Raw genomic sequence first — 57671 nt, forward strand, 5'->3', positions numbered from 1 at the left:
CGAGCAAAAGGCTCATGAGAACTTCCACCGGCAAGATGAGCGTCGCAGGACGACCATCAAGCGCGAGCCCTTTCGGCAGGCGAGGACCAGACAAGCCGACCGCGGCGGACGGTGGGGCGCGCATGTCCACGGCCGCCTGCGAACGACAAGACCCGGCGGACCTGTCGGTCCGCCGGGTCTCGGCGAGATGGCGGTGACGGAGGGATTTGAACCCTCGGTGGACTTGCGCCCACAAACGCTTTCGAGGCGTTCTCCTTAGGCCGCTCGGACACGTCACCGCCGGGAAGGTTACCGGAGCGGGTCGGGGGCGAGAAATCGGACCACTGGTCTGGTCCGCCCCCGCCGGGTGTCGGTGGCCCTCCCTAGCGTCGGGGCATGACTCTCACCCTCGGCATGGTCACCTGCGACACCACCGACCCGCTCCCGCTCGCCACCTGGTGGGCCGAGCAGACCGGCGGCACCGCCGCCGACCCCTATGGCGGCGAGTTCGTCATGGTCAGCGGCGGCGCTCTTCCGGTCACACTCGCCTTCCAGAAGGTCGACGACCCCACACCCGGCAAGAACCGGCTGCACCTCGACCTCTCCGCCCCCGACCTCGACGCCGAGGTCGAGCGCCTGGTCACCGCCGGCGCCACCAAGATCGGCGATCGGGGCGACGAGAGCTTCCGCTGGGTGACGCTCGCCGACCCGGCAGGCAACCAGTTCTGCGTCGCCGGTCCGATGGAGGGCATGCCCGAGGGCTGACCCCCTCGCCCACCGAGTCTCGGCAGGCTCGACCACCGGTCTGCGTCAGCCGACCACGATGACGTGCAGGTTGCGCGGCCCGTGCACGCCCTCGACACGGTCGAGCTCGATGTCGCTGGTCGCGCTGGGGCCGCTGATCCAGGTCTGCGGTCGCAGCGGGTCGAGCACCGCGAAGGCGTCCGGCACGTCGGCGACCACCTGATCGGCGCGCACGATGCACACGTGTCGGTCCGGCACCAGCGTGAGCGCACGGCGTCCCTGACCGGCGGCGTGGTCGAGCACCACGGTGCCGGTCTCGGCGATGCCGACCCGGGCCTCGGTGACGACCGCGTCGACGGCGTCGAGTTCGGCCGCGGTCAGCATCCGGCCGTCCGCCCCGTCCACCACGGCACCCGGGATCTCAAGGTCCAGCCCAGCCGGCAGCACCACCGCGGAGCCGGGTGTCAGGGCGGCCCGGACGACGTCGCCGAGCTCGTCGGGGGTGCAGCGCTGGACCACCGCCCGGTAGTCCGCGACCCGCTCAGCGAACAGGTCGACCAGCTCCTCGTGCGGTCGCCGCGCCGCCGGAGAGCGCCGCTCGGCCGGGGCCACGGGTGCTGCGTCGGCCAGTGCGGACCGGACCCTGCCCAGGATCTCCTCGCGCGCCGTGCTCACGACTCCTGTCCTCCCTGCTCAGGCCCGTGCTCAGCAAGCCCCCCGTCGGTCCGCCGCCACCACCGCCGGAACGACTCTCGCGGCGGCGACGGCAGGTCGCGCGCCCCCGTCCAGGCGGCAGCAGGCCCGGGCAGTCGCCCGGCCGAGCGGCGTCCGCCCGGCAGCGTGCCGCGGCCCACCCGGTCGAGCACCGCGCCGGCGACCCCGGCCATCCGCTCGACCAGCGCCAGGCGCCGACCGCTCCCGAACGCGTACGCCGCTCCCTTCATCGCCGCGGCCTCGCCGGCGTGGGTGCCCGGGCCGCGCACCCCTCCCCGGCGGGCGTCGACGACCTGCGAGCGCAGGTGCACCAGCACCTCGGGGATGTCGATGCGCACCGGGCACACCTCGAAGCACGCCCCGCACAGCGACGAGGCGTAGGGCAGCGAGTCGACCTGCTCGTCGACCCCGACCCCGCGCAGCAGCGGGTTGAGGATCGCCCCGATCGGGCCGGGGTAGACCGAGCCGTAGGCGTGGCCGCCGACCCGCTCGTAGACCGGGCACACGTTGAGGCAGGCCGAGCAGCGGATGCAGCGCAGCGCCTGGCGCCCGACCTCGTCGGCGAGCACCCGGGTGCGGCCGTTGTCGAGGAGCACCACGTGCACCTCCTGCGGACCGTCGCCGGGGGTGACGCCGGTCCAGGTCGAGGTGTAGGGGTTCATCCGCTCACCGGTGGAGGAGCGGGGCAGCAGCTGGAGGAACGTGTCGAGGTCCGACCAGCTCGGCAGCACCTTCTCGATGCCGACCACGCTGACCAGCACCTCGGGCAGGGTCAGGCACATCCGACCGTTGCCCTCGGACTCGACGACCACCAGGGTGCCGGTCTCGGCGATCGCGAAGTTCGCCCCCGACACGGCAACCTTCGCCCGCAGGAACTTCTCGCGCAGGTGCTCGCGGGCGGCACCCGCCAGCACCGCGGGCTCGTCGGTGAGGTCCGCCGGGGCCGGCCGCCCCGCCCCGGCCATCGCCCGCAGGAAGATCTCACGCACCTCGGCGCGGTTGCGGTGGATCGCCGGCACCAGGATGTGGGAGGGCAGGTCGTCGCCCAACTGCACGATGAGCTCGGCCAGGTCGGTCTCCCAGGCGGCGATGCCGTGCTCGGCGAGCGCCTCGTTGAGGCCGATCTCCTGGGTGGCCATCGACTTGACCTTCACGACCTCGTCGACGCCGTGGCCGCGCGCCACCGCCGCGACGATCGCGCACGCCTCGGCGGCATCGCGGGCCCAGTGCACGGTGGCACCGCGCGCGGTCAGCGCCGCCTCGAGGTCGACCAGGTGCTGCTCGAGGCCGACCAGGGTGGCGTCCTTGACCGCCGCCGCCCGCAGCCGCAGCTCCTCCCAGTCGTCGAGCTCGGCGACCACCCGAGCCCGCTTGGCGCGGATGGTGCCGGTGGCGTGGGCCAGGTTGTGCCGCAGCTGGGTGTCGGCGAGCGCCTCCCGGGCCGCGGTGGGGAAGGCCGGCATGCCGACGAACGTGGCGCTCACCGCCCCACCTCCTCGGCGGGCGTCGTGCCCGGGGAGGCCGCCGGGGCTCCGCCCGAGGCGTCGTCCTCGGTCGCCGCCAGGATCTCGGCCAGGTGCATCACCCGCACCCCTGCCCGCTGCCGCGACAGCACCCCGCCGATGTGCATCAAGCAGGAGTTGTCGCCGGCCACCAGCACCTCGGCGCCGGTGCCCCGCACGTGCCGGGCCTTGTCGGACCCCATCGCCACCGAGGTGTCGGCGTTCTTGAGCGCGAACGTGCCCCCGAACCCACAGCACTCCTCGGCGTGGGGCAGGTCGACCAGGCGCAGGCCGCGCACCGCCTCCAGCAGCCGCCGCGGCCGGTCGCCCACCCCGACCATCCGCAGCGAGTGGCAGGTCGGGTGGTAGGCGACCGTGTGCGGGAAGTAGGCACCGACGTCGACGACCCCGAGCACGTCGACGAGGAACTCCGTGAGGTCGTGAACCCGCGGCGAGGTCTCGGCGACGGCGCGCACCAGCCCCGGGTCACCGGAGCGCCCGGCCACCAGCGCGTGCTGGTGGCGCACCGAGCCCACGCAGCTGCCGGACGGCGCCACCACCGCGTCGTAGCCGGCGAAGGCGTCGACGAACGTGCGCACCACCGGCACCGCCTCGTCGAGATAGCCGGTGTTCACCATCGGCTGCGCACAGCAGGTCTGCGCCGCCGGGAACTCGACCTCCACTCCGAGCCTCCGCAGCAGCCGCACCACAGCCTTCCCGGTCTCGGGGAACATCGCATCGTTGACGCAGGTGATCATCAGGGCGACGCGCATGGGCTCCATCATGTCGCCGCCCCTGCCGCGGGCCCCGACTCCGGCCCGGCTCGGTGGCCGGCGAAGAAGCCCTCCAGCAACGCCGCCGTCTCCTCGGCGAGCACCCCCGAGATCACCTCCGGCCGGTGGTTGAGCCGCCGGTCGCGCACGACGTCCCACAGGCTGCCCACCGCGCCCGCCTTCGGGTCGAACGCCCCGAACACCACCCGGTCGACCCGGCTCAACACGGCCGCGCCGGCGCACATCGTGCACGGCTCGAGCGTGACCACGAGCGTGCAGCCCGCCAGCCGCCACTCGCCGCGCGCTGCCGCCGCGGCCCGCAGCGCCACCACCTCGGCGTGACCCGTCGGGTCGGCCTGCGCCTCGCGCACGTTGCGGCCGCGGCCGACCACCGTGCCGGCGGCATCGACGACCACCGCACCGATCGGCACATCGCCGGTGGCGAGCGCCGCCCGCGCCTCGTGCACGGCGGCGCGCATCGGCGCCTGCCACACGTCGTACGGCGTCGGGGGCATGGCGACAGTCTGCCGCGCGCCCGGGCCGCCGGGTGCGCTCACGCCGGGGTGAGCCCGACCGCGTCGTCGAAGAGCGGGCCGAAGCCCAGCTGCCGGGCCACCTCCGAGAGGAGCTCGTCGGGGTAGAGATCGACGTCGTCGAGCAGGGCGGCCAGGTCGAGGGTGCTGATGCCCAGGTCGTCGAAGATCTCCAGGTCGCCGGCCGGCACCTGATCGTCGTCGTCGGGCAGTGGCAGGCCCAGCGACTCGAGCACCGAGGAGGCGAGCTCCCACTCGTCGGCTGCGGTCAGGTCGGAGAGCAGCACCCGGGTGAACGGGCCGGTCACCCGGACCACCACGAAGTAGTCCTCGTCGAAGGCGACCAGACCCAGCACCCCGGCGTCGCCGGGGAACCGGCCCAGAGCTCCGGCGAGCGTCTCGAGGTCGCCGAGATGGTCGTGGGTCAGCGACTCCACCTGCCAGGCGCCCTCCTCGCGGAAGACAGCCAGGGCGAAGTCCACGGCGTCCTCGAAGTCGCGCATGGTCTGGAACCTTCCGTCGGTGGTGCGGGGCGGCCCGACGAGCACCTCGCCTGCGCGAGGCACCTCCCAGAGTGGCAGAGGCGGACGCCGCGGGGAACCCCTTGCGGCCCGCGTCACCACGCGAGGGAGCATCCGGGCCCGGAGTGCGCCGCGCCGGTGTCCCATGGCCTAGCCTTCGAGCATGCGCACGCACGTCGTCGACCACCCGCTCGTCGCCCACAAGCTCACCGCCCTCCGCGACGTGGACACCGACTCGCCGACCTTCCGCCGGCTCGCCGACGAGCTGGTGACGCTGCTGGCCTACGAGGCCACGCGCGACGTGCGGGTCGAGCAGCACGGCATCACCACCCCAGTGGCGCCCACCACCGGCGTCCGGCTGGCCCACCCCAAGCCGATGGTGGTGCCGATCCTGCGCGCCGGGCTCGGCATGCTCGAGGGGATGATGCGGCTGCTGCCGACCGCCGAGGTCGGCTTTCTCGGCATGGTGCGCAACGAGGAGACGCTCGAGGCGTCGACCTACGCCGAGCGGCTGCCCGAGGACCTCGCCGGGCGCCAGTGCTACGTGCTCGACCCGATGCTCGCCACCGGCGGCACCCTCGCCGCGGCGATCCGGTTCCTCACCGACCGCGGCGCCGACCACATCACCGCGATCTGCCTGCTGGCCGCCCCCGAGGGCTGCGAGCGGCTCGAGCGCGAGCTCGAGGGCCTCGAGGTCCCGGTCACCGTGGTCACCGCCGCCATGGACGAGCGGCTCAACGAGAAGGGCTACATCGTGCCCGGGCTCGGCGACGCCGGCGACCGGCTCTACGGCGTCGCGGGCAACTGAGCTCCTCAGCGGGCACCGGCGGCCGCCCTTGCGGGCTTACCCCTGCAGGCCGGGCACCTTGCCGGTCACCAGCAGCAGCATGAGCAGCACCACCAGCAGCGCCAGCACGCCGTAGGTCCAGCCCTTGCTCGAGCGCTCCTCGGGCGACTCGGGTGCGTCGTAGCGGTGTCCGTCGGGGCGCGCCAGTCGCTCCTGCTCGTCGTCCATTCCTCGGCTCTCCTCGCGGTCGGCCTCCCCACGCGGATGCTAGCCGGTCGGCCTCAGAGGCCCTTCACCGCGCTGAGCAGCTTGCCGAGGGAGTCCTTGGCGTCGCCGAACAGCAGCGTCGTCTTGGGGTCGAAGAGCAGCTCGTTCTCGATGCCGGCGAACCCGGGGCGCATCGACCGCTTCATGAACACGATCTGCTTCGCCTCGTCGGCGTCGAGGATCGGCATGCCGTAGATCGGCGCGCCCGGGGTGGTCTTCGCGGCCGGGTTGACCACGTCGTTCGCCCCGACCACCAGCACCACGTCGGTGTGCTTGAACTCGCCGTTGATGTCGTCCATCTCGACCAGCTGCTCGTAGGGCACCTGCGCCTCGGCCAGCAGCACGTTCATGTGACCCGGCATCCGGCCGGCCACCGGGTGGATGGCGTAGTCGACCTTCGTGCCGCGGGCGGCGAGCACGTCGACCAGCTCGCGCAGCGTGTGCTGCGCCTGGGCGACAGCCAGGCCGTAGCCGGGCACGATGATGACCCGCTCGGCGTACCCCAGCAGGATCGCGACGTCCTCGGGGCCGGCCGAGCGCACCGGCCGGTCGGAGGCGACACCCGCGCCCAGCGTCGAGCCACCCTTGAGCGCGCCGAAGAGGATGTTGGCCACCGAGCGGCCCATCGCGCCGGCCATCAGCAGGGTCAGGAACGTGCCGGCCGAGCCGACCAGCGTGCCCGCCACCAGCAGCACCACGTTGCCGAGGACATAGCCGCCGGCGGCGACGGTGAGACCGGTGAACGCGTTGAGCAGCGAGATCACGATCGGCACGTCGGCACCGCCCACCGGAAGCACCAGCAGGACGCCGACCGCGAGCCCGAGCAGGGCCAGCACGATGCCGATCCACATGGTCGGGTCGGTCACGGTGAGCACCGAGAGCACCACCGAGGCCAGCAGCAGGACGCCGAACACGACCGGCAGGCCCGGGAAGACCACCGGGCGGGAGGTCATCAGCTCCTGGAGCTTGGCGAAGGTGACGACCGACCCGGCGAACGACACCGCGCCGACCAGGATCGTGAACGCGGTCGCCGCGAACGTGAACCAGCCTGGCCCGAACGCGCTGTCGGCGTGCGGGACCATCTCGTGCAGCTCCAGCAGCGCGACCAGGGACGCCGCGCCGCCGCCGACGCCGTTGAACAGCGCCACCATCTGCGGCATCTGGGTCATCTGGACCTTCTGGGCCCCGAGCACACCGGCCGCCGAGCCGAGCGCGATCGCGACCAGGATCAGCGGCACGTGGTCGAGCTCGAGGTAGAAGAACGGCACCGCGACCGCCACCACGGCCGCCGCCGCACCGAGTAGGTTGCCGGCGCGGGCGGTCTTCGGCCCGGCCAGGCCCTTCAGCGAGAGGATGAAGCAGACCGCGCAGGCCAGGTAGGTCAGCTGGACCCAGGTGGGGGGCATCACGCGGCCCCTCCGGTCGAGCCGGTGTCGGCCTTGGCCGGCTTCGGCTTGCGGCGGGTGAACATCTGCAGCATCCGGTCGGTGACCACGAAGCCGCCCACCATGTTGACCGCGGCCAGCACGATCGCGATCAGGCCGACCACCAGCGCCACGGTCGAGTCGGTCATGCCGGTGACGATGACCGCGCCGAGCAGGATGATGCCGTGGATCGCGTTCGCCCCCGACATCAGCGGGGTGTGCAGGGTCGAGGAGACCTTCGAGATCACCTCGATGCCGACGAACACGCTCAACACGAAGATCGTCAACCAGACGACTTCCTCGCTCATGCGGGGTCTCCTTCCAGGGCGGCGCGGGTCGGTTCGTGCAGGATCCGGCCCTCGTGGACCACACAGGAGCCGGCGACGATCTCGTCGGCGAAGTCGGGCGCGAACGCGGCCGGGCCGCCGTCGGCGCCCGGAGTGGTCATCAGCGTGAGCAGGTTGACGACGTTCTGGGCGTAGAGCCGGGACGCCGGCCCGGGCATCTGCGCGGGCACGTTGCGCCCGCCCCAGACCTGGGCGTGGCCGATGCGCACCACCTCGCCGGGCACCGACCCCTCGACGTTGCCGCCGGTCTCGGCGGCCAGGTCGACCACCACCGAGCCGGGCTTCATCGCCTCGACCATCGCCGAGGTCACCAGCAGCGGGGCCTGCCGGCCGGGCACCGCGGCGGTGGTGATCAGGGCGTCGGCGCTCGCGACGTAGGGGGCGAGCAGGTCGCGCTGGCGCTGCGCCCGCTCCTCGGTCATCTCCCGGGCGTAGCCGCCGGCGCCCTCCAGCGTCTCCAGGTCGAGCTCGATCGCCTGGGCGCCCATCGAGCGGATCTCCTCCGCCGCGGCGGCGCGCACGTCGTACGCCTTCACCACGGCCCCCAGCCGGCGCGCGGTCGCGATGGCCTGCAGGCCGGCGACGCCGGCACCCAGCACCATCACCTCGGCCGGGGGAACGGTGCCCGCGGCGGTCATGTTCAGGGGGAAGAAGCGGCGCAGCAGCCCCGCGGCCACGATCGCGCAGCGGTAGCCGGAGACCAGCGACTGCGACGACAGCGCGTCCATCGACTGCGCCCGCGAGATGCGCGGCACCAGCTCCATGGCGAACGCCGTCGCCCCGACGTCGCGCAGGTCGGCGACCAGCGGCAGCTCGGCGTTGGTCGGCAGGAACGACACCGTGGCCGCTCCCCGGCGCAGCCGGCGCACCGCCCCCGGATCGAGCGGCTGCACCGAGATCACCACGTCGGCCTCGTCGACCGCACGCTCGTCGAGCAGCGCGCCGGCGGCGGCGTACTCCTCGTCGGCGATCTGCGCGCCCAGCCCGGCGCCCGGCTCGACGGTGACGTCGTAGCCCAGCCCGGTCAGCTTGCCGACGAGGTCGGGGACCATCGCCACCCGGGCCTCGCCGTCGCGTGTCTCTCGTGTCACAGCGATCCTCACACCGGCAACCTAGCGGAGGGGGCGGCCTCCGCGGGGAGGGCTCCGTACCCTGGCGGTGTGAGTTCGACCGCGGCCACCGACCCGCAGGTGCCGCTGCCCGCCGACGAGGGCTTCCGCCGGCTGATGGTGGAGGCGAAGTTCGGCATGGACGAGATCGCCACCAAACTGAAGATCCTGCGCGAGGAGTTCACCCACCTCCACGACTACAACCCGATCGAGCACATCTCCTGCCGGCTCAAGACCCCCGACAGCCTGCGCGAGAAGATCGCCCGCAAGGGCATCGACGCCGAGGCCGACGACGTGCTCGACCAGGTGCGGGCGCGGATCACCGACCTGGCCGGGGTGCGGGTCACCTGCAGCTTCATCTCCGAGGTCTACCGGGTCTTCGGCATGCTCGGGCAGCAGCAGGACATCCGGGTGCTCGACGTGCGCGACTACATCGCACATCCCAAGCCCAATGGCTACCGCAGCCTGCACGCGCTGGTCGAGGTGCCGGTGTTCCTCTCCGGCGGGGCGGTGCCGGTGCTGGTCGAGGTGCAGTTCCGCACGATCGCGATGGACTTCTGGGCCAGCCTCGAGCACAAGATCTACTACAAGTACCGCCGCGAGGTGCCGCCCGAGCTGCTCGCCGGCCTGCACGACGCGGCCGAGACCGCCTACGCCCTCGACGTGCGGATGGAGTCGCTGCACCAGGAGGTGCAGGGGCTCGAGGACCTCCCCGCCGAGGTGCTGGAGCAGCTCCGTTCGGGAGCGGCCACTGCCCTGCCCGAGCAGCTGTTGGCCTCGTTGCGGCGGCTCGGCGGCGAGCCGACCGCTCCGCCTACCCGGCCCTGAGCGGGAACTCGCCGACGATCTCGTAGCGCGGGCGGCCGCCCGGGCCCTCCCCCAGGAACGACTGCACGAGCGTGAGCCGGTCCGCGGTCCAGGCCGGGCCGGCGTACCCCTCGAGCAGCCGCACCCAGTTGCTGGCCTCCTCCGGGCGGCCCAGCCGGGCCAGCGTCACGTGCGGCCGGAACCGCTTGCCCTCGACCTCGATCCCGGCCCGGGCCGCGGCGGCGCGGGCACCGGTCGCGAGCCGGTCGAGCTCGATCCGGCCGGTGTCGTCGAGGTCGAGCCCGGCCCACAGCACCCGCGCCCGCGCCGGGTTCGGGAAGGCGCCGCCACCGGCGAGGCGCACCTGGAAGCTGGTACGCCGGTCGGCCGCGCGGGCGAGCCGCTCACCGAGGTCGTCGAGGTGCCGCTCGGCCACGTCGGCGAGGAACGCCAAGGTGAGGTGGAACTGCTCCGGGGCGGCCCAGCGGAAGGTGGCCGCGTGCCGGCGCGGCTCCAGGAACTCCTCGAGGTGCTCGACCGCCTCCTCGGAGGGCAGCAGCGCCGCGAACATCCGCATGATCACGAGCCTAGTGAGAGCCCGGCCGCGGCATGTAACGCGGTGTCCCCGTAGGTAACGCGGTGTCCCGACAGCCCTCGAGCTACCCGGACACCGCGTTACATCTGCCCGCGTTGCTAGATCTGGGTGCCGATGGCGGACCCGATCGCGAACGTCACCGCCATCGCGAACAGGCCGCCGAGCACGTTGCGGGCCACGGCGCGACCGGCGGGGCCGTAGCCGAGCCGGGCGCTGGCCCAGCCGGTCAGGGCGAGCGCGGCTGCGACGGCGCCGACCGTCGCGCCGACGCGGAGCTCGTCGGCGACGAGCAGGATCACCAGCAGCGGCAGCAGTGCGCCGACCGTGAACGCGATCATCGAGGCCACCGCCGCCGCCCAGGGGCTGGTCAGGTCGTCGGGGTCGATGCCCAGCTCCACCTCGGCGTGTGCGGCGAGGGCGTCGTGGGCGGTCAGCTGCTCGGCCACCTGCAGGGCGAGGTCGTCGCTGAGCCCCTTCTCGACGTACAGGCCGGCGAGCTCGGCCAGCTCGGCCTCCGGCTCCTCGGCCAGCTCGCGCCGCTCCTTGCGCAGCAGCGCGAGCTCGGAGTCGCGCTGGGTGCTGACCGAGACGTACTCGCCGGCGGCCATGCTCATCGCACCGGCCGCGACGCCGGCGACGCCGGCGACCAGGAGCGCGGTGCGGTCCGAGGTGGCACCGGCGACGCCGATCACGATGCCGGCGGTGGAGACGATGCCGTCGTTGGCGCCGAGCACGCCGGCCCGCAGCCAGTTGAGCCGGCTGGTGAACCCGAGGCGGTGCGGCTCGTCGTCGTGGGGACCCGGCGTGAGGTCCGGCGTGGCGGTCGTGGGGTCCATGCCCCGATCCCACACCGGTGGGACCGGGACATCAAGCAAGGGTTGGCTGGCCTTGCAGCGTCGTCCCGAGCTGGGTCACAGCCCCAGGTCGCGCCCGATCAGCTCCTTCATGATCTCGTTCGAGCCGGCCCAGATCTTGCTGACCCGGGCGTCGCGCCAGGCCCGGGCCACGCGGTACTCGTTCATGAACCCGTAGCCGCCGTGCAGCTGCACGCAGTGGTCGAGCACCTCGTTCTGCACCTGCGAGGACCACCACTTGGCCTTCGCGGCGTCGACGGCGGTGAGCTCACCGGCGTCGTGGGCCGCGACGCACTGGTCGAGGTAGGCCTGGGTCACCTCGATCCGGGTGAACAGGTCGGCCAGCAGGAACTTGTTGTGCTGGAACTGGCCGATCGACTGGCCGAACGCCTGCCTGTCCTTGGCGTACTGCAGGGTCTCGTCGAGGATCTGCTTGGCGTGCGCGACGTTCGAGATCGCGCAGCCCAGCCGCTCCTGCGGGAGCTTCTGCATCATGTGGATGAAGCCGCCGTCGAGCTCGCCGACGATCTCGGCGTCGGTGACCCGCACGTTCTCGAAGAAGAGCTCGGCGGTGTCGGACTCGTCCTGCCCGACCTTGTCGAGCTTGCGGCCGCGGCTGAAGCCGGGCGCGGTGGCCTCGACGGCGAAGAGCGTGATGCCGCGGGCCTTCTTCTCGGGGCTGGTGCGCGCCGCCACCAGCACCAGGTCGGCGGAGTAGCCGTTGGTGATGAACGTCTTGGACCCGTTGATGACCCAGGAGTCACCGTCGCGGACCGCGGTGGTCTTCAGCGCCGCGAGGTCGGAGCCACCGGAGGGCTCGGTCATGCCGATCGCGAGCAGGATCTCGCCCGCGGCGACGCCGGGCAGCCAGCGCTGCTTCTGCTCCTCGGTGCCGAGCTCGACGAGGTAGGGCGCGGTGATGTCGGCGTGAATGCCGACGCAGGAGCCGAGCGCCGCGTTCACCTTGTTCAGCTCCTCGAGCAGAACGGCGTTGAACCGGTAGTCGCCGGCCCCGGCGCCGCCGTACTCCTCGGGGATCTCCAGGCCCAGGAATCCCTGCTTGCCCGCCTCGAGCCAGAACTCGCGCGGAAGCGCCTTGGCCTCGGCGTGCTGCTCGACGTGGGGGATGACCGACCGCTCGAGGAACTCACGCACCGAGCCGCGGAACGCCTCGTGGTCCTCGTCGTAGATGCTGCGCTTCATGGGGCCGGACTCTACCCGCGGGTAGCCGACCGGACGGACACCGCCGGCCCCGTCTCGCCGACGGGGCCGACGCACCGCTCACCAGGTGTGGAAGCGCACGACCTGCTCGGCCTTCCGGTGGCCGTCCCCGGTGACGAGGACCCGCACCTGGTGCACCCCCACGGCGGTGGGGGCCCCGACGAACGAGAGCCGTCCGGTCCGCTGATCCCGACGCGCCGTGACCCCGTCGGGCAGGTCGCCCTCCCAGCTCACCCGCAGACCGCGCGACCCAGCGATGCGGAGGCTCAGCCTGATCGGCTCACCGACCCGGGCGTGCACCAGCGGCGTGCTCAGGACGGCCGCGCCGTGCCGGCGCACGCGCAGGCGTCCGTCCACATAGGTCGGTTCGTAGTCGAGGCTCTCCACACCGCCGCACCTGGTGAGCGTCTCGCGTACGACGGCCCGGCAGGTGGCCTGAGCCGGAAGATCGAACGGCGTGTCACCCGCGACCAGCCCCAGATAGTGGGCGGCCACGACCGGCGAGGCGCCTCCGCGCAGCATCCGCCCCCACGTCGCCCGGACGGTCAACGGCGCGCGGGCGACCACCATCGTGCGGGTGACCGAAGGGGCGGCCAGCCAGTCGGCGTCGCCTGCCTGGGCGGCCTCGACGGCACAGGTCCCGGCGCCGATCACCCGCAACGTCGCACCGGTCACCGTGCAGACGTCGGTGGACAGCGAGACGAACCGCACCGGGAGGCCCGACGTGGCGCTGGCGGTCAGCTCTCTGTCGCCCTGCCCGTAGACCAGGCTGTCGGGGGCGATGAAGGTCAGGGTCTGCGACTGGGGCTCCGGGTCCGGCGGCGGGGGCTCGGGGTCCGGGTCCGGGTCCGGGTCCGGGTCCGGTGGCGTCGACGTGGCGTGCGGCGTCGCCGACACCACCGAGGACCGGGCCGACAGTCCGAGGTGGTTGCGCGCCTGGACGAGGTAGTAGTAGGTCTCACCGTTGGTGAGCCCGGTGTCGGTGAACGACGCGGCGGTCGGGCTGCCGACCGGGGCGAAGGTCCCGTCCACGGCGGCCGACCGGGAGACGACGTACCCCGTGACCGGGAGCCCTCCGGTGTCGAGAGGTGGGGACCAGGTCAGGGCGACCTGCCGGTCCCCGGCCGCCGGGGCGAGGCCGGAGGCCGCCTGCGGGGTGGTCGCGGTGACCACGTCCGCGGAGGCCGCCGAGACCGCGCCTGGCCCGGCCTCACTCACCGCGCGGACGGTCGCGGAGTAGCGGTGCCCGGGCAGCAGGCCGGTGACGTTGACCGTGGTGACGTCACCCGTCACCGGCACCGTGCGCGGCGGCTCGGCCGAACTGCCGTCGGTCACCAGGCCGTGATCGGTCACCTGCAGCGAGTAGCCGGTGATCGGGAGGTCCCCCTCGTCCTCGGGGGCGCTCCAGGTGAACCGCACGCTGTCGTGGAGCGGGCCGGCGACGCCGGTCGGCGCGGAGGGCGCCGCGGGCACCGACGGGCCGGCGATCCGGATCTCGATCTCCGCCGGGGTGGAGCCGACCAGTTGGTCGTCGACCGCGCCGTAGACCAGCGTCGAGGTTCCGGAACCGGAGACGGTCAGCTCCGTCTCATGGTCGTCGACGATCGTGTACGCCGTCGTCTGGGCGCCGGTCACCTCGTAGCTCACCCGCTGCACGCTCTTGGTGCCCGCCGCCTGCGCGGACAGGCTGGCGGTGACGGTGCTGCCGTAGGGATAGACGCCGCTCTCGGGGGCCGGGGGGTCCAGCTCGACCGTCGCGGTCGGCGGAGTCGCGTCGACGGCATCGGCGAAGGCGAACCCGGGGTCGCGGGTCAGCATCATCATGGTCGCCACGGTGCCGCCGAGGTTCGCGCCACCCGCCGAGACCACGTTCGCCCCGCCGGCGGAGACGACGTTCGCCCCACCGGCGGACACCACGTTCGCGCCCCCGGCGGAGACGACGTTCGCCCCACCGGCGGAGATCACCGAGTTCGCGCCCATCTCGATCCTGACGTTCGCCCCACCGGCGGAGACCACATTGGCGCCGCCGGCCGAGACCACGTTCGCGCCGCCCGCCGACACCACGTTGGCGCCGCCCGCCGACACCACCCGAGCGCCGGCGTCGACGGCGGCGATCCGGTCGGTCAGCACGTCGCGGAGGATGGTCAGCTTTCCATCGCACCGGTAGCTCTGAGCGCCGGTGACGACGAGGAAGCTCGAGCACTGGTAGACGTCGTTGGTCCGGCTGCTGTTGGGTGTCGTGAGCGACTGGGCGGCCGAGGCCCACAGCTCCGAGATCGCGCTGCCGAGGAACTGGAAGGCCGAGCCGATGGTCCCGGCGAGGTTCGACACCCCGGACACAAAGGACTGCCCCCACTCCTGGAAGGCGGCACCGACGTCCCACCCGGCCCGTCGGGCATGGCGCTGGTCCGCAGCGCTCTGTGGCGTGACAGTGACGATCAAAGGCTGGTCCAGGTCGTACTTCCGCCCCTCGCTGTCGGTCCAGGTGACCGCGAAGCCGCCTTGGGCCTGGACTCCGGAGCCCAGCTCGTCCTGCAGCTCGGCCTCGTCGCCCTGGTGGATCCGCACGGTCGAGCCGGCCCGAAGGGTGCCGGCTGCCGCCGTGAGCACGATCCAGGCCCCGCCCTCGATGACACAGGTCGACCCGGTGGTTCCGGCACCGCAGGACTCGCTGTCGAGGCTGCCGTCGGCGGCGGCCGGGACGGTGACGAAGGAGTCGGCCGGGTCGAAGGCGTGGGAACCCTCCACCGTGTCGGGTGGGTCGGTGACCACCACGGTGTCGGCGGCGGTCCAGGTCTGCGCGCCGTCGGGCGAGCTGACCACCACGGTGGCGGCGTAGCCCTCGTCGTTGCTGCCGCGCGGGTAGCGGCAGGTCGCCGTGTCTCCGGTCGACGCCACGGGATCGCGGAAGCGGCCGTCGCAGAAGAACTCGTACGTCGAGCCGGACGGCACGTGCGAGGTGCCGGCGTCCAACTGCACCGTCTCGCCGGCCGTCACCTGGTCCGGGCTCGCGGTCAGTCGGGCCTGGTACGCCGTGGGGCGGGTGACGGCGGTGACGACCGGGCCGGTGCCACGGCTGTTGGTCGCGGCCACGCTCACCCCGTAGTCCACCCCGTCGGTGAGCCCGGTGAGCGTGGCCCGGCGCGAGGTCACCGTCGTGACGACGTCGGACCCCGTTCCGGTGGCACCCGCCGGGTGGGCCCGGACGGTGTAGTCCAGCACCGGCTGGCCGCCGTCGTCGGACGGCTCGTCCCAGGCCAGGTCGATCTCACCGGACCCGGGGGTGAGGACCAGGTGGCGCGGTGCCGATGGGGCAGTGTCGGCCGCGGCGACGCCGGGGATCATCAAGACCTGCAGGCCGTTGTCGCCGACGCCGTTGTGGGTCAGGTAGAGGTTGCCGTCGGGGTCGAGGTCGAGGTCCCCGACGTCGACCAGCCGCACCGAGCGGGGGTCGGCCCCGTCACTGACTTCCGGCGCGGTCGCGTCGCCGGCGACGTGGTGCAGCGTGGCGTCCGGACGGATCTGCCAGATCTCGTTCGCGCCGGCGCCGGCGTCGATCGCGACGAAGAGGCTGCCCTGCCGATCGGCGACCGGGCCGGCCAGGATCTCGAGGTGCGCCTCGTCGACGGACCCGCCCTCCACCGGTGCCGGCCTGTCCCAACCGTCCGGCTGGCGGCAGCACAGCGTGACGATCTCGTTGGTACGTCGGTCGACCCGGTGGATGTACCAGGTCTCGCGGAGGTAGACGTAGGGGCCTTTGGCGTCGAGCGACACGATGCTTCCCATGCGGGGGTGCTGACGCGCGTCCGGCACCACGCCGGGCAGGAACGGCGGCTGGTAGTGCGTCGCGGTGGTGTTCGCCCAGCCATCGGCGGAGGCCACGATCACCGATCCGGTCTGCTGGTCCGAGGGCACCGGAAGCGGGATCTCGGCCGCCACCCCGTAGCTGGTGCCTCCAGAGCCGAAGCTCTTCAGCCTCGCGCCGGCGACCAGCACCCCGGAGCCGTCGGGGTCCATGACGACCGACTCGGACGCCCAGGCCAACTCCCCGGTGAAGGCGTCGTCGATGGCGGGCACCGCCGCCGGGTCGATGGAGCCGTCGGAGGCTAGACGCCCGACACCCCAGCCGTACGACCGCTCCGAGATACCGGTCTCGCGGGGCGCCTGCAGGTAGAAGCCCCCGTCGGGCGCGACCTCGAACGCGGCGGTGGGGTCGTGGTCCCACGCCTCGGGGATCGGGGTCGCTGAGGTCGGCGCGGCAAGGACCGACTCCCCGACGGCGTAGGTCACGATGCTGGTCCTGCTCGACGCGCGACGGGCGGCGTAGATCGTGCCGTCGCCCCAGCGGACGTCGCCCAGGGAGACCTGGTTCCCGGCCGGCGTCGGCTCGGCGACGAGGACCCGCAGGCCGCCATCGGGCACCAGGGCCGTGGCGGGTGGGGCCAGCGTGGCCAGCCCGGAGACGGCGAGAGCGGCGGCGAGTGCGGGCCCGAGAACTGCACGACGACGGAAGGGCATGGGACCCCCTAGAACGGCGGACGTCCGATCCCCCGTCGGCTCCGACGCTCCGCGACTGTTATCTAAGTCACACCGAGAGCCTCCGTCTCGGTTTTGCCGTTTCTTCACCCCTTCGGTCCAGACGTCGTCCACGCCACGCCGCGGCGGAGCCCGCCGATGCGTGAGGTGCTCCCCGCATGGGTAAGGGTGGCGGGTCGGGGGTGCGTCCTGGGGAGGGGCGAGCCGTCCGGCGACCACACCCCCGTGGATCGATCCAAGACCTCCCCGAGGAGACACCTGTGGAGAGCTGGCCCGGACAGCCTTACCCGCTGGGCGCGACGTTCGACGGCACCGGCACCAACTTCGCACTCTTCAGCGAGGCCGCCGACCGCGTGGAGCTGTGCCTGTTCGACGACGAGGACAACGAGACCCGGGTCGAGGTGACCGAGGTCGACGCCTACGTCTGGCACTGCTACCTGCCCTCGGTGCAGCCCGGCCAGCGCTACGGCTACCGCGTGCACGGCCCCCACGACCTCTCGCGCGGGCTGCGCTGCAACCCCAACAAGCTGCTGCTCGACCCCTACGCCAAGGCCACCAGCGGCGAGATCGACTGGGACCAGTCGCTGTTCGGCTACGACTTCGGCGACCCCGACTCGCGCAACGACGAAGACTCGGCCGCCCACATGACCAAGGGCGTGGTGATCAACCCGTTCTTCGACTGGGAGGGCGACCGGCTGCTCAGCATCCCCTACAACGAGAGCCTGATCTACGAGGCCCACGTCAAGGGCCTCACCCAGCTGCACCCCGACGTGCCCGAGGAGCAGCGCGGCACCTACGCCGGAGTCGCCCACCCGGCCGTCATCGAGCACTTGCAGAAGCTCGGGGTGACCGCGATCGAGCTGATGCCGGTGCACCAGTTCATCCAGGACTCCACGCTGCTCGAGAAGGGACTGCGCAACTACTGGGGCTACAACACCCTCGGCTTCTTCGCCCCGCAGGCCTCCTACGCCGCCACGGGTGAGCGGGGCCAGCAGGTGCAGGAGTTCAAGTCGATGGTGAAGTCGCTGCACGCCGCCGGCATCGAGGTGATCCTCGACGTGGTCTACAACCACACCGCCGAGGGCAACCACCTGGGCCCCACGCTCAGCCTGCGCGGCATCGACAACCCGGCGTACTACCGCCTCGTCGAGGACGACCAGCGCTACTACATGGACTACACCGGCACCGGCAACAGCCTCAACGTCCGCCACCCGCACTCGCTGCAGCTGATCATGGACTCGCTGCGCTACTGGGTCACCGAGATGCACGTCGACGGGTTCCGCTTCGACCTGGCCTCGACCCTGGCCCGCGAGTTCTACGACGTCGACCGGCTGGCCACCTTCTTCGAGCTCGTGCAGCAGGACCCGGTCGTCAGCCAGGTCAAGCTGATCGCCGAGCCCTGGGACATCGGCCCCGGCGGCTACCAGGTCGGCGGGTTCCCCCCGCAGTGGACCGAGTGGAACGGCGCCTACCGCGACACCGTCCGCGACTTCTGGCGCGGCGAGCCGTCGCTGGGCGAGTTCGCCACCCGGCTCTCCGGCTCCGCCGACCTCTACGAGCACTCGGGCCGGCGACCGGTCGCGAGCATCAACTTCGTCACCGCCCACGACGGCTTCACGCTGCGCGACCTGGTCTCCTACAACGAGAAGCACAACGAGGCCAACGGCGAGGACAACAACGACGGCGAGAGCCACAACCGCTCCTGGAACCACGGCGTCGAAGGCCCCACCGACGACCCCGAGATCCTCGCCGCCCGGGCCCGCGAGCAGCGCAACGTGCTCGCCACCCTGCTGCTGAGCCAGGGCACCCCGATGCTGCTGCACGGCGACGAGCTCGGCCGCACCCAGCAGGGCAACAACAACACCTACGCCCAGGACTCCGAGCTGAGCTGGGTGCACTGGGAGGACGCCGACGGCCCCCTGATCGAGTTCACCGCCGCACTCGCCCGGCTGCGCCGCGACCACCCGACGTTCCGCCGCAAGCGGTTCTTCACCGGCGGTCCGGTCAAGGTGCCCGCCAGCAGCGACGCCGAGGGCGGCGAGCGACTCAACGACATCGTCTGGTTGCACCTCGCCGGCCACCCGATGGAGGACGACGACTGGGGCTCGGGCTCGAAGGCGATCGGCATGTACCTCAACGGTCACGGCATCCAGGGCCTGGACGCCCGCGGCCAGGAGATCGTCGACGACCACTTCCTGCTCTACTTCAACGCCGACGGGCCGGCGACGGTCACCCTGCCCCCTGCGGAGTACGCCGAGGCGTGGGACGTCGTCATCGACACCGGCGGCAGCGCCGCCAGCCACCCCACCCACCCGGCCGGGGCCACCTTCGAGATGACCACGCACAGCCTCGTGGTGCTCCAGCAGCACACCGAGGTCGAGGAGGAGATCGACCACTCGGTCGCCGCCTCCGTGGCCGCGATGTCGAAGCAGGCGTGAGCACCGTGCCGGAGCAGACGGAGCCCGAGACCGGTCCCATCGAGATCCCCGAGCCGCCGCTCGAGCCGCTCGACGGCACCCCCACCGAGGAGCCGGCCGACGTCCCGGGCGTCGGTGCGGACGAGGCCACCTCAGGCAGCGCCGACGCCGACGCGAGCCCGGCCGAGGGCGCCGCTGACCGGCGTACCCCCGTCAGCACCTACCGGCTGCAGATCACGCCCGAGTTCGACCTGCTCGCCGCCGCTCGGCTGCTGCCCTACCTGCACGACCTCGGCGTCGACTGGGTCTACCTGTCGCCGCTGCTGGCCTCCGAGCCCGACAGCGAGCACGGCTACGACGTCACCTCGTTCAACCGGATCGACCCGGCGCGGGGCGGAGCGGTCGGCCTGGCCGCGCTGTCGGCCGAGGCACAGCGGCTCGGCATGGGGGTGCTGGTCGACATCGTGCCCAACCACGTCGGTGTGGCCACCCCGGCCGAGAACGCCTGGTGGTGGGACCTCCTCAAGCACGGCGCCGGCTCCAAGTACGCCGCCGCGTTCGACGTCGACTGGGAGGCCGGCGCCGGCCGGATCCGGATCCCCGTCATCGGCGACGACGACCAGCCCGAGCCCGGCGGCGCGATCGGCAACCTCGAGGTGGTCGGCAACCTGCTGCGCTACCACGACCAGCTGTTCCCGGTCGCCCCCGGCACCGCCGAGCCCGACGACGACGGCAACCCGCCGGACCCCCAGGAGGTGCACGCCCACCAGCACTACGAGCTGGTCAACTGGCGCCGCGCCGACACCGACCTGAACTACCGCCGGTTCTTCGCGGTCAACACCCTCGCCGGGGTGCGGGTGGAGGACCCGCGGGTCTTCGACGCCGTGCACGTCGAGGTGCGGCGCTGGTTCGACGAGGGGCTGGTCGACGGGCTCAGGGTCGACCATCCCGACGGCCTGCGCGACCCCAAGGGCTACCTCGACGACCTGGCCGACCTCACCGGCGGCGCCTACGTGCTGGTCGAGAAGATCCTCGAGCCCGGTGAGGAGCTGCCGACATCGTGGGCGACCGCCGGGACCACCGGCTACGACGCGCTGGCGCACCTCGACCGGGTGCTCACCGACCCGGCCGGACAGGAGCCGCTCGATGCCCTCGAGGCCCGGCTGCGCGGTGCCGACGGGCCGGTCGACTTCCACGCGATGGTCCACGACCTCAAGCACGAGGTCGCCACCGGCATCCTGCGCTCCGAGACGCGACGCATCGTGCGGGGACTGCGCCGCGAGCTCGCCGACGCGACCCCTGACGACGAGGCCCTCGAGGCCGCGGTCGCCGAACTGCTCGCCTGCTTCCCGGTCTACCGCTCCTACCTGCCCGACGCCGGCCACGAGCACCTCGAGCAGGCGTTCACCGCGGCGCGGACGCGCCGCCCCGAGCTCGCTGCGACGCTCGACGCGGTGCGGCCGATCCTCGCCGACGGCGACACGCTGCCGGCCAAGCGCTTCCAGCAGACCAGCGGCATGGTGATGGCCAAGGGCGTCGAGGACTGCGCGTTCTACCGCTACTCCCGCCTCACCTCGCTCAACGAGGTCGGCGGCGACCCGAGCCTGTTCTCGATCACCCCCGCGCAGTTCCACGAGGCGATGACGCTGCGCCAGCGCGAGTGGCCGCACGCGATGACCACGCTGTCGACCCACGACACCAAGCGCGGCGAGGACGTCCGCGCCCGGATCACCGTGCTCGCCGAGATGCCCCAGCACTGGGAGCACGCCCTGCGCCGGCTGCTGGCCCTCGCCCCGGTGCCCGACCCCGTCTTCGGTTCACTGCTGTGGCAGGCGATCCTCGGGGCCTGGCCGGCGTCGCGAGACCGGCTGCGCGCCTACGCCGAGAAGGCGATGCGCGAGGCCGGCGACCACACCACCTGGACCCAGGTCGACACCGACTACGAGCACGCCGTGCAGCGCGCCGTCGACGCGGTCTTCGACGACCACGACGTGCGCTCGGTGCTCGAGGACCTCGTCGAGCACACCGCCCACCCCGGCTGGAGCAACGCGTTGACCGCCAAGCTGGTCGCGCTCACCATGCCGGGCGTGCCCGACGTCTACCAGGGCAGCGAGCTGTGGGAGCAGAGCCTGGTCGACCCCGACAACCGGCGCGAGGTCGACTTCGACCTGCGCGACGACCTGCTCGGCGCCGTGCGCGCCGGTGCCCGGGCCGCACTCGGCCACGGCCCCGAGGACTCCGGCATCGTCAAGCTGCTGGTGACCCACAAGGCGCTGCTCGCCCGGCGGGAGCGCCCCGAGCTGTTCACCGGCTACACCCCGCTGAGCGCCGAGGGCGAGGCGGCCGAGCACTGCCTGGCCTTCGACCGCGGTGGCGCGATCACGGTCGCCACCCGGCTGCCGCACGGCCTCCGCACCCGGCACGGCTGGGGCGACACCACGCTGACCCTGCCCTCGGGCAGCTGGTCCGACGCGTTGACCGGGCGGTCGGTCTCGGCAGGCTCGACCACCGCCGCAGGCTCGACCACCGGAGACGGCGTCGTCCGGCTGGCCGACCTGCTGCACGACTACCCCGTGGCGCTGCTGCTGCGTGAGGACACCGAGGGAGCCCCCGCCCGATGACCCACTCCTCCCTGCGCGGACCGTTCGACGTCTGGGCCCCGACCCCCTCGCGGCTGCGGTTGGTGGTCGCCGGACAGACCGTCGAGCTGACCCGGGCCGACGACGACTGGTGGACGCCGGTCGAGCCGGTGCCCCACGTCTCCATCGACGGCGGGGTCGACTACGGCTACCTCGTCGACGACTCCGACTACCCGGTGCCCGACCCCCGCGCGCGGCGCCAGCCCGGCGGCGTCCACGAGCTGTCCCGCACGTTCGACCCCGCGGCGTACCACTGGAGCGACGAGGCGTGGACCGGCCGGCCGCTCGCCGGCTCGGTCGTCTACGAGCTGCACGTCGGCACCTTCACCCCCGAGGGCACCCTCGACGCCGCGATCGGCCGGCTCGACCACCTGCGCTCGATCGGGGTCGACTTCGTCGAGCTGATGCCGGTCAACGCCTTCAACGGCACCCACGGTTGGGGCTACGACGGCGTCGCGTGGTTCGCCGTTCACGAGCCGTACGGCGGGCCCGCGGCGTACCAGCGGTTCGTCGACGCCTGCCACGCCGCCGGCCTGGGCGTGATCCAGGACGTCGTCTACAACCACCTCGGCCCCTCGGGCAACTACCTGCCGATGTTCGGGCCCTACCTGCACAGCGAGGGCGAGAACCCCTGGGGCGCCTCGATCAACCTCGACGGCGACGACTCCGAGCAGGTACGCCGCTACATCGTGGACAACGCGTTGATGTGGCTGGGCGACTACCACGTCGACGGGCTGCGCCTCGACGCCGTGCACGCCCTCGAGGACACCTCCCGGGTGCACCTGCTCGAGCAGCTCGCGGTCGAGGTCGCCGCGCTGTCGGCCCACCAGCGGCGCCCGCTCACGCTGATCGCCGAGTCGGACCTGAACGAGCCGCGGCTGATCACCCCCCGGGAGGCCGGTGGCTATGGCCTCGACGCCCAGTGGAGCGACGACTTCCACCACGCGGTGCACGTCGCGCTCACCCGCGAGACCGACGGCTACTACGCCGACTTCGAGCCGCTCGCCGCGCTGGCCAAGGTGTGCGAGCGCGGGTTCTTCCACGACGGCACCTGGTCGTCGTTCCGCGACCGCGAGCACGGCCGCCCGATCGACACCGAGCACACGCCGACCTGGCGGCTGGTGGTCTGCACCCAGAACCACGACCAGGTCGGCAACCGCGCCGTCGGCGACCGGGTCACCGAGGTGCTCGACGACGACCAGCTCGCCTGCGCGGCGCTGCTGACCTACGCCGGGCCGTTCACGCCGATGCTGTTCCAGGGCGAGGAGTGGGCGGCGTCGGCGCCCTTCCAGTTCTTCACCTCCCACCCCGAGCCCGAGCTGGGCCAGGCCACCGCCGAGGGACGGATCCGGGAGTTCGAGCGGATGGGCTGGGACCCCGCCGCGGTGCCCGACCCGCAGGACCCGGCCACCTTCCAGCGCTCCAAGCTCGACTGGTCCGAGGCCGACGGCGGCAGGCACGCGCGGATGCTCGCGGCGTACCAGCGGCTGGCGGCCCTGCGCCGGGAGTGGCCCGACCTGACCGACCCGTCGTTCGGCGCCACCTCGTGCGACGTCGAGGAGCAGCGGCGGGTGTTCCGGATGCGGCGCGGGCGGTTGCTGGTGGCGATGAACTTCGGCGCCGACGACACGGATGGCGAGGCTGGTGCGGTGGTGCTCGACGTCGAGCCCGGTCGCTCACTGCTGTTCGCGACCGGACCCGGCGTCGAGCTCAGCGACGGCCGGTTGACGCTCCCCCGGCACGCCGGGGCGCTGCTGTCACCGGCGTGAGTTCGCGCCGAGCGGCCGGCGTCAGCCCAGCGTGTTGAGGTCGACGACCTCGTCCTCGGCCGGCGCCTCCACCTCGACGTCCTCGCCGAACTCGGTGAACGTGACGCTGCCGGTGTCCTCGCCCTCGGTCTTCTCGATCTTGACCATGTAGTGCTCGCCGCCGGCCTGCACGTAGCCGGTCGAGACGCCCTCCTCCTCGTCGTCCTGCTCGATGACGACGACCTCCTCGCCGTCGAGCTCCTCGGTGCCCTTGACCGTGAACTTCTCCGCCGACTCGTCGTCGTTGTCGAACAGGTCGCCGATCAGCTCGTCGAGGTCGCAGAACTCCGCGAAGTCGCCCTCGGAGTCGACCACCCACTTGTCCAGCACGAGCGCCTGCTGGTCGGCCGGGATCCCGGCGGTGGTCCAGAACGCCTCGTCGGCGCGGAACCACGACTCCCCACCCGTGGAGACCACCTCGACGACGCCCTCGGCGCCGACGTCCATGGTGCCGCTGCACTCACCCTCGTCGGAGAGGCGGATGTCCATGCCGATGACCGTGCCGTCGGTGCTGACCTCGCCGGCGACGTGCACCGAGGAGAGGTCCTGCATCGCAGACTTGGCGGTCTCGACGATCTCGTCGGCCGGGCGGTCGGCGAAGCCGTCGTCGCCCTCGGCGCTGTCACCGTCGTCGCTGCCGCAGCCGGCGAGCAGGGCGGCCGTGCCGATCGCGGCCACCGCGAATCGAAGCTTCTTCACGTCTGTCTCCTTGACGCCCGTGCCAGGGCGCGTGGTTTCGGGATGGGTCGTGCGGGAGGGTGTGGATCGGTCCGGGTGTCGAGCCGTCCGGGTGAGGAAGAATCTCACCACACCGACGGGCCGGCGCCGCGCCTGGTTGCACACCGGGCCTCCGGGCGAAAGCAGTCGATCAGGGCCCCGAGAGCACCTCGGCGACCCAGGCGGGCACCAGCCGGGTGGCCGGGCCCTGCCTGGCCTCGTCGAACATCGAGCTCCCCACGCTCGGCTCGAGGTTGAGCTCGAGCGTGCGGGCGCCGTACGCCGCAGCGAGGCGCACGGAGCCGGCCGCCGGGTAGACCGCGCCCGAGGTGCCGATCGAGACGAACAGGTCGGCCTCGCCCAGCGCCTCCTCGATCCGGTCCATGTCGTAGGGCACCTCGCCGAACCAGACGACGTCCGGCCGCAGCGCCGCCGCACCGCAGCGCGGGCACGGCGGCAGATGGCTCAACGGGTCGAGCCAGGGCTGGCGGACCCCGCAGGCCAGACAGCGGGCCGCCCGCAGTTCACCGTGCATGTGCACCACCCGCCGGGAGCCGGACCGCTCGTGCAGGTCGTCGACGTTCTGGGTGACGACGAGCAGGTCGTCGCCGACGGCTGCCTCGAGCCGCGCCAGTGCGCGGTGGGCGTCGTTCGGGGCGACGTCGCGCAGCGCCGCCCGGCGGGCGTCGTAGAAGGAGTGCACGACGTGCGGCTGGGCGGCGAACGCCTCGGGGGTGGCGACGTCCTCGACCTGATGACCCTCCCAGAGGCCACCGGCGTCACGGAAGGTCGGCACCCCGCTCTCGGCGGAGATGCCGGCGCCGGTCAGCACGACGATCCTCATCGGCTCCCTGGGCTCCCTCGGACTCGGCGACGACGCGTCCGCGCCGTCACTCTCAGCCTAGGAGGTATGCACGACGTCAGCGCCGGGAGTGCAAGGACACGACATAGCCGGCCGCCTCCTCGAACGGCTCCCGCGACCACCCCGACCACCGCTCGACCGGTGCCAGCCCGGCGGCCGCCATCGCCTCGTCGTACGCCGCGAGCGGGGTGACCGGACAGCCGGCGGGCAGGTGCTGCTCGTCGAGGCCGAAGCCGCAGACCACGAGCCCGCCCGGGGCGGTGTGGGCGGCGAGCTGTCGGGCCACGTCGGGCAGGGTGCCCGGCTCGAGCAGCGGGACGATGTTGCCGGCGAGCAGCACCACGTCGAACTCCTCGCCCAGCTCGAGCGCGGCGAGGTCGCCGAACCGCCAGTCGAGCTCCGGTGCCTCGGCCCGGGCCACCGCCAGCATGGTCTCGTCGACGTCGACCCCGACCACGCGATAGCCGCGCTCGGCGAGGTGCACCGCGATCCGGCCGGTGCCGCAGCCGGCGTCGAGCACCCGGGCGGGCGGGTCGACGAGGCCGGCGACCAGCCGCGCCTCACCGTGGATGTCGTCGCCGCGGTCGGCGTTCGCGCGGAACCGCTCGGCGTACGCCGCGGCGTACTGCTCGCCCGCCTGGGCTCGGGCGATGCGCTGCCAGCGGGTGGTCACGGGCGTCTCCGGGGGCTCGATAGTGCCGTCGGGCGCAGGACCGGCGGCTTGACCCCTCAGTAGTACCAAGCCGACGGTGGCCGCACCGCCTATCGGCTGAGGAGGGCGGCGCCCTCCAGGACGCGGCGACGCCTGCGGTCCAGCGGCGAGAGGCGTCGGTCGAGGCGGGCGTCGAGGATCGCGACCGCCTGCGCGACGCTGCCGCTGTTCGCCAGGGCGAGGACCAGCGTCTCCTCGACGACCTCTCTCTGGGCGGCCGAGCCGCCGACGGTGACCAGTCGCGGCAGCGCCGCGCGCAGGCCGGTCACCGCGTCGGACCAGCGCTCCTCGGCGGCGGCGAGCCAGCCTGATGAGCGAGGCTGGCTGTTTGTCTCTTAATAAGTGACAAGGGTCGCCGGTGTCCTTAGTCTTGGCACTTAATAAAGGACATACGGACATGACTTCCCTCTTCGCCACGCCAGACCCCGATCTCGAGGACCAACAGGTCATCGGAGAGGTCCACGCAGTGCGCGCATCGCTCGCGGACCACCTACGCGCGCCCAAACGCTGGAACGGACTTCTCCGACGTACTTCGACCGCGCGCGCCATCCAGGGGTCCAACACGATCGAGGGATACACAGTCAGCGATGAGGACGCGGTCGCCGCGGTGGACGACGAGCCCCCACTCAGCGCTGACGAGGAGACATGGCTCGAGATCATCGCCTACCGCCGGGTTCTCACCTACGTCCTCAACGTGGCGACGGAGCCCGGCTTCGTGATCGACGAGGCCGTCCTCAGATCGATGCACTTCATGCTGCTCGACCACGACCTGTCGAAGACACCCGGGCGTTATCGGACGAGTGAGATCTTCGTCCGCGACGACAAACGCGGTGTCAACGTCTACGCCGGGCCTGAAGCCGACCTGGTGCCAGAGCTCATGCGGGACCTGTCAGAGTCGCTGTCGAAGCCGACGTCGGACGACCCGTTGGTGCGCGGGGCGATGGCACACCTCAATCTCGTCATGATCCACCCCTTCCGCGACGGCAACGGGCGCATGGCGCGTGCCCTGCAGACGATGATCCTCGCCCAGGACCAGGTCGTTGAACCGACCTTCTCCAGCATCGAGGAATGGCTCGGAAACAACACCCAGGACTACTACGACGTCCTCGCGGCCACAGGTCGGGGCGACTGGAATCCCGGCAACGACGCAACGCTGTGGGTGAAGTTCAACCTGCGGGCCCACCACATGCAGGCCCAGACGATGCGTCGCCGGTTCGACGAGGCCGAGATCCAGTGGCGACGCATCGATGAGCTGGTTGCCACGCATCGCCTCAACGAGCGGATCGGTGCGGCGCTCTTCGACGCGCTGATCGGTCTTCGCGTCACCCGACCGTCCTACGTGAAACTCACCGAACTCGACGAGCGCACAGCGACCCGCGACCTGGTCAACGCGGCCAACCTGGGCCTCTTGGAAGCGCGTGGCGAACGTCGTGGTCGCCACTATGTAGCCGGCGAGCCCCTGCGGCAGATCCAGGCGGACCTACGGGCCAGCCGGAAGCCCCTCGACGACCCGTATCCGACCCTCATCGGCGAGATCCGTAGGGCGTTGCCGTGAGAGAACCGAGCAACGGCCCGATGGGGATGCTCGCGCAGTCGGCCGTAGAGGCGCCCATTCGCGGGCTGTTCAGGCCGAGACCCCCCTCTGACCTGCGCAGCGCGTCAGATCAGTAGTACCAGGGGAAGCATCCGGGCGGGCTTCGGCTAGTTTCGATTGTCGTTGGATACCGATGGAAAGCGGCCCTGACCTGCAGGAACGTGCAGACGGTGAGCGATGGTCCCGTTGGTTGCGATCGAACGAAACCCGGCATTGTGCGGACTTTTTGCGGACCGTCCGTACCCATGCCGCGACCGACTCCCTACCGGAGGCGCTGCGCGACGACGGCCTCCGCAACGCCCAGTCGGAGCGCAATCCAAGCCCGAACGATCCTCACACCGAGGCGATAGTTGACAATCAGGTCGTCAAGGTTCGGCTCCGGCCGGTTCGCATGTTTGACTGCGTTGTAGCCATCGGCGAAGTCCTTGGGGAACGTCGTAGGGATGCTCGGGATGCAACCCGCGACCTCCGCCGCGATCTTGCGGACCCGCTGTTCCATCGTCTTCTTGTCCGCTCGCGCCTCACTTGCTCCCGCATCGCGGAACGCCTGGTAACCGAAGGCTTCGATCGCGATGCCGAGTTGTGCCATGTGTTCGTCAACGGTGCCCTGGCGGATGTCCAACAAGCGTAGGAAGGGCCTCAATCCCCGACGGTTTTCGTCCGTGAACTTAAGCCACTTCTGAATGCCGGCGGACCTGATGTCGGCGAACACGAAGAGCGGGCGTTCGTTCTTCCCCCATACGCCATCGCCGATTCCCGTAACGGCGGTCTTCACCTCACACCACCGCTGCCGAGGCTCATCTCCACTCGTGACGGCACCCTTCTCCTTGTTGCTGGTCGCCTCATGTCCTCGGAACATGATGGGCTTCCAGACGGCAACGCGCACGAGGTCTCGGATCGCCCTGTGCATCTGGATGTGATCTGCCCAGTCTCGTTCTTTCATCGAAAACGTCTGGAGCAGAGCCGTGCTCGTGTATCGGATCTCGGGTGCCAATGAGCCGGGCGCCGTTCCTCTGACGGTGGCGCTCAGATTGAGTCTGCCGGCGAGGCGCAGGTCGGGAGGAACGTCGATCGTCGTGGTCACATTCAACGAGCCGCTCCTCGACGCCGTCCTCGTCGTGCGGTGCGCCCAGAGATTCAACCAATGTCCCAGCCCGTCGATCTCGGAGCGGAAGCCATTGATCTTTGCGTAGTTCGCCGCGCGAGCTGCCTTCTCAACGGCAAAGTTGGCCGCAAGCTCACCGATGCCGGAGGATGCCGAGAAGCCACCGAATATGACCGATCCGCCGCCCGCGCTGCGACACCCCACCGGCCCGACGGAGCCCTTGTTGTCGAAATAGTCGAGTTCAGCCGGCGGCAGTTCCGGCGGCACGACTTGGCCGTCAGGTCCGATGTGCTGACCCAGTTCGCTCCAGAACCATCGTTCAGGGAAGTTGCCGACCAGGTATGGAATCCGAAGCAGAACGCCGCCTCGGTCCTGCTCATCAAGCGTCGCAGGGAGCAGTTCAGAGAAGTCACCCCTGAGGTTGAGGTGACCGACCCGGGACGTCGGTGCGGCGACTGTGTCAGCCATCGGTTGCACCCAACTGCTGCGCGACCTGGGCAGCAAATGCCGGGTCGGCGTGGATCCGAGCGACGACGTCGTCCGCAATCTTGTCGACGTCGAGCGGTGCGCCGAGCTCGACCGACATGCCGGATGGGAAGGCGGGCTCCAGCCGAGGGCCATCGTAAACGCTCTCACCGTTGTCGCCGTACGACGTGAGGACGTGATCGAAGACGAGCTGGACCTTCGTGTTGAAGATGTCCGGGGTGTAGGGCGCTTCCGGGAGACCTGCGTCGAGGACGCGACGTATGGTGCTGTCGACGTCGTTGGTGACGTCCACCTTGCGGCGCCAGTCCTGGACGAGCTTCTCGTGGAGGTGCTCCAAGAGCGACTTCGCGCTGGCCCGTACGACGTCGCATTCTTCATCGGTGAGCACGGGCTCCGGCTGCGTGAGCAAGTCGAAGATCGCCAGCTCTTCCTCGGTCATGCCCTCCCGAACAGCGCGCTCTTCCTCGGCAGTCAGCGTTCCGGACAACGCGATCAGGCGGCGCAGGTACTCGTCGATGTTGACGCTGCCGTCGTTGTAGTCCGCGATCAACTTCTCGATGCGCTCGACCAGCTCGTAGCGCGTCGGGTTCCGCTGAGCTGCAGAGATCGCCTGCGCCTTCAGAAGCTGAGCAAGGCGGTCGGTCTCCGCCCTCTTGCGGCCGGCTAACTTCGCGGCCAGACCGTCGAAGTCGATCAGCGACAGGTCGATCAACGGATCCGGCTGCGTGCCTTCGGCCGCGGCGCGGATCACGTACTCCTCTGCGCCGACCGAGCGATCGAGTAGCGCATCGACAGCATCGGCAACCGCGGCGATGTCCGGCTGGGGTGGCCGCGTCACCTCGAGGATCCGCTCGTGAAGGACGCGGATCGCGGCGACGGTTCGCTGGTGAGCGGCGGCCTGTGGGTTCGGGAGCAGGGCCTTGAACAGCTTGCGAACCTGTCGGGCCTTGACGGTGAAGTCGTTGCGTGTCTCTTCGTCGACCAGCAGCGCTTCGACTGCGGCATTGCGCTTGGCAATGTGGGCGAACCCTTCTGCGTCGCGAAAGTCGATCAGGTCCACGCCGACGTCCGCACAGAATGAGATCAACTCCGTGACGGCCGCATCGAGCTCAGTGGCAAGAGCGTCGATGACCTCGATCGGCTGAGCACCAGAACCCGCGGCGCCATAGATGGCGAGCGCCTTCTCCAGGTTCCTGAAGACCCCCACGTAGTCGACGATCAGCCCGTTGTCCTTCTCGGGGAAGACACGGTTGGCCCGCGCGATCGTCTGCATCAGGGTGTGGTTCTTCATCGGCCGGTCGAGGTAGACGGTCGACACCGAGGGCGCATCGAAGCCGGTCATCCACATCGCGCAGACGAAGACCAGCCGCAGCGGATCCTTGGGCTCCTTGAACTTCTCGGCCAGGCCCTCTCGGTTCATTCGCTCCCGGTGCGGGCGGATGTCGAGCCCTTGGTCGTCGAGCATCTTGAGCTCGTTCTGGCTTTGGGAGACGACGACCGCCATGTCGGTGGTCTCCATGAGCTCGATCCGCGACGCGACCCACGGGCGCTCCAGCTCGGGCAATGCGTCGTGCTGCGCCCGCAGCTCGCTGAGTTGCTCGGCCCACGCATCCTGCACGAGGTTGTACATCCGTACGGCGGCCGCCTTGTCGAGGCCGACGTACATCGCCTTGCCGGAGAAGCCGCGGCCGACGAAGTGAGCGACGAGGTCCTTCGCAATCGTCTTGAGACGCTCAGGTCGGGTGAGGAGCGTGTATTGCGTGCCGAACTCTCGAGCCAGCGCTCCCTCGGCTTCTTCGTCGACCTCGGCGGCTTCGAGGAGTGCGTCGAGCTCGTCGGAGAAGTTCTCGTTGACGAGTTGCATCTCGGGGATGCGGTTCTCGTAGTAGAGGGGGACTGTCGCCCCGTCCTCGATCGCATCGCGGAAGTTGTAGATGCTGATGTACTCGCCGAACTGCTCCCGAGTCGCTTGTTCCTCCCCGGCGATGAGCGGCGTGCCGGTGAAGCCCATCATCGACGCGTTCGGCAGGGCGCGGCGCATGTTCAGCGCAAGAGTGTCGTACTGGCTGCGGTGCGCCTCGTCGGTGATCACGATGACGTCAGAACGGTCCGATAGGACCGGCATCTCTCGCTCGCCAGCGGCCTTGGACGGCTGGAACTTTTGGATCAGCGTGAAGACATAGCGGTGATCGGCCGCGAGGAGTTCACGCAAGTGGGCGATCGACTCAGCATGCACCCGCGCCTCTTGCGGGATCGCGCCGGCATCCGCGAACTCACCATGGAGCTGGGTGTCGAGCTCAGTGCGGTCGGTCACCATCACGAACGTCCACTTGCCCGCGACCTGGCGCAACACCTTCTGGGTGAACCACAGCATCGAAAGCGACTTGCCCGAGCCCTGGGTGTGCCAAAAGACGCCGAGGCGCTTGTCCTGCTCCGCGCGGGCACGGTGCAGATTGTCGATCGCGGCGTTGACGCCCACGTATTGGTGCGACCGAGCCGCGACCTTGATCAAGCCACCAGGGCGCTCCATGTACGCGACGAAGTTCTCGAACAGATCCAGCAGGATCGCGGGGTCGCAGGTCCCGCGCAATGCCGTCTCCAGCCCAACGGCCCCACGCGTGCCAGCAGCATCGATGACCTTCCAGTCACCGAAGAACTCCCACGGCGAGTAGGTCGATCCGAGCTTCGCCTCGTCGCCGTTGGAGAGCAGGACGAAACAGTTCGGGATGAAGAGCTGCGGGATGGTGTCGCGATAGTCCGTCAGGTTGTCGTCGTAGGCGGCCTTCACCGCCGCACCCGGCTCCTTGAACTCCATCAACACCAACGGGACGCCGTTGACGAACAGCGCAATGTCGAGGCGACGGCTGTGCAGGTCCCCCTTGACCCACATCTGCTGCACCGCGAGCAGGTCGTTGTTCGAAGGGTCCGTCACGTCGAGGTAGCGAAGGGTCGCGATCTGCTTGTCGCCCAGATCATCAGTCCACTCGGCCTGGTAGCCGTCGCGCAGCAGGTCATAGACCTCGCGGTTGGCCCGGACCCGGTCCATGATCGACCGATCCTTGGTGAGCACCTCGATGGCCTCGTTGATGACGGTGTCTGGCACCTCGATCGGGTTGATCTTGCGCATCGCGATGCGAAGCCGGTGTCTGAGTACGACGTCGCGCTGCGAGTCGCGACCGAGCGTGCCCTGGGCCCCGAGGATCTCGGTGAAGGCATCGACGCAGGTCCAGCCGAGCTCGTCGAGTAGCTCCATGCTCGGCTTCTCGACAAACAGATACTCGGGGCCAGTCGGTGCCATCACGCCACCCGCCCTGCAACGAGAGTCTCGAGATCAAGCGATGACACGTCAATCTGCCCCGTCACCAGCCTCGGCAGCAGCAGGTCCCGAAGACTTGCAAGGCGCCGATTGGACTGCTCCAAGCAACGCCTCTGATCCATGAAGGATCCGAAGAGCTCGGTCGCACGCTCAAGAGTTGCCCCATCGGGAACCAGAACGGTGACGAGCTCAAGGTGCTTCTTGCCAAGGTGAGCGACCGTCGTCCCGACGATGGCCCTGTTCCATTCGATGATCTGGCTCTCGATGGCCAACAGCAGGTGCAGAGGCGACATGGCAAGGCGGGGCCGGAGGCGCGTGACTCGCTGGTTCAGCCATGCATCCTCACCAGTCCATACCGTCATGTGAAAGTCGCCGTCCATGCCGATCAACACGTCGTCGTCGTGAACGGCGTAACGAGTGTCGGCGGATTCGTCCGTGAAGGTGGTTGAAATTCCGACAGGGATGTCACGGATTCGGATGACCTGGTGCGGCCCTTGCGTTGTGAATCTTGGCGACTTGAAGGAGAACCCGAAGCCGACTTCCGCGGCGTCGTACAACTTGACTTGCTCCCACCCCTGCGGGATACGGCCGCGGACCGAGTCAACCAGCAGGACGTTCTCGTGGCCGGGGTAACGGAACTTCACGAACCACTCGCGGTAGATGGTCCGCGCCATCTCCTCCAGCACCTCAACCCGTCGGCGGTTGTTCTCGATCAGATCGTCGATGTTCTGAAGGACGGCAATGGCCAACTCCTGCTGGGCCTTGTCGAGGTCCGGCAGGGGAATCTGCCGAACAATGTTCTGATTGAGCGATGCCATCGTGGCGCCATGCGAACAGAACGACTGCATCCACGCTTGGTGCTGCTTCGTCCGGAGTGCAAAGGTGATGAACTCGGCGGGGATCGGCGAGTCGGCAGCAATTCGCAGTCTGATGCAGTCGCTGCCCTGCATCGCCCCGTCGTACTTCTCAGTGATGTAGGCGTGGCGCTCGACAGCGCCCTTACGACCAAAGACAATGTCTCGGGGACGCAGCAGGTGGGACGAGAGACGGCTGGCGGTCGCCTCGTCCACGTATTCGAAATCCTTTGGTCGCACGTCACCGAAGCCGACGTTACGAACGTTCAGGACCGGTCGGCCGCTCTCGGCGTAATCCGACGCTCGCAGTTGAGTGCCGAAGGGGCCAGTCTTGATCTCGGCGAAGCCCTGGTCGACCAGATCTCCGACGATCATGCGTCCAAGACCCCCAGAACGGCTTGGTCAACTTTCACCCGCAGGCCTTCTGCGTGGTCGCTCAGGGTCGTGAACTCTTCGTACAACTCCTCCAACTTGGCTGTGAAGTCCTCGTCGCTGTCGTCGACCGACGCCGACCCGGTGTATCGACCCGGGTTCAGACTCCAGCCATGTGCCTCGATCTCGGCACGGCTGGCGACCTTGCAGAGACCGGCGACGTCGACATACGTCCCGTCAGGGAAGTTCTCCTTGAGCAGCACGTCGCTGCCATCCGTCGTCTCCACTTCGTCGCCGCGGTAGAGGCGGACGATGTTGGCGAGGAACTCGACCTGCTCGGGCAGGAAGTCGCGGTGGGCTCGATCGATCTGGCGGTAGATGTGGCGCGCGTCGATGAAGAGGACTTGGTCCTCGCGCGGCGTACCGACCTTGGCCTTGTCCAGGAACCAGAGCGTCACCGGCAGCGTGACGGTGTAGAAGAAGTTGGTGCCGACCGCGACCATCACGTCGACGCTGCCAGACTCGACGAGCTGCTTGCGGATCTCCTTCTCGGAGTGGCCCGCGTCGCCGGCGGAGTTGGCCATGACGAACCCGGCGCGCCCGTCGGGTGAGAGTGCGGCGTAGAACTGCTGGATCCAGAGGAAGTTGCCGTTGTCGGCCTTGGGGAGGCCGAACGGGAAGCGAGCCGGCGTGGCGAGCTTCTCCTTGTCGACCTTGTTGACGTTGAACGGCGGGTTGGCCATCACGTAGTCGAAGGCGTCGACCGCGCTGTGCGGGTCTTCGTAGTAGCTGTTGGCCTGGCGGATGTCGCCGGAAAGGCCATGGAGGGCGAGGTTCATCTTCGCCAGCGGGACGGTGTCCTCCGTCTTCTCCGCCCCGAAGACAGAGAGCTTGCGACTCGCCGACTCGTGGTGGCGCTCGACGAACTTCGCGCACTGCACGAACATGCCGCCGGACCCACAGGCTGGGTCGAAGACGCGTCCCTGGAACGGCTCCAGGATCTCGACGATGAGCCGCACGATCGAGTACGGCGTGAAGTACTCGCCGCCGCCCTTGCCTTCCTGCGCCGCGAAGTTGGAGAGGAAGTCCTCGTAGATGAATCCGAAGGCGTCGCCTTCGAGCTGGGTCGGCAGCGGCGCGAAGAGCCGGAGCAGCTCGACGAGGGTGTCCTTCTCGAGCTTCTGGTAGCCCCGCGGGAGGATGTCCTTCAGCTCCGGATTGGCCGCCTCGATCGCCTTGATGGCCTCATCGACCGCCTTGCCAATGTCCTGGCCCTCGGGCAGACCGACAAGGTGCGAGAGCCGCGACTCCTCCGGGACGTAAAGGACCGCCTTCGCCTTGTAGTCGGCGATGGTGGCGGGATTGCGGGCGGTGGCCCTCGCCTCGACGTCAGCGCGAACGCCCTCGAAGCGGTTCTCGGCGTACGCGAGGAAGACCAGACCGAGCACCGGGTCGCGGTACTGAACCGGAGTGAGCTTCGAATTGGCGCGGAGCTGGTCAGCCGCCTCCCACAGAGTTGCCCGAACCTTCGCGAGATCTGTTGCCTTCACGTCGGAAGGTTATCTGCGCCGTGCGCGGATCGTGGCGACTTGGGAGAGGTCGTCATGCGCGACTCGATCCGGCGCCCTCGCGCTCAACGTCCGGCTCCCGCACCGCGCCGATCATGTCGAGGTAGCGACCCGGATGGTCGCCGTTCTGCCCATCCTCGAGGTCGTGGATCAGGTAGGCCACGGCGACCTCGAAGTCGGAAACCTTGAGGCCGTAGGACGGCAATGGGATCACACCGTGCACACCGTCGACCCGACACATCTCGACGCGGTCGATCAGCGCACCGTTCCAGAAGAAGTCGGCCCAGAACGGGCGGACGTCGCCGACGAACTTGTCTGCCCACTGGTACATCGGAGGCTCGGGTTGGGTCCAGCTGCCCAGGCCCCACGACATGGTGAGGCTGGGCTCCTCGCGGCACACGGCGTGGCTCTCATGCTCTCCCAGGATGTTGCTGAAGTCGCCATCTCCGTTCCACCCGTACGTCCAGCGATAGTTGAACGTCGGGCCTGCGATCCGGATGCGGTACCAGGCGTCCGCGGAGCGGTCGGCGATGAGGTCGTTCTGAATCTTGAAGAGGTTCATGACTTCGCCCTTCGATGGGGGTGGCCGGCGAACCGCACCGTAGATCTCACCCCCGACGATTTCGTCAGCCGATCAAGGCGGACCGCGACGACCGCCGCGAGCAGGTGCAACGGAATCGGGTCGGCACCATGGTCGACTAGCTCGTCGAAGGCCGAGGTGAGATCGCCGAGGAGTTTTTCGCGGTCGCCATCCATCAGCCACGTCGCCGGGCCATTCGGGACGAGCTGATCGAACGCGATCAGGAGTCGCTCGTAGTGGCTCGACTCGTCGGGGTCACCCGCGAGGTCGGCCAGGGCGGCGAGACAAGAGCGGGCCTGACCCACCGCGCGCATGTAACCGAGCTTCGGCATCATCGGACCAGGTTGAGTCATCGTCGGACTGCCTGCGGGCGTCAATAGCCAGGCGGTGGATGGAACCCGCCGTACCCGCTCTGTGGCTTCCTCGGCGTCCTCGTCTCACACCCTCATCCGCACATCGTTGGAAACCATTGACGCTCGTCACCTCCTAGGATCTCGGTGTCCTCAGCGCCTTTTCCCTGCCCCTCACCCCTCCTCCTCGAGCGGCACGCATGCTACGAAGGACGTAGATGGGCCGCCCGCGTTCGGGCGGCCCACGCGGCATTTCTAGGGGTCCGTTGGTTGTCGACGGACGTTGCGAGGGCGGTGATCCGGATGCATGGCGGCGTGAAGTTCTACCGCGGCGCTCCGAAGGCCGCGCGCAACTACGTCGAGCGGGATTGTGCCCGCTACGACGACTACTACCTCGCCGAGGGCGACGGGATCGCGATGCGGTTCGTCGCCGAGGCGACGCCCCCTGGCGACGTCGCCGTCGAGAGGAAGTCGGGCATGGACGGTGAGACCTATGAGGGCTGGGTCGCCGGGATGGTCGTGGAGACCGGACAGCCGAAGGGGCGACTGCGCAAGGACGCAAAGGGACTGCGGTTCGTCGAGGTCACGATCAACGGGCCGAAGACCTGGTCGCTCGCCGCTGCACTCCATCCGGAGTTATCGGCGGCGCTCGACGCCGCCCAGGAGAGGGCCGCGGGGCAGATTATCGATTATCTGGCCAAGCACGCCACGACCCGCGTCGGTCCACGCGACCGGCAGGTGCAGGTCCCGGTCGAGCAGATCGAGGCTGCGGCGATCCGGCACTACACGTCACGAGCAGGGGATCCGCACCGGCACCTGCACCTTCAGATCAACGCGCGCGTGTTCGCCGACGGCGCCTGGCGGGGACTTCACTCGGTTGGCGTGCGGGACATGATCGAGGCGATCAACGGCATCGGCCACGCCGCAGTCGCGACCGATCCGGAGTTCCGCAAGGCGCTCGCGAACGCGGGGTTCACCATGGAGTCGGAGACCGGCGAAATCGAGCAGCTGACGCCCTACGTTGGAGCGTTCAGCGCCCGCACGGCCCAGATTCGCGCCAACGTCGACCGACACGAGGCCGAGTGGCGGGCCGACCATCCAGGCGAGGAGCCCGGCGCACGGCTGAGCCAGGCCTGGGACCGTCTGGCATGGGCGGAGGCTCGACCCGACAAGGCCGCGCCGAGGGACGGCGCCGAGGTCGTCGCCCACTGGTACGAGGAACTACGCGCCCTTGGGTACGCCGACCCGACTGCACCTGTCCAGCTCGGCTCTCCTCGGATCGGCGACATCGATCACGCGGCAGCCGTCGAACTCGTGCTGTCGCGGCTCGGGGCGAAGCGGTCGGCATGGAACGCGGCTGACATCCGTGGACAGGTCGAGGCGCTGATCGTGCAGACTGGACTGATTGCCGGTTCCGGCGTACGGACCGAACTCGCCGAAGACCTGGCCAGCCGGGCGGTGGCACGTAGCACTCCGCTACTCCTGCGACCCGACGTGCCGGCGCATGTCCGGGCCCTGACGTCGCCCGCCGTGCTGGTCGTCGAGACCGAGATCCTCGAACGGCTGCTCCGTCGCTCGCAGCCGGCCGAGCCGGCACGGCTGCACCGCGCGACCCTCGCGCAGCTGTCCAGTGAGCAGAGTCGCGTCGTGGAACTTCTGTGCGGTCGTGGTCCGCTGATCGTGGTCGAGGGCGCCGCCGGTGCGGGGAAGACGAGGAAGCTGGCAGCGGTGAGTAGACACCACGCGACGCGCGGTCGTCGGCTGCTCGTCGTGACGCCGACGCTCAAGGCCGCCGAGGTGGCAGCTCGGGAGACCGGTGCCACCGCTGGCTCCGCTGCCGCGCTCCTCCACCAGCACGGCTGGCGCTGGGACGACGACGGCCACTGGACCCGCCAACCCGCTCAGCCCCCACCAGCCGCGCGAGTCCGAGGCGGTGACCTGCTGCTCATCGACGAAGCCGGGATGGTCGACCAGGACACCGCCCTCGCGCTGCTGACCATCGCCGACGAGGCCGGGGCGCGGGTCGCGTTCGTGGGCGACCGCCACCAACTGCCGGCCGTCGGACGAGGAGGCACCTTGGACCACGCCATCGCCTGGGCCCACCCGTCAGCCGTCGTGTCGATGCAGGAAGTCCGTCGGTTCGCGGATCTGGAGTACGCCAAGCTCAGCATCGCGATGCGTGACGGTCGGCGTGCCGATGCTGTGTTCGATCGGCTCGTCGCACGCGGCCAGGTCGTCGTCCACTCCTCGGAGGCAGAGCGGACTGACGCTCTGGCGAGAGCCGCCGCCTGCGGCGCGCTCGTCGTGGCCGACACCCGCGAGCAGGTCGCCGGCCTCAACGCCGCCATCCGCGCCGAGCACGGCCACGACCTCGGCGCCGTGGTGACACAGCGAGGCGACCGGATCGGACTCGGTGACCGCGTCGCGACCCGACGGAATGATCCCGGACTCGGGGTGGCGAACCGGCAGACCTGGACGGTGGTCGGGATGGGCGAGGACGGAAGCCTGATGGTCCACGCGCCGGGTCAGCGGCGCGACCGGGCGCTCTCCGCGGAGTACGTCCGCGAGCATGTTGAGCTCGCTTACGCCACCACCATCTACGGCGCTCAGGGCGAGACCGTCGACCACACGCACGTCGCGATCGGCGAGACGACCGGGGCCGCGGCGGCGTACGTAGCCATGACCAGAGGCCGGGAGACCAACGTCGCCCACCTCGTCGCCGAGTCCGTCGAGGACGCCCGCAAGCAATGGATCGACGTGTTCAGCCGCGACCGCGCAGACCTCGGACCCGCCCACGCCCGAGGCCAGGCGATCGAAGCTATCGACCGGTACGGACCCGCCGCGATGCGTCGTGCGGGCGTCGTTTCCCCTCCACCCGTCGAGGCGCCCAACTATGGCGGAGCGCCTGGAATCGGGCTCTGATTCGCCTGCGCCCGAAGAACTTAGGGAACGCACCTGACCTGCACGAACGCAACGCTCCCCCTGGCGTTCCCCCTCCTTGTTACCGGATTCCGGTAACACCCGGAGTCCACGCTGATCGGCGTGAGTCAACGACTCGCAAGCCATCCAGCGTGACGACTTAGGGATACCTGTTGACCTGCGGAAACGCGGGTCGCCGCCAGGTATCCCCCTCCAGGTATCCCGAAATCGTGGATACCTGACCGCCCACGCTGGCCGACACGGACCGACCGTCCGTGACCTCAACCGGCGAGGAGCAACGCCATGACCGCATCACCGATCAATCCCGACGAGAACCGCCGCCCGATCAAGAACCCCGGCGACGAGATGCTCACCCTCCAGGAAGCCTGCCGCTTCCTCCGAGTCGCCGAGGGGACGCTGCGCTACTGGCGGCACCTCGGCTGCGGACCGCGCAGCTTCAAGATCGGCCGGCACGTCCGCTACTGGCGAGCCGACCTCGTCCTATGGCTCTCCGAACAGACCCGTCGTCCACAGGGTCACGACTGATCCGGGCGCCCCGGACGTCGTTCTCTGACGATGGCCGGATCTCGGAAGGAGGAATGCGATGGCCGGGAGCATCGCGAAGCGCCCCGACGGGCGATGGCGCGCCCGGTACCGCGACGACACCGGACGCGAGCGCTCGCGGCACTTCAGGCGGAAGGTCGATGCCGCTGCGTGGCTCGACGAGGTGACCTCGACGCTCCACACCGGGACGTACGTCAACCCACGCGCCGGCCGGGTGACCTTCCAGGAGTTCTACGACGATTGGGCGCCCCGCCAGCTCTGGGTGCCGTCCACTCGGGCCAACGCGGACCTCGCCGTGGGATCGGTCGGCTTCGGCGAGGTGCCGATGAAGGCGATCCGACGCTCGCACATCGAGACCTGGGTGAAGGCGATGTCAGCGAAGTGGGCGCCGACCACGATCAAGACGCGGTTCGTGATCGTCCGCTCGGTGTTCCGAGCCGCAGTCGCGGACCGCGTCATCGCCGCGGATCCGACCGTCGGCATCGCGCTGCCGCGACGGCGGAAGGTAGAGGCGGCGATGCGGATCCCGACGGTCGAGCAGGTTGGTCGGCTGCTGGCGCACGCCGACAGCAGCCGCGTCTCGACGCGCCACGGCTTCCGTGCGTACGTGGCGCTCTGCGCATTCGCTGGGCTGCGGAAGGGCGAGGCTGCGGGTGTCCAGGTCGGAGACATCGACTTCACCGCTCGCCGACTGACGGTGGGGCGGCAACTCCAGCGCGATGGGTCCACCTTCGTCGCTCGGCTGCCGAAGTACGGTTCCGAGCGAGTCGTGCACCTGCCAGACGAGCTGGTCGAGATGCTGCGCTCCCACATCGAGAAGTTCCTGCCCGAGGAGCCATCCGCTGCCTCTTGGCTGTTCACCGTCGGCGACGGGCCCATGTACGACAACGACATCGACTGGCGCTGGCGCGCGACTCGGACTTCAGCTGGGCTGCCACACGTGCGCCTGCATGACCTGCGGCACTTCTACGCATCCGGGCTCATCGCCGCTGGGTGCGACGTCGTCACCGTGCAACGGGCGCTCGGGCACTCGTCGGCGACGACCACGCTGAACACCTACAGCCATCTCTGGCCGACAGCGGAAGACCGGACAAGGGCGGCGGCCGCAGAGTTGCTGCGTGGAGCATTGCTGACGACCGATTGAGGATCTGTGGTCATCACCCCAAGCCGTCACATGGTTCGCCGCCCTCTATCGAGCGAGTCGGTCCAGCACCACGACCATGTTCTGGTCATTACCGAGCATCTGACTCGACGCCGCGAGGTTGTAATCCAAGACCAAGCCCGGGCTGGGCATGTCAGTTCGTGGCTTGCCGGGAAGCTTGAAGTGGACGCCGTACAGCAAGCCGACGTTGATCGTGAGCAAGCGAGCGGTCGAGCCATTGTGGTCTGCGAAAGGGTGCATGCGCACCCACTGGCCGTGCACCCAAGCCGCCGTGCGTACGACGTCAGCGTAAATATCTGCCAGGGTCGCGCCCCCATCCCGACGAGCGTCGAGGTCGTCAAGCCGCGCGTCGAGTTCGACGAAGAACCGACCAACGAGAGCGCGGACCTCGACTGCCGGTGCCCCGGGCACGCCATTAACACCGTTGAGGTACGTCGCGAGTTGGCCTGTCGACGGCCCCTCGCCTCGGTAGCCGCCGGCGATTGCCGGCTCCGCCAACCGCACGCCACGTACCGACTGATTATGCCAGGAACGGACCGTCGCGTCCGTGGGCCGGGTGCCGGAGAGCCCAGCGTCGATGACCTTCACACTGAGCGCGTCGAAGTTCGTCTGGATGCTGTTCTGGTTTGCTGGCAGATCCGGGTCCCATGGAAAGGGAACGGGGATTCGGCGTCTGCCGGGGCCTCTACGAACCTTCGGAGGCATCGTCGATGGGCTCTGGGGTTTCGGCCAAACGCCGTCGCGCCTCGTCAGGCGCTCCGGCCGTAGTGCGTGCGAGAACCTGGTCTCGGGTCAGGCCATCGTTGCGCAGATACGCAGGCGGCTGTAGACCCTCGGGGAGCAAGACATCGCGGACGTACGCCTCCAGGTCCGCCAGCCGCGATTCGTCCAAGGGCTTGGTTAGCCAACCTCCCGCATGAAGGGTCGCTCGGGCACGATCCGGCCCCTGCTCACCCACAAGTAGGCCGACGGCCGTGTGAAGCCGCAGCAATCTCCCGCTCTTGCTCGGCCGTACGGGCGCGGTGGGGTTATTGCGCCAGTGAGCCCGGGTCGACGAGGCCAAGCCTGCGAGTTCGACAACGGCGTCCAACGGCATCTGGAGCCAGCCAGCGAGCTCCGCTGTTGCGCTCGTCGCGGGATGAACTGCTTGAGCTTGCGAGTCGCTCGACGTTAGGGACCCCGTAAGCGCGCGAAGTTCCGGACTTGCGTCATGGACGACGACTCGGACGTCCCCACCTACGACGACCGTCGCCGCTCGCCGGACGAAGAATGCTTCTACAAGCGCGTCGAATGACTCAGATGGAACACTCGGCCTGATGACTGGAGTGACGTCCGGGAATGTGGCCTGGACCTCGTCGCGCCAGACGTCGCGACCAGTGACGGTCGTCGGGCGGTCCAACACCTCAGACATCTAGTCCAACCTCCTGTCCACCCTTCAGGTGGGCCAACATGTCAGCAGTGATCAACGATTGAAACAGTGCCACGCCATTCGCGTTCAGCTCCCCGAAGAGGTCGATAACCGACGTCGTCACCCACAACGACGCCGGTTCGGCAAACGTGTCAATGTCGAGCAGGAACGCGTCTTCGTCTCCGGCCTTCGCTGGTCCGGTCCGGACGGCACTCCTTACTCCTGGAGCCACATCTAGAACCAGTTGCTGGGAGTGATTCGCGATGCCCGGCGCCAGAAGGTCGTCATCGTACGGCGCAACGAGTGCTGGTCGCAGCCAGCGGCGCCAGTCCGCTCGTCCATCGGGACTTCTCAATACGTTGACGAAACGGAGGCCCGCGCGCGTCAACGACACCGGAGTGACCACTGCCGCTGTCGCTTCGAGAACGGCGTCCAAAATCGGGCCGAATTGCTCAGCAAAGCTCGCGAACGACGGCGTCTCCAGCGACACAGAGTCAGGCATCAGCGTCACGATCCACGACTGATCATCAGGCACGAACTGAAAGCCGTTGCTTGTCGACGTCGCCGGCTGTACGCCCGGACCAAGAACGATGTCACCAGTTTGCACTGGCACTACCCGGTTGAAGTCGGGGCCGGCTTCACGCAACGTTGCCTGGAATCGAGCAGCAACCTCATTCGAGATCTCGACCCCTTGCCGCGCAGCGAAGCGCGCCTGCGCAACGACGAGGGGCAACGGCGGGTGGCGAAGCGGTGCGTGGTCGGCAGGGCGGAGAGTCAGCATGTGGGCTCCACATAGTTACTGTAGTCATACTACAGGTTGGATTCGAGGTGTTTCTCGCAACACCGGCGAGTCAGGCGGCCCAGCGACTCCCCCGACGCCACTCGCCACACGCTACGAATACGAACGATTCGAGCGCCCGCGCTATCCACAGTTACAGCCGGTTGATCACGGCTGACCTCGATCGCTTGCGGACTGTTTGCGGACCAGACGCGGACTTCTCGGCCTTACACCCTGTCTGACCTGCGCAAACGCGCCGGGTCAGTAGTACCAGGGGTAGGGCGACCAGTCCGGGTCGCGCTTCTCGAGGAACTGGTCGCGGCCCTCCTGCGCCTCGTCGGTCATGTAGGCCAGCCGGGTGGTCTCGCCGGCGAACAGCTGCTGGCCGACCAGACCGTCGTCGAGCAGGTTGAACGAGTACTTCAGCATCCGCTGCGCGGTCGGCGACTTGCCGTTGATCGTGCGCCCCCACTCGAGCGCCACCCGCTCCAGCTCGGCGTGCGGCACCACCCGGTTGACCGCACCCATCCGGTGCATCGTCTCGGCGTCGTACTCCTCGGCGAGGAAGAAGATCTCGCGGGCGAACTTCTGGCCGACCTGGCGGGCGAGGTACGCCGATCCGTAGCCGCCGTCGAACGAGCCGACGTCGGCGTCGGTCTGCTTGAACCGAGCGTGCTCGGCGCTGGCCAGGGTCAGGTCGCAGACGACGTGCAGGCTGTGCCCGCCGCCCGCCGCCCAGCCCGGCACCACGCAGATGACGACCTTCGGCATGAACCGGATCAGCCGCTGGCACTCCAGGATGTGCAGCCGGGCCAGCTTCGCCTTGTCGACCACGCTCGGCTGCTCGGCACCGGTGTGGCCGGCGCCCGCCTCGCCCGCCTCGTACTGGTAGCCGGCGCGACCGCGGATGCGCTGGTCGCCGCCGGTGCAGAACGCCCACTTGCCGTTCTTCGCGCTCGGCCCGTTGCCGGTGAGGATCACGCAGCCGACGTCGGCGGAGGTCCGGGCGTGCTCGAGGGTACGCAGCAGCTCGTCGACGGTGCGCGGGCGGAACGCGTTGAGCACGTCGGGCCGGTCGAAGGCGATCCGCACGGTGCCGTGCTCGCGGGCCCGGTGGTAGGTGAGGTCGGTGAGGTCCTCGAAGCCGGGCACGACGTCCCAGGCGTCGGCGTCGAAGATCTCGGACACTCCGTCAATCGCGCTCATGGTGCCGAAGGCTAGTGGTTGCGCCGGTGACGCCGGCCGGCGGTGGAATGCTCGGACCCGGGTCGGGGTTCCGGTAGGCATGGCACTGAGCGGAGAGTACGAGCCCAGCCCGGAGCAGTGGGTGCGCGACCAGGTCGCCGAGTTCGAGGCGTCCGACGGCCAGCGGGCCAACACCCTGCCCGACCACCCCGAGTGGCCGATCGTCGTGATCACCTCGCGCGGGGCGAAGTCGGGCAAGCTGCGCAAGAACCCGGTGATGCGGGTGGAGAAGGACGGCGTCTACGCCGCGGTCGCCTCGAAGGGCGGCGCTCCGGACCACCCGACCTGGTACCACAACTTCCTCGCCCACCCCGAGGTCGACCTTCAGGACGGCGCGGCGAAGCACACCTACCGGGCGCGCGTCGCGGAGGGTGCGGAACGGGCCGAGTGGTGGGAGCGCGCGGTCGCGGCCTACTCCCCCTACGCGGAGTACCAAGCCAAAACCGACCGCGAGATCCCGGTGTTCCTGCTGGAGCGCGCCGAGGGCTGAGCAGCCCCACGTGACCTGAGCGCGGCGGGGCTCGTTGAGCCGTCGTGCCCCGCAGCCCGCTCACGTTCTCGACCGTCCTGCTCCTCGCGCTGGCGACCGCGTTGGTCGCCGGCGCTCCAGCGCGAGCGGCAGACCCGGCGAACCCGGCCCCCGGCAGCCCGGCGTACCTCGCCCGCGACGCCCAGAACATCATCGACGCGTACGGCCGCATCCACGCGCCGGGCGGCCAGTTGCAGAACCCGGCGTACCTGCCGGCGCTGGTCGAGCAGGCGACCTCCCGCACGGTCCGGCAGCTGCTGGCCCAGGTCGCGACCCCGAACCGGCTCTCGCTGACCGCAGGCAACATCGTGCCCGGCTGGAACGTCGGCAACCCGCTGCGCGCGGGCTGGTCCGGCACCCGGGGGCGGGCGCGCGAGGTGAGCTTCACCAACCGGCACGGCGCACTGCTGCGCGGCACCGTGTGGGCGCCGCTGCCGCGCGCCCGTGATCCGTACTCAGGCGCCCGGCTGCGCCCGCCGTACCCCGGCGTGGTGATCACGACCGGCTCGGTGCAGGGCTCGCAGGGGATGTACGAATGGCTGGCCCAGGACCTCGCCGAGCGCGGGTACGTCGTGCTCACCTACGACGTGCAGGGCCAGGGCACCAGCGAGACGCTCCCCCACGAGACCGGGGAGGCGTTCCCGTTCTGCAATCCGTTCGCCGAGCCACGCGACCTCGAGACGACCGGCTGCCCCGGGGTGCCGTTCCAGCAGCTGTCGAACTTCGTGGTCGGCACCGAGGACGCCCTCGACTTCTTCGTCTCCACTCCCGCCGCGCCGTACGCCAACCCCGGCGCCGCGGGCACGCCGGTGTCGACGCACAACCCGTTCCACCGGCTCTTCGACCGCTCCCCCGACCCGCGGCCGGCCACGCCCGGCCGCACCACCCGGATCGCGATCGTCGGCCACTCGATGGGCGCGGCCGCGGTCTCGAAGGTGCAGGGCACCGACCGGCGAGTGGCCGCCGTGGTCGCGCTCGACAAGCTGACCGGACCCAGCTCGGAGCCACCCCTGGACGGCGCCGGCAACCGGCCGACCGTGCCCGCGCTCGCGGTGCAGGCGGAGTACGGCTTCACGGTCGGCCCGTGGCTGCTGAGCGGCGGCAGCTCGATCGTGCCTGCCGCCTCACCCGACGGACCCGACCCGGCTCGCGAGCGGGCGACCGGCTTCGACGCCTGGCAGGACGCCGGGGTCGACGCGATGCTGGTGGTGCCGCGGGCCTCCACGCACCTGGAGTTCACCGACATCCCGCTGGTGCTTCCGGCCAGTCGCTACGGGCAGGCGATCACCAGCGTCTACGTGCAGCGCTGGCTGGACCGCTATCTCAAGCACCGCGACGGGGCAGCCGCCACGGCTCGGCTGCTCGGCGAGCGGCTGCGCTACCTGGAGCCGGCCGGTGGCGGCCGGTGGCAGCCGGTGCGGCTCGACCGCGACGAGCAGTTGAGCTTCTACTACTGCTCGGCGTACGCCGTGCGCGACGGTGAGAGCGCGCTGGCCGACGGGGACATCACCGACGCCGGCTGCTGAGCGCCGACCCGGATGAGTCGTGTGCCCCACGACGCGCGATAGCGCGTTCTCGGGCACACGACCCGGGCACGCTGCCACGATGACCGCGTGACCGCCACGACCCCGCCCGAGCCGACCGACGTCGTACGCCGCTCGGCCCTGGCCGAGCCCGTCGAGAGCCCGCCGGCCCACTGGGTCGCGTTCGTGACCCTGGCGAGCATCGGCCTGTGGAGCGGCTTCTTCGGTCCGATCCAGGTGCTGTTGGCCCAGCAGGCCGAGGCGATCGATCCCGACAGCAAGAAGGAGATCCTCTCGTTCGTCCTCGGGTTGGGCGCCTTCGTCTCGGTGGTCTGCAACCCCGTGTTCGGTGCCTTCTCCGACCGCACCACGCTGCGGTCGGGTCGGCGGCTGCCGTGGGTGGCGGGTGGCGCCGCCGGCGGAGCCGCGTCGCTGCTGCTGCTCTCCGTCGCCGACTCGGTGGTCGTGATGGCGCTGGGCTGGTGCGGCGTGCAGGCCACGCTGAACGCAATGCTGGCCGCGATCACCGCCACCATCCCCGACCAGGTGCCGGTGCCGCGGCGTGGCCGGATCGGCGGCGTGCTCGCCGTGGCCCAGACCGTCGGCGTCGTCGGCGGCACCGGTGTCGCTTCGGCGACCGGGAGCATCGCTGCCGGCTACACCGCGACCGCCGTGGTGCTGCTGGTGCTGGCGACGCCGTACTGCCTGCGCTCACGCGACCTGCCGCTGGCACCGCACGAGCGTCCGGCACCGTTCGCCTGGGGTGCCTTCGCGCGCTCGTTCTGGGTCTCGCCGCGGGCCCACCCCGACTTCGCGTGGGCGTGGATCACGCGGTTCCTGGTGAACCTCGGCAACTCCCTGGCCCTGCTCTACCTGCTCTACTTCATGCAGGACGTGGTCGGCTTCTCCTCCTCCGCGGCCGAGGACCGGGTGTTCGTGCTGACCGCGATCTATGCGGTCACGCTGGTGCTCACCGCGGTCGTGTTCGGTGTGTGGAGCGACCGGAGCGGGCGCCGCAAGGTCTTCGTGATCTGGTCGGGGGTGGTGGCCGGCGCGGCGGCCCTCGTGCTGGGCCTCGGTCAGGCGTGGGGCCCGGCCGTGGTCGCCGCGGCCGTGATGGGCTGCGGCTTCGGCATCTACACCGCGGTCGACTTCGCGCTGATCACCCAGGTGCTGCCCGGCGCGGCCGACCGGGCCAAGGACCTGGGCGTCATCAACATCGCCGCCGCGCTGCCCCAGGTGGTCGCGCCGGTGCTCGCCACCGTGATCCTCAATGTCGTCGAGGCCGCCGGCGGCGTGGTCGAGACCGACGGTGAGGGGTTCTCGTCCGGCTATCTCGCGCTCTACGCGTTCGCGTTCGGCGTCTCGGTGCTCGGCTCGGCGCTGGTCACCCGGATCCGGTCGGTCCGCTGAGCTTGCCGCCGCCACGAGCGGCAGGTCACCGCCCCCACACCCAACACGAGTGGCAGGTCACCGCCCCCACACCCACCACGAGTGGCAGGTCACCCTCCCCACACCCACCACGAGTGGCGGGTCAGCGTGGGACGGACTTGGCGATCGACTGGGCCAGCGCGACCAGGTGGCCGAGGCGGGCCAGTTCGGAGTCGAGGAACTCGGGACCCCCTCGGCGGCCGATGACCACGATCTCGTGCTTGTTCAGCCGGGCGCCGCAGTGGACGTTGTCGTCGTCGGTCGGCAGGTGGGCGGCGCGGCCGAGCTGGGTCCAGGGGAGGCCGGCGGGCGCGGCCTCGGTGGCGTAGACGACGCCGTCGGTGTCGTGTACGCGGGCGGCCCAGTCGGCACGGAAGGTGATCGGGAGGATGTCGATCAGCTTGTCGTGCGCGCCGGTCGGGTCGGCGGTGAGCTCCTCGACCGCCTCGAGGTCGAGGAACAGGTTGCCGCCGGCGGCGTAACGGCTGATCCACACCACCCGGACCCCGGCGATCGCGTTGCACGCGGAGACCACCGAGTCGGGCATCGCCCCGGGCGCCATCTCGAGCAGCACGTCGTCGACGGCGCAGCCGTCACGCCGCTTCTCGACGATCTCGATCGCCTCGATGTCGCCGCCGGCCTCACCGATCGCGCTCGCGACACGGCCCAGGGAGCCGGGCACGTCAGGCAGCTCCACGCGCAGCAGGAAGGGCATCACATCTCCAATACTTCTCGGCTCGAGGTTAGCCCTCCGAGGTTGCGCGGGCGTTTCGGCATGACCAGGGGGCGGACGGACTCAGCCCGTCGCCTGGGCCAGCCGGGACCGCAGGCCGCTCGCGCGCAGCGCCTGCCGCTGCACCGCGGCGGTGACCGACTCGGGGGTGCCGATCACCCGGACCCGGGCCTGGGCGCGGGTGACCGCGGTGTAGAAGAGCTCGCGGGTCAGCAGCGGCGAGTCGGCCGGCGGCAGCAGCACGGTCACGTCGCGGGCCTGGCTGCCCTGGCTCTTGTGCACGGTCATCGCGTGCAGGGTCTCGACGTCGGAGAGCCGGGAGGGGGAGTACGTCGCGTGCTCGCCGACTCCGGCGATCACCGCGCGCAACTCGTCGCCGACCCGCACCACCACCCCGGTGTCGCCGTTGAACAGGCCCAGGCCGTAGTCGTTGGCGGTGACCAGCAGCGGCCGGCCTGGGTACCAGTCGTGACCCCAGGCCGCGCCCACGGCCGTGCCGGTGCTGTCGCCGAGCCAGCGCTCGACCTGGCGGTTCCAGTGCTGGACGCCCCACGGGCCCTCGCGGTGAGCACACAGCAGCCGGTGCGCGTCGAGCGCGTCGATCGCGGCGCCGGCATCGCCGTCGAGCGCGGCCTGGCGCACCGCCAGGGCGTGGTGCAGCAGCCGCCCACGCAGCCGGGCCATGCCCGCCTCGTCGCCGGGATCGACCAGGCCGAGGGGGGCGTCGTCGCCGGTCTCGGCGGTCAGCAGCGCCAGCACCCGGTCTGCGTCGCCGTCACGGAGCGCGGCCGCCAAGGAGCCGATGCCCTCGCCGTAGCGGCGGGTCGTGCGCAACGCGGTGACCGCCGTGGGTGCCCGGACCGCCAACCCACCGACCAGGTCGGCGAGGACCGCGCCGGCCTCGACCGAGGCCAGCTGGTCGGGGTCGCCGACCAGCACCAGCCGGGCATCGGGCCGGACCGCCTCGAGCAGCCGGGCCATCATCGTCAGCGACACCATCGAGGTCTCGTCGACCACGACCACGTCGTGCGGCAGCTTGTTGCCGCGGTGGTGCCGGAAGCGGGTGCGTGAGTCGGGCCGCCAGCCCAGCAGCCGGTGCAGGGTGGAGGCGCTGAGGCCGTCGAGCCGAGCCCGGTCGGCGTCGGTGAACTGGGGACCCCGCTGGGCGTCCTCGACGGCCTGCTGCAGCCGGGCCGCCGCCTTGCCGGTGGGTGCGGTGAGCGCGATCCGCAGCCGGCTGGGCTCCGCGGTGGCCAGCAGCGTCAGCAGTCCGGCCACGGTCGTGGTCTTGCCGGTGCCGGGCCCGCCGGTGAGCACGGTGGTCCACTGCCCCGCGGCGGTGAGCGCGACCGCGCGCTGCTCGGCGTACCCCTCACCGGGGAAGACGCGAGACGCCGTGGCCTCCAGCGCCGCGCCGTCGACCGGCGGGGCCGGCGCGGCGACGCGGGCCAGCAGGTCGTCGCGGACCTGCCCCTCCTCGCGCCAGTAGCGGTCGAGGTAGAGCAGGCCGCCCTCGACCCGGACCACCGAGGCGGCGGCCAGCGGGCTGGCGGCCACCCGGTCGAGCCAGCCCGCGACCGGCGGCCACGGCAGCGGGCCGGAGTCGACTGCGGAGCCTTCGACGGGGTCGCCCCCGGTGGTCACCTCGTCGCCGGCCAGGCCGGCGAGGTCGACGCAGACCGAGCCGTGGCGGGCGGCGCGGACGGCGAGCGCGACCGCGAGCAGCACGGCCTCGTCGGTCTCGCCGGTGAGCTCGCCGGTGCGGGCCGCGACGTGGACGTCGGCGGCGGTGAGCACCCCGCCCGCGTTGAAGGCCCGCAGCAGGCCGGTCGCCGCGGCCGCGAACCGGGCGTCGTGGGGGTCGTCGGTCTCGAACCGCTCGATCATCGGGCAGCTCCTGCCGCGAGCACCGCGGAGTCGCCGTCGAGCAGGTCGGAGAGCGCGACGACCAGCGCGGCCGGGGGCCGCCAGCTGAAGACGCCGGCCGGCTGCCCGTCGGTGAGCGGGGTGTCGGGGCCGCACATGCCGCGCAGGTAGAGGTAGAGCACCCCGCCGAGGTGGAGCGCCGGGTCGTAGCCGGGCTGTCGCCAGCGCAGGTAGCGGTGGGCGACCACGGCGTACAGCAGCGCCTGGAGCGGGTAGTGGGAGTGCAGCATCGCCTCGGCGAGCCGGGCGGGTGCGTAGTCGGCGGCGGTGGGCGGCCGGCCCGGGTCGCCCAGCAGGTTGGTCTTGTAGTCGACGACGAGGAAGCGTGGGCCGGCCTCACCGGGAACCCGCAGCACGACGTCGACCGACCCGGCGAGGTAGCCGCGCAACCGCTGCCCACCGAGGGCCGGCTGCTCGAGCCGGTCGGCGTAGGACGCGAGCGGGTCGTCGGCGGGGAGGTGGGCACGCAGCAGCGGCGCCAGGTCACGCAGCAGCACCTGGGCGGCCTCGCCGGCGCGGACCGACGGATGGTCGCCGCCGGCGAGCGGCAGCTCGAAGTCGAGCTCGCGGAGCCGGTCGCGCAGCGGCACCTGTCGCAGGGTCAGGCCGGGAGCGAGGGGGCCGAGGGGCGTATCGTGCAGCGGCAGCAACGCCTCGGCGAGGGCGTCGGCGCCCACCCCGACCGGCCACCAGCGCAGGTGGTCGGCGGCCAGCTCGCGCAGGTGGTCGCGCAGGTCGGGGGCGTCGGGGTCCGCGTGCTCGAGGACGGCGTGCACCAGGCTGCCGAAGGTCGCGCCGGCGGGCAGCCCGGCCATCGGGGACACCGGGTCGTCGGCGGCCGGCGCCTGGGCCGGCGTCAGGTCGGGCGGCGGCTCGTCGGCGTCGGGCTCGTCGGCCAGCCCGGGGATCTCGGGCTCGCTGCCGACGCCACCGATGGCGCCGTCGGTCTCCTCGACCCGGATCAGCGCGGAGTACGACGTGCGGCGCCAGTCGGCGTCGACCTCGCGGCCGAATCGGCGCACGGCCAGCCCCGTGGGTGTGGCCGGGGCGGGCAGCGGGCCGGTCTCGGCGGTCAGGGCCACCTCAGCGGCCGGGCCGTCGAGGTCCTCGATCAGCCCGAGCACCCGGGCGGCGTAGTCGTCGTCGCGGACCTCCTGGTGGTCGGGCACCTCGGCCACCCCCGGCTGGCGCCCGAAGAGCAGCCGGTGCAGGCCGCCGATCGCGGTGTTGGTGGTCGGGGCCCACCAGGCGACGACCTGGGACTGGGCACGGGTGAGCGCGACGTAGAGGTCGCGCAGCTCCTCGCCGGACTCCTCGGCGCGGTGCCGGGCGAGGTGCTGGGTCCAGGAGCCGCCGGCGGCGCTGACGTCGAGGGTGCGCACCCCGTCGGCGTCGTGGAAGAGGGCGGTCTCGGTCGGGTGCTCGAAGCGCTGGTAGGCGAAGGGGAGGTAGACGATGGGGTATTGCAGACCCTTGCTGCCGTGGACGGTGACGATCTGCACGGCGGCGGCGTCGGAGTCGAGGCGCCGGGGCCGTTCGGTGGCGCCGGTGCGGCGCCGCTCGTCGCGCAGCCAGCCGAGCAGCGCGGTCAGCCCGAGCCCGTCGTGCACGGCGACCTCGTGGAGCAGCTGGCCGAGGTGGCGCAGGTCGGTGAGGAGGCGCTCGCCGTCGGTGGTCGCGAGCACCCGGGCGCCGAGGCCGCGCTCCTCGGCCGCCTCGACCAGGGCGGCCACGCCGCGGCCGCGCAGCAGCAGCGCCCAGCCGCGCAGGGTGTCGGCCACCCGGTCGGTGAGCTCGTCGCCGCCGGCGGCGAGCTCGGCGGTGTCGTGGCCGACGAAGCAGGTGAGGGCCGCGGCCCGGACCCGCCCGGACCGGTGCGGCTGCTCGAGCCCCTCGAGCAGGGCCAGCCAGGCGTCGGCGGCCGGGGTGGCGAACACGTGACCGCCGCCGGCGAGCACGGCCGGCACCCCGCGGGCGTGCAGTGCGTCGGCCACCAGCTGCCCGTGCCGTCGCTCGGCGACGATGACCGCGACGTCGGCGGCCACCACCGGCCGGCCGCACCAGGTGGCGCCGGAGGCGAGCAGCTCGGCGATGTCGGCGGCGCAGTCGCGGGCGATGAAGGCGCGGGCGTCGCCCGCGGTGATCAGCCCCTTCTTGGTCAACCGCAGCCCGTCACGGGGCACCCGGCGGACCCGCACCGCGGCGGGGTGCGGGGCACCGCGCAGCCGGCTGCCCGGGTGGTGGGCGTCGACGTCGCGGACCACGATCTCGGGGTCGCCGAGCGCGGCCCCGCGCAGCACGACCTGCAACCGCCGGACCAGGTCGTGGTCGCTGCGCCAGTTGGTGCCGAGGGTGGCCCGGGTGTCTGCGGTGCGGGCCGCGGCGAGGTAGGTGACCACGTCACCGCCGCGGAACGCGTAGATGGCCTGCTTGGGGTCACCGATCAGCACCATCGTCGCGTGGCCGGTGAAGGCGCGGTCGAGCACCTGCCACTGCACCGGGTCGGTGTCTTGGAACTCGTCGACCATCACGATCCGCCAGCGCGAGCGCATCCGCTCGCGGGCGGGGGCGGTGTCGTCCTCCAGCGCCGCGGCCAACCGGGTCAGCAGGTCGTCGTAGCTGAGCACGCCCAGCCGGCGCTTGCGCCGGTCGACCTCGGCCCGGACCGCCTGGGCGAACCCGACCCGGGCCCCCGCGGGAGCGTCGGGGTCCTCGGCGGGGGCGAGCACCGCCTGGGGGTCGCCGATCGCCGTGCGGGCCAGGTCGAGGGCGCAGGCCCGATCGAAGGGAGGGCGCTGCTTGAGGTGCCCGAAGCGCTGGAGGTAGAGGTCGTCGACCACCTCGACCACGAGGTCGTCGAGCGACTCGACCAGCGTGGCGCCGGAGTCGGTGTCGCCGGCGACACCGAGCGAGCGCAGCACGAGCTGGCAGAACTGGTGGGTGGTGGCGATGGTGGCCGCGTCGAACGAGGCCAGCGCGTCGCGCAGGCGGTGGCGGCGCCGGTCGAGCTCGCCGGGGCCGTGCTCGCCGGGGTCGAGCAGCAGCGAGTGCAGGCGGTTGGCCGGGTCGGGCGGCAGGGCACCGGCGAGCAGCCGCTCGGCCTCGACCAGCTGCTCGCGCACCCGCTCGCGCAGCTCCTGGCTGGCGGCTCGACCGAAGGTGACCACCAGCATCTGGTCGAGCCGGGCGACCCCTTCGGCGACGTAGCGGGTGACCAGGGCCCCGACCGTGAACGTCTTGCCGGTGCCGGCGCTGGCCTCGAGCAGCGTGGTGCCGGTGGGCAGCGGTCCGCACACGTCGAAGGTCGCGGGCGCGGCAGGCGACTCGTCCATCACCAGCTCCCTTGCTCGGCGACCAGGAGGGGGGCCCACAGGCGCAGCGCGAGCGCACCGAACCGGGTGGTCTCACCGGGGTGCTCCTCACCCTCGCCGGGGCCGGCGTCGAGACCGGGCAACGGGGCCTGGGGACCCCACACCCGCAGGTTGACCGGGTCGGAGCACTCGCCGGGGAAGCGGCCGTCGTCCCAGTCCCAGCCGGCCTTGAGCACCGCCTCGTCGTGGCTGGCCTGGGTGCGTCGCGCCCGGGCGTAGGCGAGCGACGCCTTCAGCGGCAGCGGCAGCGGCTCGCACAGCCCGAGGTCGCGCAGCGCCACCAGGTCGCGCAGCGTGGCGATTGCGGTGTGGTCGAGCGGGCCCAACAGGGACGCCGAGAACGCCGCGTGCGCGCGGGAGTTCGTGGGCCGGCCGAGGGTGTGGGCGGTCCAGCTGCGGTCCTCGTCGGAGGCGGCGAGCGCGAGCAGCTGGATCCAGGACTGCAGCCGGTGGGTGGCGCCCAGGCGCGAGTAGGACACCGGCACCAGCCGGTCGCCGAACACCTCCGGCACGGTGCCCCGCAGCCGGCGTCCGCCCCCGAGGTCGACGTCGACATCGACCGCCCGGGGCGGCCGGGAGCGAAGCCGCAGCCCCTCGGCGGCCAGCGGGCGGGCCCGGTCGAGCACCTGGGCGAGCAGCCGCCACCCGAGCTGCCCGGGAGGCAGGACACCGCGCCGCCACTCCTGCTGGCGGGCACGCTCGGGGTCGACGCCGGCCAGGAGGTCGCGCAGCACCCGGTCGCCGACCGCCCACTGCTCCAGGTTGTCGATCTCGACCGGCAGCGCGTCGTCGACGGGCTCGTCATCGAGGGGCAGCGCAAGGTCGAGCCGCGAGCGCAGGAAGCCCCGGGCCGGGTGGCGGAAGAACGAGAGGAGGTCGTCGACGGAGACGTCGCGGTCGCCGTCGGCCGGCGGCAGCGGGCCGGCGAGGAACGGGGGCGGGGGGCGCCGCACTCCGACGGCCGCGCGGGCGCCGGCCAGCGCGGTGGTGTCGAAGGTGAACGGGTGGCCCGGGACCAGCGCGCCGGGCTCGACGTTGCGCACGTCGAACGGCTGGAGCGGGTGGCGCACCGTGACCGCCGCCGAGACCGGCCGGGCCCCTGGCTCCGCTGCCGTGCGGGCGGTCGCGTCGAGGGCGTCGAGCAGCTCGCCGAGCGGGACCGCCGGCGGGCGCGGCTGGCCGGAGTACTCGTCGGCTCCGGTGTAGGTGACGACCAGGGTCTCGGTGGCGGCCAGCACCGCGTCGAGGAACAGCTGCCGGTCCTCGCTGCGAGGATCTCGCTCGCCGGTGACCGGGTCGCGGGCGAGCACGTCGTCGCCGTCGACGGAGCCGACCCGGGGGAACACCCCGTCGTCGAGGCCCAGCAGGCAGACCACGCGGTGCGGGACCGACCGCATGGGGACCAGCGTGGCGACGGTGAGGGTGCCGGTGCGGAAGTTGGCGCGGGTCGGACGCCCGCCCAGCCGGTCGGCCAGCATCGCGCGCACGTCGGGGAGCCGCAGCTCGGTGGTGTCGAGGCCCTGCGCGGCCTCGCGCACCCGGCCCAGCTCGCGCTGCACCTGGCCGGTCTGCCAGCCCTCGGTGGCCGGCACCGCGGTGAGCGCGGCGACGCCGTCGTCGAGAGCGGCGAGCCAGTGCTCCAACGGGTGGCTGCCGGTCAGCCGGTCGGTGACGTCCTGCAGCCGGTGCACGAACTCGGTCAGCCGGCCCGCGAGCTCGACCTGGCCGCTGCCGACGTCGTCGAGCGGCAGGGTGCGCTCGAGCCAGACGCCGGTGTCGTCGGACATCGCGACGCCGGCCAGCAGCCGGTCGAGCCCGAACCGCCAGGTGTTGGCGACGTAGTGGGAGAGGCCGTAGTCGGCGCGGTGCTCGGCGTCGAAGGCCCACCGCACACCGGCGGCCTTGACCCAGTCGGTGAGCTGCTGGAGGTCGTCGTCGCGGAAGCCGAAGCGCCGCCGCACCGGCTCGGCATGGGCGAGGTCGAGCACCTCGCCGGCGCCGGCGCGGCCGCCGGCCAGGTCGAGCAGCCGCGCCGCGACCGCGAGCAGCGGGTTGGTCTGGGTCAGGGCTCGGTCGGCGAGCCGCACCCGCAGCCGGTGGGCCGGGTGGCCGGAGTCGGACACCACGTCGCCGAGGCCGAAGCCGGCGGAGACCAGCGGCGCGAACGTCTCGATGTCGGGGCACATCACCAGCACGTCGCGCGGTTCGAGCGTGGGGTCGTCGGCCAGCAGGCCGAGCAGCACCTCGCGGAGCACGTCGACCTGGCGGGCCGTGCCGTGACAGGCGTGCACCTGGACGCTGCGATCGTCGGGCGCCAGCAGCCGGTCTCGCGGATCGCCGGGAGCGTCGGCGCGCAGGTCGGCCTGGAGCCAGCCGAGCAGTGTGTCGGGTGCCTCGGGAGGGGGCGCCTCGCCGTGGTCGGCGAGGTCTGCGGTGGCGAGCGTGCGTTGCAGCTCGCGCACGTCGCGGCCCAGGGTGGCCAGCAGCGGGTGGCCCACCTGCTGGTGGCTGTGGTCGTCGGCCCGGGGCACCGGCCCGGCCGCGGTCACCTCCGCCAGGGCCTGCCACAGCCGCCCCGACGGGTGCGGGAGCCACAGGTGCACCTCGCGATGGCGGGCGAGGGCCGACAACAGCTCGACCTCGGTCGCCGGCAGCCGGGTGTGGCCGAACAGCGAGAGCCGCTCGGGCAGCTCGAACGCTCCGGGTTCGTCGGCGAGGCGGCCCACGGTCTCGGCATGCCGCAGGTGGGGTGGTGGCTCGGGCACCCGCTCGGCCAGCCGGCGCCACAGCTCGGGCTGCCAGCCGAGGTCGTGCGGCAGCACCCGCCCGCAGCCGTCGGTGTCGCGCCCGGCATGCCAGTCGGCGAGCAGGCGCGGGCGCTGCACGGCGTACGCCGCGAACAGGCGCGCCAGCCGGCGGGCCACCGAGAACCGCCGGCCACGTCGGAGGTCGGCCTCCTCGATCTCGTGTCCGGAGTCGCCGGTCACCAGGTGGCCCAGGTGGGCCGCGAGGGGTCGGGCCCAGGCCTCGTCGAGGCACGCGTCGATGGTCGCCAGCAGCGGCCAGGCCAGCGCCTCGGGCGCCCAGGGGTCGTGCTCGTCGGCGGTGGTCGCCTCGCGGAGCGTCTCCACCAGCGCCCACGGACTGCGGAACTCCACGCCCGCGCAGATGCCGTCCTCGCGTCCGGGCTGCGCGCCCAGGCGATGGCCCAGCCGTTGGCTGAGCCAGCGCTCCACGCCCTTGGCCGGCACCACCACCAGCTCGCCGGCGAAGGGGTCGGCCACCGGCGTGGCGAGCAGGCCGGCCAGGCCGTCGGCCAGCTGGTCGGTGCGCGCGGCGCGGTGGAGGTGGAGGGGCACGGTCCCGACCCTAGAAGGCCGCGCCGACGCCGGTCCGGACCGGCTCGCGGGATCCGGCCGGACGGCTGCGGAGGCTCCGCCGCGTCCCTACCCTGCGGGGATGAGCACCGATCCCGCCGACCGGCCCACCGATCAGCCCTCCGGGCGGGCCCCACGCCTGCGCCGCGTCCTGTTCGTGCCGCTGACGGCCGCCGCGCTGCTGACCTCCGGGGCCGGCCTGGGCTGGGCGGTGGCGGCCGACGAGGCCGCCCGGGACGACGAGCCCGTCGTGGTGGTGCGGGAGCCGCTGGCCGGCACCGACGCCCCGCGCGGTGTGACCGGCCGGTCGCTGCAGCTGCACCGGGTCACCGTGATGCCGGGCGCCCGGCTCGCCTCCCACCACCACCCGGGCACCCAGGTGTCCCGCATCGAGAACGGCACGTTGACCTACAGCGTGGAGACCGGTGCGGTGCGGGTGATGCGCGGCTCCGCCGACGCTCCGCAGCTGGTCCGCCGGGTCGTCGCCGGTGAGACGGTGCGGATCCGTACCGGCCAGTGGATCGTCGAGCAGCCCCACGTCGTGCACCACGCCGCGAACCGCGGCGAGGTGCCGGTGGTCATCTACCTGACCACGCTGTTCCGCACGGGGGC

Annotated in this window: 44 protein-coding genes and 1 tRNA gene (1 of these 45 running past the window's edge); 14 read left to right on the top strand and 31 right to left on the bottom strand. The window is 71.0% G+C overall.

Features of this window, described 5'->3' with window-relative positions:
* Nucleotides 1-188: 188 nt before the first annotated feature.
* Nucleotides 189-278: transfer RNA gene (locus tag D6B71_RS16750), tRNA-Ser, on the bottom strand.
* Nucleotides 279-375: 97 nt separating this feature from the next.
* On the opposite strand from D6B71_RS16750, the gene D6B71_RS16755 reads away from it, so the two are divergent.
* Entirely contained in the window at nt 376-744 is a 369-nt protein-coding gene (locus tag D6B71_RS16755; protein ID WP_121257184.1) for a VOC family protein, read from the top strand.
* 45 nt (nt 745-789) lie between these two features.
* Here the strand turns inward: D6B71_RS16755 and D6B71_RS16760 are convergent, their stop codons facing one another.
* Genes D6B71_RS16760 through D6B71_RS16780 form a run of 5 tightly spaced genes read right to left on the bottom strand, consistent with a single transcriptional unit; the run spans nt 790 to nt 4811 of the window.
* On the bottom strand, nt 790-1398 hold the full coding sequence (locus tag D6B71_RS16760; protein ID WP_121257186.1) for a LutC/YkgG family protein: 609 nt from the start codon (nt 1396-1398) through the stop codon (nt 790-792).
* Entirely contained in the window at nt 1395-2900 is a 1506-nt protein-coding gene (locus D6B71_RS16765; RefSeq protein ID WP_121257357.1) for a lactate utilization protein B, read from the bottom strand. The genes D6B71_RS16760 and D6B71_RS16765 overlap by 4 nt, the downstream gene beginning before the upstream one ends.
* A gap of 17 nt (nt 2901-2917) precedes the next feature.
* Complete coding sequence (locus tag D6B71_RS16770) at nt 2918-3712, bottom strand: (Fe-S)-binding protein (protein WP_121257359.1); 795 nt, start codon at nt 3710-3712, stop codon at nt 2918-2920.
* Nucleotides 3713-3720: 8 nt separating this feature from the next.
* Nucleotides 3721-4227 carry a nucleoside deaminase gene (locus D6B71_RS16775; protein WP_420846335.1) on the bottom strand — a complete coding sequence of 169 codons (507 nt, stop codon included), beginning with the start codon at nt 4225-4227 and terminating at the stop codon, nt 3721-3723.
* A 38-nt stretch (nt 4228-4265) separates the two neighbouring features.
* A complete protein-coding gene (locus D6B71_RS16780) occupies nt 4266-4811 on the bottom strand; it encodes a tRNA adenosine deaminase-associated protein (RefSeq protein WP_338036806.1) in 546 nt (181 codons plus the stop codon).
* Nucleotides 4812-4929: 118 nt separating this feature from the next.
* Between D6B71_RS16780 and upp the strand changes: the two genes are divergently transcribed.
* Nucleotides 4930-5574, top strand: coding sequence for a uracil phosphoribosyltransferase (gene upp / locus D6B71_RS16785; RefSeq protein WP_121257188.1), 645 nt, complete (start codon nt 4930-4932; stop codon nt 5572-5574).
* A gap of 36 nt (nt 5575-5610) precedes the next feature.
* Here upp and D6B71_RS22900 read toward each other — a convergent pair whose 3' ends face one another.
* The 4 genes from D6B71_RS22900 to D6B71_RS16800 are packed head-to-tail and all read right to left on the bottom strand — an operon-like array spanning nt 5611 to nt 8682.
* Nucleotides 5611-5781, bottom strand: a complete 171-nt coding sequence (locus tag D6B71_RS22900; RefSeq protein ID WP_164519714.1) for a hypothetical protein — start codon at nt 5779-5781, stop codon at nt 5611-5613.
* Between the two features lie 53 nt (nt 5782-5834).
* The gene (locus tag D6B71_RS16790; RefSeq protein WP_121257365.1) at nt 5835-7226 is read right to left on the bottom strand and encodes an NAD(P)(+) transhydrogenase (Re/Si-specific) subunit beta; all 1392 of its coding nucleotides are present in this window, start codon (nt 7224-7226) and stop codon (nt 5835-5837) included.
* Complete coding sequence (locus D6B71_RS16795; protein WP_121257190.1) at nt 7226-7552, bottom strand: NAD(P) transhydrogenase subunit alpha part 2; 327 nt, start codon at nt 7550-7552, stop codon at nt 7226-7228. Before D6B71_RS16795 ends, D6B71_RS16790 begins: the two co-directional genes overlap by 1 nt.
* Nucleotides 7549-8682, bottom strand: a complete 1134-nt coding sequence (locus D6B71_RS16800) for an NAD(P) transhydrogenase subunit alpha (protein WP_240641499.1) — start codon at nt 8680-8682, stop codon at nt 7549-7551. Before D6B71_RS16800 ends, D6B71_RS16795 begins: the two co-directional genes overlap by 4 nt.
* A gap of 69 nt (nt 8683-8751) precedes the next feature.
* On the opposite strand from D6B71_RS16800, the gene D6B71_RS16805 reads away from it, so the two are divergent.
* Complete coding sequence (locus D6B71_RS16805; RefSeq protein WP_240641500.1) at nt 8752-9528, top strand: GTP pyrophosphokinase; 777 nt, start codon at nt 8752-8754, stop codon at nt 9526-9528.
* Here D6B71_RS16805 and thpR read toward each other — a convergent pair.
* From thpR to D6B71_RS23845, 4 genes are all read right to left on the bottom strand, one after another.
* Nucleotides 9515-10084 (bottom strand): RNA 2',3'-cyclic phosphodiesterase, encoded by a 570-nt coding sequence (gene thpR, locus D6B71_RS16810; RefSeq protein ID WP_121257194.1) that lies wholly within the window; start codon nt 10082-10084, stop codon nt 9515-9517. The two genes, D6B71_RS16805 and thpR, sit on opposite strands and share 14 nt — an antisense overlap.
* 116 nt (nt 10085-10200) lie before the next feature.
* The gene (locus D6B71_RS16815; RefSeq protein ID WP_121257196.1) at nt 10201-10938 is read right to left on the bottom strand and encodes a VIT1/CCC1 transporter family protein; all 738 of its coding nucleotides are present in this window, start codon (nt 10936-10938) and stop codon (nt 10201-10203) included.
* A 75-nt stretch (nt 10939-11013) separates the two neighbouring features.
* Nucleotides 11014-12159, bottom strand: coding sequence for an acyl-CoA dehydrogenase family protein (locus D6B71_RS16820; RefSeq protein ID WP_121257198.1), 1146 nt, complete (start codon nt 12157-12159; stop codon nt 11014-11016).
* Between the two features lie 78 nt (nt 12160-12237).
* Entirely contained in the window at nt 12238-16695 is a 4458-nt protein-coding gene (locus D6B71_RS23845) for a fibronectin type III domain-containing protein (protein ID WP_164519715.1), read from the bottom strand.
* A 278-nt stretch (nt 16696-16973) separates the two neighbouring features.
* Here D6B71_RS23845 and glgX point away from each other — a divergent pair, with 278 nt between their 5' ends.
* From glgX to treZ, 3 genes are read left to right on the top strand one after another with little or no spacing between them, the layout of a single operon-like run.
* Nucleotides 16974-19151, top strand: a complete 2178-nt coding sequence (gene glgX, locus D6B71_RS16845) for a glycogen debranching protein GlgX (protein WP_121257200.1) — start codon at nt 16974-16976, stop codon at nt 19149-19151.
* On the top strand, nt 19148-21751 hold the full coding sequence (treY, locus tag D6B71_RS16850; protein ID WP_240641502.1) for a malto-oligosyltrehalose synthase: 2604 nt from the start codon (nt 19148-19150) through the stop codon (nt 21749-21751). The genes glgX and treY overlap by 4 nt, the downstream gene beginning before the upstream one ends.
* Nucleotides 21748-23538 (top strand): malto-oligosyltrehalose trehalohydrolase, encoded by a 1791-nt coding sequence (gene treZ / locus D6B71_RS16855; RefSeq protein WP_121257202.1) that lies wholly within the window; start codon nt 21748-21750, stop codon nt 23536-23538. The genes treY and treZ overlap by 4 nt, the downstream gene beginning before the upstream one ends.
* A 21-nt stretch (nt 23539-23559) precedes the next feature.
* Here treZ and D6B71_RS16860 read toward each other — a convergent pair whose 3' ends face one another.
* The 4 genes from D6B71_RS16860 to D6B71_RS23605 all read right to left on the bottom strand — a co-directional run bounded on the left by D6B71_RS16860 (nt 23560) and on the right by D6B71_RS23605 (nt 26137).
* Nucleotides 23560-24276: a hypothetical protein gene (locus tag D6B71_RS16860; protein WP_121257204.1), complete on the bottom strand. Its 717-nt coding sequence runs from the start codon at nt 24274-24276 to the stop codon at nt 23560-23562.
* 169 nt (nt 24277-24445) lie between these two features.
* Entirely contained in the window at nt 24446-25138 is a 693-nt protein-coding gene (locus D6B71_RS16865) for an NAD-dependent deacylase (protein WP_121257206.1), read from the bottom strand.
* 76 nt (nt 25139-25214) lie between these two features.
* Entirely contained in the window at nt 25215-25829 is a 615-nt protein-coding gene (locus D6B71_RS23600) for a class I SAM-dependent methyltransferase (RefSeq protein ID WP_121257208.1), read from the bottom strand.
* 89 nt (nt 25830-25918) lie between these two features.
* Nucleotides 25919-26137, bottom strand: coding sequence for a hypothetical protein (locus D6B71_RS23605; RefSeq protein ID WP_121257210.1), 219 nt, complete (start codon nt 26135-26137; stop codon nt 25919-25921).
* 128 nt (nt 26138-26265) lie between these two features.
* On the opposite strand from D6B71_RS23605, the gene D6B71_RS16880 reads away from it, so the two are divergent.
* Nucleotides 26266-27423 carry a Fic family protein gene (locus D6B71_RS16880; protein WP_121257212.1) on the top strand — a complete coding sequence of 386 codons (1158 nt, stop codon included), beginning with the start codon at nt 26266-26268 and terminating at the stop codon, nt 27421-27423.
* A gap of 301 nt (nt 27424-27724) precedes the next feature.
* On the opposite strand, the gene D6B71_RS16885 is transcribed toward D6B71_RS16880, so the two are convergent.
* The 6 genes from D6B71_RS16885 to D6B71_RS16910 are packed head-to-tail and all read right to left on the bottom strand — an operon-like array spanning nt 27725 to nt 36078.
* Entirely contained in the window at nt 27725-29035 is a 1311-nt protein-coding gene (locus D6B71_RS16885; protein ID WP_121257214.1) for an ApeA N-terminal domain 1-containing protein, read from the bottom strand.
* Entirely contained in the window at nt 29028-32351 is a 3324-nt protein-coding gene (locus tag D6B71_RS16890; protein WP_121257370.1) for a type I restriction endonuclease subunit R, read from the bottom strand. The genes D6B71_RS16885 and D6B71_RS16890 overlap by 8 nt, the downstream gene beginning before the upstream one ends.
* Entirely contained in the window at nt 32351-33598 is a 1248-nt protein-coding gene (locus D6B71_RS16895; protein ID WP_206051817.1) for a restriction endonuclease subunit S, read from the bottom strand. Before D6B71_RS16895 ends, D6B71_RS16890 begins: the two co-directional genes overlap by 1 nt.
* The gene (locus D6B71_RS16900) at nt 33595-35145 is read right to left on the bottom strand and encodes a class I SAM-dependent DNA methyltransferase (RefSeq protein ID WP_121257216.1); all 1551 of its coding nucleotides are present in this window, start codon (nt 35143-35145) and stop codon (nt 33595-33597) included. The genes D6B71_RS16895 and D6B71_RS16900 overlap by 4 nt, the downstream gene beginning before the upstream one ends.
* 52 nt (nt 35146-35197) lie before the next feature.
* Complete coding sequence (locus D6B71_RS16905) at nt 35198-35725, bottom strand: hypothetical protein (protein WP_121257218.1); 528 nt, start codon at nt 35723-35725, stop codon at nt 35198-35200.
* On the bottom strand, nt 35722-36078 hold the full coding sequence (locus tag D6B71_RS16910; protein ID WP_121257220.1) for a hypothetical protein: 357 nt from the start codon (nt 36076-36078) through the stop codon (nt 35722-35724). The genes D6B71_RS16905 and D6B71_RS16910 overlap by 4 nt, the downstream gene beginning before the upstream one ends.
* A 162-nt stretch (nt 36079-36240) precedes the next feature.
* Here D6B71_RS16910 and mobF point away from each other — a divergent pair, with 162 nt between their 5' ends.
* From mobF to D6B71_RS16925, 3 genes are all read left to right on the top strand, one after another.
* On the top strand, nt 36241-39015 hold the full coding sequence (gene mobF / locus D6B71_RS16915; RefSeq protein WP_240641507.1) for a MobF family relaxase: 2775 nt from the start codon (nt 36241-36243) through the stop codon (nt 39013-39015).
* 300 nt (nt 39016-39315) lie between these two features.
* Nucleotides 39316-39558 (top strand): helix-turn-helix transcriptional regulator, encoded by a 243-nt coding sequence (locus D6B71_RS16920; protein WP_121257222.1) that lies wholly within the window; start codon nt 39316-39318, stop codon nt 39556-39558.
* A gap of 58 nt (nt 39559-39616) precedes the next feature.
* Nucleotides 39617-40720 carry a site-specific integrase gene (locus D6B71_RS16925; protein WP_121257224.1) on the top strand — a complete coding sequence of 368 codons (1104 nt, stop codon included), beginning with the start codon at nt 39617-39619 and terminating at the stop codon, nt 40718-40720.
* A 45-nt stretch (nt 40721-40765) separates the two neighbouring features.
* On the opposite strand, the gene D6B71_RS16930 is transcribed toward D6B71_RS16925, so the two are convergent.
* The 3 genes from D6B71_RS16930 to D6B71_RS16940 form a co-directional block, all read right to left on the bottom strand.
* Nucleotides 40766-41326: a Fic family protein gene (locus D6B71_RS16930; RefSeq protein ID WP_164519716.1), complete on the bottom strand. Its 561-nt coding sequence runs from the start codon at nt 41324-41326 to the stop codon at nt 40766-40768.
* Between the two features lie 815 nt (nt 41327-42141).
* The gene (locus tag D6B71_RS16935) at nt 42142-42927 is read right to left on the bottom strand and encodes a TIGR04255 family protein (protein WP_121257228.1); all 786 of its coding nucleotides are present in this window, start codon (nt 42925-42927) and stop codon (nt 42142-42144) included.
* Nucleotides 42928-43185: 258 nt separating this feature from the next.
* Nucleotides 43186-44130, bottom strand: a complete 945-nt coding sequence (locus D6B71_RS16940; RefSeq protein ID WP_121257230.1) for a 1,4-dihydroxy-2-naphthoyl-CoA synthase — start codon at nt 44128-44130, stop codon at nt 43186-43188.
* A 79-nt stretch (nt 44131-44209) separates the two neighbouring features.
* On the opposite strand from D6B71_RS16940, the gene D6B71_RS16945 reads away from it, so the two are divergent.
* The 3 genes from D6B71_RS16945 (at nt 44210) to D6B71_RS16955 (ending at nt 47634) form a co-directional block, all read left to right on the top strand.
* Nucleotides 44210-44659, top strand: a complete 450-nt coding sequence (locus tag D6B71_RS16945; RefSeq protein WP_121257232.1) for a nitroreductase family deazaflavin-dependent oxidoreductase — start codon at nt 44210-44212, stop codon at nt 44657-44659.
* Between the two features lie 44 nt (nt 44660-44703).
* Nucleotides 44704-46224 (top strand): alpha/beta hydrolase family protein, encoded by a 1521-nt coding sequence (locus tag D6B71_RS16950; RefSeq protein WP_240641509.1) that lies wholly within the window; start codon nt 44704-44706, stop codon nt 46222-46224.
* A gap of 87 nt (nt 46225-46311) precedes the next feature.
* The gene (locus D6B71_RS16955; RefSeq protein WP_121257234.1) at nt 46312-47634 is read left to right on the top strand and encodes an MFS transporter; all 1323 of its coding nucleotides are present in this window, start codon (nt 46312-46314) and stop codon (nt 47632-47634) included.
* A gap of 121 nt (nt 47635-47755) precedes the next feature.
* On the opposite strand, the gene D6B71_RS16960 is transcribed toward D6B71_RS16955, so the two are convergent.
* From D6B71_RS16960 to recC, 4 genes are all read right to left on the bottom strand, one after another.
* Nucleotides 47756-48367, bottom strand: coding sequence for an ACT domain-containing protein (locus D6B71_RS16960; protein ID WP_121257236.1), 612 nt, complete (start codon nt 48365-48367; stop codon nt 47756-47758).
* A gap of 81 nt (nt 48368-48448) precedes the next feature.
* Entirely contained in the window at nt 48449-50272 is a 1824-nt protein-coding gene (recD, locus tag D6B71_RS16965; protein ID WP_121257238.1) for an exodeoxyribonuclease V subunit alpha, read from the bottom strand.
* On the bottom strand, nt 50269-53643 hold the full coding sequence (locus D6B71_RS16970; protein ID WP_121257240.1) for a UvrD-helicase domain-containing protein: 3375 nt from the start codon (nt 53641-53643) through the stop codon (nt 50269-50271). The genes recD and D6B71_RS16970 overlap by 4 nt, the downstream gene beginning before the upstream one ends.
* Nucleotides 53643-57041 (bottom strand): exodeoxyribonuclease V subunit gamma, encoded by a 3399-nt coding sequence (gene recC, locus D6B71_RS16975; protein WP_121257242.1) that lies wholly within the window; start codon nt 57039-57041, stop codon nt 53643-53645. Before recC ends, D6B71_RS16970 begins: the two co-directional genes overlap by 1 nt.
* A gap of 100 nt (nt 57042-57141) precedes the next feature.
* Between recC and D6B71_RS16980 the strand changes: the two genes are divergently transcribed.
* Nucleotides 57142-57671, top strand: the 5' portion of a protein-coding gene (locus tag D6B71_RS16980) for a cupin domain-containing protein (RefSeq protein WP_121257244.1). The gene runs 22 nt beyond the window's last position; only the first 530 of its 552 coding nucleotides appear in the window; it begins with the start codon at nt 57142-57144; its stop codon lies off the right edge, out of view.

The sequence above is a fragment of the Nocardioides ferulae genome, from assembly GCF_003660455.1.
Classification (GTDB): Bacteria; Actinomycetota; Actinomycetes; order Propionibacteriales; family Nocardioidaceae; genus Nocardioides; species Nocardioides ferulae.

Bases quoted from the DNA above. Each gene is read 5' to 3' on its own strand.
- D6B71_RS16865 (WP_121257206.1), bottom strand. From the start codon at position 25,138: ATGAGGATCGTCGTGCTGACCGGCGCCGGCATCTCCGCCGAGAGCGGG.
- D6B71_RS16925 (WP_121257224.1), top strand. From the start codon at position 39,617: ATGGCCGGGAGCATCGCGAAGCGCCCCGACGGGCGATGGCGCGCCCGG.
- D6B71_RS16895 (WP_206051817.1), bottom strand. From the start codon at position 33,598: ATGATCGTCGGAGATCTGGTCGACCAGGGCTTCGCCGAGATCAAGACT.
- D6B71_RS16935 (WP_121257228.1), bottom strand. From the start codon at position 42,927: ATGCTGACTCTCCGCCCTGCCGACCACGCACCGCTTCGCCACCCGCCG.
- D6B71_RS16790 (WP_121257365.1), bottom strand. From the start codon at position 7,226: ATGCCCCCCACCTGGGTCCAGCTGACCTACCTGGCCTGCGCGGTCTGC.
- D6B71_RS16880 (WP_121257212.1), top strand. From the start codon at position 26,266: ATGACTTCCCTCTTCGCCACGCCAGACCCCGATCTCGAGGACCAACAG.
- D6B71_RS16775 (WP_420846335.1), bottom strand. From the start codon at position 4,227: ATGCCCCCGACGCCGTACGACGTGTGGCAGGCGCCGATGCGCGCCGCC.
- D6B71_RS16910 (WP_121257220.1), bottom strand. From the start codon at position 36,078: ATGATGCCGAAGCTCGGTTACATGCGCGCGGTGGGTCAGGCCCGCTCT.
- D6B71_RS16795 (WP_121257190.1), bottom strand. From the start codon at position 7,552: ATGAGCGAGGAAGTCGTCTGGTTGACGATCTTCGTGTTGAGCGTGTTC.
- thpR (WP_121257194.1), bottom strand. From the start codon at position 10,084: ATGCGGATGTTCGCGGCGCTGCTGCCCTCCGAGGAGGCGGTCGAGCAC.
- upp (WP_121257188.1), top strand. From the start codon at position 4,930: ATGCGCACGCACGTCGTCGACCACCCGCTCGTCGCCCACAAGCTCACC.
- D6B71_RS16970 (WP_121257240.1), bottom strand. From the start codon at position 53,643: ATGGACGAGTCGCCTGCCGCGCCCGCGACCTTCGACGTGTGCGGACCG.
- recD (WP_121257238.1), bottom strand. From the start codon at position 50,272: ATGATCGAGCGGTTCGAGACCGACGACCCCCACGACGCCCGGTTCGCG.
- D6B71_RS16920 (WP_121257222.1), top strand. From the start codon at position 39,316: ATGACCGCATCACCGATCAATCCCGACGAGAACCGCCGCCCGATCAAG.
- D6B71_RS16885 (WP_121257214.1), bottom strand. From the start codon at position 29,035: ATGGCTGACACAGTCGCCGCACCGACGTCCCGGGTCGGTCACCTCAAC.
- D6B71_RS16945 (WP_121257232.1), top strand. From the start codon at position 44,210: ATGGCACTGAGCGGAGAGTACGAGCCCAGCCCGGAGCAGTGGGTGCGC.
- D6B71_RS16960 (WP_121257236.1), bottom strand. From the start codon at position 48,367: ATGCCCTTCCTGCTGCGCGTGGAGCTGCCTGACGTGCCCGGCTCCCTG.
- D6B71_RS23845 (WP_164519715.1), bottom strand. From the start codon at position 16,695: ATGCCCTTCCGTCGTCGTGCAGTTCTCGGGCCCGCACTCGCCGCCGCT.
- D6B71_RS16940 (WP_121257230.1), bottom strand. From the start codon at position 44,130: ATGAGCGCGATTGACGGAGTGTCCGAGATCTTCGACGCCGACGCCTGG.
- D6B71_RS16755 (WP_121257184.1), top strand. From the start codon at position 376: ATGACTCTCACCCTCGGCATGGTCACCTGCGACACCACCGACCCGCTC.
- D6B71_RS16890 (WP_121257370.1), bottom strand. From the start codon at position 32,351: ATGGCACCGACTGGCCCCGAGTATCTGTTTGTCGAGAAGCCGAGCATG.
- D6B71_RS16905 (WP_121257218.1), bottom strand. From the start codon at position 35,725: ATGAACCTCTTCAAGATTCAGAACGACCTCATCGCCGACCGCTCCGCG.
- D6B71_RS16765 (WP_121257357.1), bottom strand. From the start codon at position 2,900: ATGCCGGCCTTCCCCACCGCGGCCCGGGAGGCGCTCGCCGACACCCAG.
- treZ (WP_121257202.1), top strand. From the start codon at position 21,748: ATGACCCACTCCTCCCTGCGCGGACCGTTCGACGTCTGGGCCCCGACC.
- D6B71_RS16820 (WP_121257198.1), bottom strand. From the start codon at position 12,159: ATGAAGCGCAGCATCTACGACGAGGACCACGAGGCGTTCCGCGGCTCG.
- D6B71_RS22900 (WP_164519714.1), bottom strand. From the start codon at position 5,781: ATGGACGACGAGCAGGAGCGACTGGCGCGCCCCGACGGACACCGCTAC.
- D6B71_RS16815 (WP_121257196.1), bottom strand. From the start codon at position 10,938: ATGGACCCCACGACCGCCACGCCGGACCTCACGCCGGGTCCCCACGAC.
- D6B71_RS16770 (WP_121257359.1), bottom strand. From the start codon at position 3,712: ATGCGCGTCGCCCTGATGATCACCTGCGTCAACGATGCGATGTTCCCC.